Origin of the sequence: Streptomyces sp. NPDC005761 (assembly GCF_040630635.1) — a bacterium.
In the GTDB taxonomy this organism is placed as follows: domain Bacteria; phylum Actinomycetota; class Actinomycetes; order Streptomycetales; family Streptomycetaceae; genus Streptomyces.
The window spans coordinates 1-56,836 of sequence record NZ_JBEXXX010000033.1 but is presented as its reverse complement, the minus strand read 5'-3'; the positions used below and the strand labels follow the sequence as shown (position 1 = coordinate 56,836).

Here is a 56,836-nt window from a genome sequence, read left to right as displayed (position 1 = left end):
GCCGAATCCCCACTGGCCTGCGGGCCGGTCTCCAGCCGGCTTTCGGTCTATGTCCTGGTCAGCGGATTGATTGGGGGGCAGCTCGGTGGGGCGATGTACCACTGGCGAGTTCTGTCTGACTCCCCTCCCGAAGGATTCACCGACGAGTTCGGGGGCCTGGAGGGGGCCGTCGCGCACTGGGAGGGATCACCCGCCGTTCGTGACCGGCTGGAGGCCATCGGCCAGTCCTCGTGCAGCCTGGTGGTCTTCCTGGAGCACGTGCCGCACACACTCGCCGAATGGCTGGCCACCCAGCGCAAAGCCGCCGTGCCGGAGGACGGGGACAGCTTGCCCCTCCGCTGGGTGGAGGAAGCCCTGATGAGCGGAGCTGCCTTCATGAGTTCTCGCGGACTTGTCCACTTCGATGCTCACTTTGCCAACATCCTGACCGATGGACGTCAGCTCTACTTTGCTGACTTCGGACTTGCCCTGAGCTCGTGCTTCGACCTTTCGGCGGACGAGTCCACCTTTCTCTCGGACCACCTCGCATACGACCGCTGCTACACCGCGAGCCACCTGCTCCAGTACCACCTGCTCGACGGCGTTCGCGGTGACACGGAACGCAGAGCCTTCCTGCACGACTGGATCGCGGGCCGGCGACCTGGCGACATCCCGCCTGAGATCACCGCCATCATCGACCGGCACGCACGCCCTGCAGTCGTCATGGACTCCTTCTTCCGCCGTCTGCTCACCGAGAGCAAGCAGACGCCGTTCCCGGCCGCGGAGATCGAACGACAGCTGGGCGCAGGCGCCACAATTCCGAGCTGATCCACACCCTCGACTATCCGGGCATCGGCCGCTGCCTACCGGCGGGCATCCGGCGCATCCTCCCAGGCTCTACGACCACCCGGCAGTAGCTTGGGTCACCGTGCGGCTGAGGCCTCACTCTGCGGACTACGTGGCCAGGCACTGTCACCGCAGCCACAAGCTCTCCAGGTCCAGGCGCCTGTTCACGTCCCAAGCGAACCGGCCGTACGGATTCGCATGCGTCCAGAACAGCGGCGACAACGCCCAGCGTCCATAGCTCGATGAGGTCTTCCGGCTCCCGGTCCTGCCGCATCCACCCCACCCTTCGCCGTCTCTTGTTCAGCTCAACGAGGCGACCCGGGCGGGGGACGAGGGCTATGGGTGTTACTCGGTACTACACGCCACCTGGCGGTAGCTGTACGAGAACAGGGCCTCCAAGAGTACGGATGAGGCGGATGGTGCCAGCCCCAACTCCGCCACTCGCAGCACCCGTTGAATCGACCGGGCGTCGCGCGTTCTCGTCGCGTGGTCGACGGGCGTGGATGTGTCTAAGCTGGTCAGAGGGAGAAAGTAGCCGCCCGCTATGGGAGTAGGAGCCATGCGCCCGCTATGGGAGCAGGAGCCATGGGCGGCCTGCAGACCTCCAGCACGTTAGAGACGTACGCGGCGGCCGCCGACAGCGACCAGGTTGTGCGGATCGGTAAACCACCTCTCCCTTCCAGCGGTCGTCCGCTTCGTCCAGGGACTGACGAGGAACCAGAAGAACGTTCCGGCGGAGGCGGCTGACGGCTGGACGCGGGTGATCGTGCGAGTGCTCGGGACCGCGGTTGTGAACGACATCTGTGGCGCATCCATGATCGTCGATGTTCTCTTCACCGAGGAAGGTCCTGTCGGCTGGCGGCGCCCATGCCGTACCGAACAGCCTGGTCACACCGCCGCGGTGACCGGCTCCGGGGGCCCTGTCACGGGAGGTATGCGCTGCGATTCGACGGCGCCGCCCTCGCGGGACCGGGGGAGTTCCTCCTTGCGTGATCAAGCTCGAGAGGGGCCACGTCCTGGGAATCGGCGCGCATGGGGGGCGACTTCGGGGACAATGATCCGTGTGTGCGGAGGAGCACATTATGGGCAGCAATGAGGGACGCGAGAGTCTCCGACCCGGCCCCGGGGCCGCTGTACCCCTGCGGCTGGTCCCCGGAGTGGGGGAGTACCGGGATGCCGACGGCGTCCTGCGCTCCTATGTCGACCCGGGAGCCACACTTTCCCGGGCGCCGACCGCCCGCAGAGCCGTCAGTACCTTCGTACACGAGCGTTCGGAGGACCTCGGCACCGGTCGCACGGAGATGCGTGAGGTCGCGGCTGATGAGGGCGGGGCCACGCTCAACGTGGTCTACCAGCAGTTCCACCAGGATCTTCCCGTCCGGGGTGCCGAGGTCCGGGTGGCCGCCGACACCGGACGGGCAGCCGTCATGCAGGTCGTCAACACGATGGAGATCGACGTCTCCGAGGCACCGGACGCGTGGGAGGACCGCGGGTCCGAGGTCGCCGGGAAGGCCGCGCTGGATCTCTTCCGAGAGGGCTACGATTCCGCCGCGATCGTTCGCGACGAACTCGTCTACCTGCGGGACACGTCGAGGCCCGCGCTGCCGGACGCCGACCGCCCCACCGCCACCCTTGCACTCCTGGAGCAAGGGAGGCGGCGCCCGGACGGCAGGCTGCACCTCGTCCACGACCTCATCGTCGAGACCACCGGTCCCTTCGAGCACTTCCGCGTCGTCGTGGACGCCGTTACCGGCGAACCGCTCTGGACCGAGAACGCCGGCAGATACGTCGCCTCGACGCTCAAGGTCTTCCAGCCCGACCCGGTCACCGAGTCGGACACCACCTTCGACAGCACGACGAAGAACGCGGACCTGGTCGGGCTCCTGCACGACGCCCAGGCGGAAGTCGCACCGGCCGGCCCCGACGGGAAGTTCCATCTCGCCGGCGACTGGTGCCGGTGCCTCGACTGGGATGCGCCCGCCTTCCCCCAGCCGGAGCCGGCGACAGCGACCTTCGTCTTCACCAACTACCCCGACGACAAGACCTTCCTGAGCGCCAACGTCTACTTCTGGATCGACACCTTCGCCCGCTACCTCCGCGACCGGGGAAACAAGACCCTCAATGACAGGATGACCATGGTCGAGGCCGACCCCCAGGCAACCGTGGGCGCAGGGCTGAGCGAATGGATCGGATCGACCACGCCCCCGCGGATTCGCTTCGACATGACGGGCGTCCCGGGAGGCGCCGACCTCGGGGTCATCGTGCACGAGTACACGCACGGAGTCGTGCAGTGGCTCCGCACGGGCCTCACCGGCAGCCTCGAGTACGAGCACAGCGTCTGCGACGCCATGGCCGGCATCTACCGCGACCGCTTCAACCCCAAGGGCCATCGCCGCACCGAGACGTTCCCCTTCGACCACAACGCGAAGGACGTGCCGAACTCGGTGCGACGGCTCGACCTGTCCCAGCGCTTCGACGACGCCGGGTTCGACGGCTACGCCGCCGACGTGAGGACGTCCATGCTGGCCACCGCCCTTTGGCAGTGCTATCTCGGGATCGGCGGGGCGAACAGCGACGCAGGCATGCGGGAGACGGCCGCCGACCAGATGATCACGACGCTGCTGGAGATGCTGCCGCTCGTACCGGCGGACACCGCGGACAGCAAGCAGAACGCCGTCCGGCTGGCCGAGCGCTGCATCGCCGCGGACACCGCTCTCACCGGCGGTGTCCACAGCAAGGTGATGGACGAGGCCTTCATCCGGCAGGGGCTGTGGGCCCGGCGGCCCGTCGACCTCTTCATCGCCGACAGCCCGGCCGACACCGGCATCCTTCCCGGCAACGACCCCTACTGGACCTCCCCGGACATCTGGGTGCGGAACAAGGACCTCAGTGCCGGCGACGACCCCGAGGCGGGCCACCAGGAACCCATCGAGAAACAGCCGAACTATCTCTACGTACGCGTGCACAACCGGGGCACCGTGCAGGCCGGGGCCGACGGCTTCAAGGTGGAGACCTGGCGCTGCGACCCGGGAACCGGCATGGTCTGGCCCGACCACTTCAAGTCGATCAGCAGGGAAACGATCCACGAAGTGATCCCGCCCGGCGGATCGGTGCGTGTCGGACCGTTCCCCTGGACCCCCACCATCGCCGATCACGAATGCCTGATCGCGGTCGTGAGCGGCGCGTCCGACCCGGCCGTCACCGACACCCTCCTCACGCTCCACAAGTCGGTGTCCCACCACATCCTCGTCAAGTACGACAACAACGTGGGGCAGCGCAACGTGTACCCCCGGAAGTCCGTTCCCGGAGGCCAGTCCAAGATGACCATCAGGCTCCGGGGCGGACCCACGGCCACCACCGACTCCTGGGAGCTCGACGCGACCGCGATGCCCGAGGACACGCGCATCTCCATCAGGACCCTCAGCAGCCTCGTGAACGCCGCGTCCCTCAACGACCTGCGGGTGACGGAGCCGGGAGACATCCGCTCCACCCTCGAAATGGGAGGCGGCACCACGGCGGTCGTCGACGGCTTCCCCCTCGCTGCCAACGCCGAGGTGCTCGCCGACCTCACCATCGACTTCTCCCACGACGCCGTGCACCTCAGGAACTACGACTTCGTAGCCACCCAGGTCCAGGACAACCAGGTCGCCGGACGCATCACGATCGAGATCACCGCGGTGAAGGAATCCGAGGACCTCTTCTTCGGCAACCCTCGGACCCACGAGGTCCACATCACCTCCTGCCCCTTCTGGAACCAGCTCGGCCCAGCGAGCAAAGTCCCCTACTTCACCCTCGAGGACGCCCTCGCCCGCAGGTACAACGGGTGCGCCTACTGCCTCCCCGAAGCCAATACCGGATAGCACCGCCATCACCCGCATCGCGCACGTGAGGAAGGTGACAGACAGATGGCGGCGACCGACGGCTTCAGAGACGAGCTCACGCTCCGGTACCTGTTGCCGGACAACGTGAACGTGCTCCTCGTGCCCGCCAACGATCCGGAACACCGGCGCGTGCGGGCGCTGCTGGCCTCCGTCTACGACCCGACCTTCCTCGACATCAGGACCGTGGAATCGGTGGAGGTCCTCCACAAGGAGTTCCAGACCGCCGTCCGCGCCTCGGTCGCCGTGCACGGGGCGTGGGACAAGACGATCCCCATGACGGAGCAGGCCAGGGCCACCGTCGAGATACCGGCCACGCCCGCCGTCCAGTGGATCGACATGTCGCTGGAGACGCTGGTCGCGGCCAGGACGGCAGCCGGCGGTGGGGTCCTCGCGTCCGTCGAGGCGGAGGCCTGGGGGGCCGCCGACGGACCCGGGGCCCGACGGGACGCGTTCGAGCGGGCTTACAGCCTGGAGTACACGAAAACACCCCCATTCGACCCGAGCGCGCCGGCTCGCAGCCTCCCGCTGCGGGTGTCGGCGCTCTTCTTCGACCGCCTCGACCTCGTCGACGCGCTGCGTCGGCTCGTACAGGCCAGACGGGCGGTCGACGCGGCGAGCCCGCGGCCCGAGGCCCACGACGGCGGCGCCCTCCTCGCCTCCAGTGCGTGGCTGGCGGTCTTCCCCGCCGGCCCGCCCGACGACCCTGAGTCACAGGCGACCGAGCAACAGATCGGTGAGCTGTTGGCGACCCGGGGATTCGTAGCCGCCTTCGAGACGGCTCCCCCTGGGAGCCGGCGGCGGCCGGCCCGCGACGACCGGTCGTGATCACAGTGAGGAGCAGCTGATGCCGTTCAACTACGTCACTGTCAAAGCGAGCAGTGAACTCTTCGCACCCGCCACCAGGGCCTACGGGGACATCGTGGTCATCGGTAAGGGGGCGATCGGAAGCACCGGATCGAGCGATGCCCTTCCCTTCGCCTATCCGTCCGACGCCGTGGATGCCTACCCGAAGGGGGTCACGAAGCTGACGGAGAAGACGGCCGCCGCGGCCACCACCCTCTCCACACGCGCGAACTTCCCGGCGGGCACGGTCGTGACGGTCGGCGAAGGCGCGACTGCCGAAGACTGCACCGTCAAGTCCACGGCGGCGAGCGACAACGGCGCCTTCACCTGGACGCTCGAAACAGGGATGGCGGTCGAACACGCGGCCGGGGAGGACGTCGTCGCGCACGGTCTCAGCGACCTCGCCGCCGCCATCTCCATCGCCTTCCGGCAGACTCCGCCTCCGACCCGGATATGGGGTGTCCAGGTGGCGTACGGCAGTCCCGACTGGGAGAAGGGGCTGAAGGTGGCCAAGGAGCTCGCGGTACAGATCGTGGTGCTCGCCAACAGCCCGCTGGGCGAGCAGCCCGCCACCGACCATCCCGTCGAACTCCTCGCGAAACACGTCGACACCGTCTCCAACACCGGAGGCGACGGCAAGGAACGCATCGGCGTCGCGATGCTCGATCCGACTCTGACCGCAGCGAAGATGAAGGACCTCAACAAAGGCGCGATCCACACCGACCGAATGGTCCTGATCGCTCACAGGTCCGCAAAGGACGACGTGGCCGCGGCGGTCGCCGGAGCGATCGCGGGCTACGAGCCGCACGTCTCCCTGCTGCTCAAGCCCCTCTCGATCGACATGACCGAGTTCTTCTCCGTCGGCGACATCGACACCCTGGTCGCCAAGTCGATCAACTGGGTGACGAGCCCGCCTCTTCTTCCCGGAGGCGGCCTGTACATGGGCGAGGGACTCACCGCCAGCCCGAGTCACAACAAGAAGTACATCGACATCGTGCGGACGCTCGACGACGTCGGATTCCGCATCAAGGCCTCACTGATCGAGGCCATCGGAGATCTCCGCATCGACCGGCCGGGCCTGCGCACGGTCGTCACGCTCGTCCAGACCGTGCTCTCCCCCCTGGTGTCCAAGGGAGTCATCGAGAGCTACGACATCCAGATCCCCCTGCTGGTGCTGCTGGAGCGGGACCGCGCCACGCTGACCGCCGACGAGGTGAAGCTCATCAGCAACACGCGGAGCAGCCGGAGCCTCGACATGGAGGTCTCCGTGGTCTACGCGGGCGTGATCCACCAGATCACCGTCAAGCTGTCTCTCAAGGGTTAAGGAGCCGTGTCATGACCGAGGTCAAGTGGGACACCCGTTTGACGGTGATGATCGGCACGACGGTGATCACCCCGATCGACTCGTTCAACCCCACGTTCAACAGTCCTGTGCAGCCCCTGCACTCGCTGGAGGCCGACAACGTTGCTCACATCGTCCAGCCCAAGGCCTTCACCTTCTCCATGGCCGTGAAGGCCATCGGCCCCGCAGTGGCCAAGCTCACCCAGATGGCACTGGCGCACGAGACCTTCAACATCGGTGTGCAGGAGGCCTCGGGGAGCGACTGGACGTTCCAGCAGATCGCTTTCAACGACTGCTACATCACGTCCGCCGCCAGCACGATCGTGATCGACGGCGTGCCGACGACCACCTTCAACTGCGTCTGCCTGGCCGTCACTCCCACCAGCGCCTGAACGGAACACGGAGAAGCCGATGCTGCACCAGGAGAGCGAATCTCCGGGCGCGCCGCCCGAAGCCCCGGGTCCGGAACCCGTCGTGGTCTCCGGCCCGGGGGCGGACCTCCACTTCTACTTCCCGATCGAAGTCGTCCTGGCCGGGGACATCGCCGAGGAGACCCGTCAGGACCTCGTGGCGGAAATCTGGGAGGCCCTGCACGACGCCCTGAGCTGACCCCCGATCCGGAGAGTTCCCATGCCGACGATCACCTGCCACTTCCCGATCACCGTGAGGATCACCGGCACCCCCTCGCCCGCCGCCCTGGAACACCTCGGCGAGGTGGTCCAGGAAGCCCTCGTCCTACGGCTGCGGCTCGCTCGGGCACGCCTCGCGGCGGCCGGTCACCCCGACGTACTTCCGGCACAGGTGGCCGAGCACCCGAGGACGTGGCCGTGAAGGCGACCGGGACCGCGCCGCCCACCGCCGTAACAGCGGCGGGGCGGGGCACGGCGTACCGGCGGGTCCACCTGCCGGAGTCGGTGTCCTTCAGCGGAGACCGGCAGCGGTTCCCGTACGAAGCCCTGCTGGAAGTGCTGTTGCTCCGCGCGGTCGCCGACGCGATGGACGAGGACGACCGTGAGGGACGGCTCGCCGGCCCCGCTCCGCCGGCGGACCAGGCGACTCCGGGCGTGCTGCCCGAGGCGACGTCCTGGGAACTCACGGGCGCCGCCGCAGCGCCCTCGCCGGGCGAAGCCACGACGGAGGGCGAGAGTCCGGCGGTGGGCGAGGCCAAGGCGGAGGGCGGGGCCACGGCCGCGCCCGGCGCCGGCCGACACAGCGCGCTGACCCTCGCGGTGGCCACCCCCGACGGCGAGGGAGCGCAGGATGCCAAGGGGGCAACCACCGGCCCGGGTGAGCACGGTGAGGCGTACGAGGACGACGAGGACGACGAGGACGACGGGGACGACGAGGACAGCGGGGACGACGAGGACGAGGTCGCGGAGCAGGCGGAAGGGCGCGACCACGAGCACGAACTCGGTGAGGAGGAGACCGGGCCCAGAGCCGGAGCGGACGAGGCGAACGACGGTGCCACGCAACCCGCCCGGGCGCAGGAGCGGAGCGGGAGCACCCAGGACGGCGCCGACACGGCGCAGCTCGCCGGCACCGGCGGGGACGCCCCCGCCACCGTTTCGCGGGCAGCGTCTCCCGCCTCGCCCGCACCCGGCTCCGGCGCCGGTGAGACGGGCGCGGAGACCGAATCCGTGTCACCCGGGTACGACCCGGAGGCGGATGCCGGCGTGACCGTGGTGGAGGAGACACGGACAGGCCTCGCCCCCCGCACGCAGCCCCAACAGGAAGCGGCGGCGGACGCACGGACCGGGGATCCCGCAGCGGCCGACGACGTGGTCACCGACACCCGCGACGAGGTCGTCGAGGGACCGAGCCCGGTCGACGGACGGGCCGTGATGGTCATCGGCGCCACCCAGCTCGTCATGCTGGGCGAGGCGACCCGCCACGCCCGTTCACGCAGCCTCGTCCACGCGGTGCAGATCGGGGACCACATCTTCGGCGCCCGTTCATTCGCCGTGCTGGAGGGCCCGATCGGCACGAAGGACAGCCGGCACTGGGCCGTCGCCACCGCGCCGACCGTGACCGACGAGGTCATGGGCCGTGAACTGTCGCACTGGGAGTACGAGGGCCAGAAGATCAGCACCTTCAAGGGGTCCACCGTGCTGCCCGTGATCACCACCCTCGACGGACACCGCTATGCGGTGCAGCTGCTCTGGACGAAGGAGCGTGGCTGGCTCTACGGGTCGAAGGAGGCCGGAAAGCGTTGGGTCAGGCTGAGCAGGACGCAGCCCGAGTACTTGTTGGACCGCGCGCAGTTGAGGGCTCTGGCTTTCCGGGAACTCGACCCCCTGGTCGACGCCGCCCTCGCGGGCAACGACGACAGCCTCGAGAAGGCGGCGACGCAACTGGGCGAGATGGACGCGAAGGCCTTCGCCCTGGTGGACGAGAAGACCAAGGAGAAGTACCTGCGGGTCCTGGTCAAGGCCTGGACGTTCGAGGAGCAGCGGCACGCGATCGTCGAGATCATGAAGTCGCTGGACAGCATGGCCGAACTGCTCACCGTACGCGACCAGTTGATCCAGCATGGTCTGTACGAACAGCTCTTCGCGGACATGGGGAACGACCTGTGGTCGCTGCTGATCGAGGTCGGCAAGAAGTTCGGTGATCACAAGCCCTTGGCCATGGGGGAGTTCCTCCGACTGGTGACCGAGGCGTTCAACCTGGGGACGGACCGGGACGCGACGCTGAAGCGGACTGTCGAGGAGGAGGAGACCGCCGTCCCCGACCTCAAACTCCTGATCGACTTCGAGGAGAGCGCCAGAGCGGTGACGGGCTTCGTACTCTCGACGCTCGACTCGATCAAGATGATGCTCACTCAGCCGGAAAAGGTCCTCTCCGGCCTCTACCAGCTCGGCCGCCTCCAGTACATCTGTCACAGGGCGCGCTACGGCGACAAGAAGGCGCAGGCGGAGCTGCGGGACCTCGTCCACCACATCGGCGACGCGCTCAGCAACGGGCTGCGCGGCGCCGCACTCCTCGGGGTCGGCCCGAGAGCCATGGCCAGGATCAAATGGGCCGTGATCATCGAGGCACTCACGTGGATCACGGAGATCAAGGCAGTCGTCGAGTCACTGGTCAAGATCGAGAGGATCGCCGCGGTCCTGCGCTTCCTCAAGTTGTTGCGAGCCACCGACGCCGAGCTGTTCGCCGCACGGTTCACCCGGCTGGCTTCGGCCCTGCACGGCAGCAGCACCGTTCTGAGGGGACTCAAGGACGAGCACGAGGTGGCCGACCTGCTGCGCCTGCTGCCCGAGGAGGACGGCGCCCGCCTCGGCGCGGTGCTGAGCGAGGTCGAGGTGCCCAAGGGGAGCACGCTGGCCTCGCTGGTGAAGCATCCGCGACTCGGCCCGGTCGTCACCGACCTCCAGCGGAAGGCCGAGGTCCTGCATGTCCTTGGCCTGAAGTCAGGTGGTCTCACGCCGGAGCTGGCCCAGGTCTTCGGCCGGCTGATCGGGAAGGACGGCTTCGAGATCGCCGAGGTCGGCAAGGTGGCCGTGGCGCTCAAGGAGGGTGAGGGAGGCCGGTTCGCCCACATGCTGGAGCAGATCGGCCCCGGCCGGATCGGAGCCAAGGGCGAGGTGAAGGCGGACCTGCTGGCGACGCTGGCCGCCGAGCCCCGGCGCATGGAGGCCGTCGGGCAGTACGGGATCGGCATCGTCCAGGAGATGCACACCCGCGCCGGCGGCAAGGCGGAGGAATTCGACGCCATGCTCGTGCGCCTGGAGAAGATCCGGACGAAGGAGATCACCAGCGACAACGCGGTGAAGTTCAGCGAGTTCCTCGACAAGCTTCGCCGTGGCGGCAAGAGGGCATGGCAAAAGGTCGCGCCGCCGCGCCCGCCGCGCGTCAAGGTGCCGCGCCCGCCCCGCGTCAAGGTATCGGCCGCCGATCGCGCCCCTGTGCTGGACCGGATCAAGGAACTGCGCGAACGCTTCCCGAAGGGCAAGGTCAAGGACCCGAAGGCCATGGAGGCGGCGCTCGAACAGATCAAGCGCATCAACCGGACCGACCCCGCGAAGGCGATGGAGCACCTGGAGCGGTTCGAGGACAAGCTCAAGGACCTGGCGTCGAAGGAGGGACAGATCGCCGCGGACATCGCGGAAGCGGAGACGAAGGCGAGCAAGGAGGCCAGGACGCTGCACCACGAACCCGATGAGGTACCGCCGGAGGCGCTCGGTGTCCGGGACGAGCTGCGGTCGAAGCTGAGCGAGGCCGAGGAGGCCTCGCGGGCCCTCGCGGAGAACATGGCGGCGATCGGTCAGCACCAGCCCTACGGGCACGATGCACACCACATCGTGGCCTGGACCGACCGTCGGGCAGGGCCCGCACGGGAGATTCTCGAATGGGCCGGCGTCGACCCCCGCGACGATCCGCTGAACGGCATCTACCTGCCGCGTACCTCTGGGGACCCCGACATCATTCCCCAGGCCCTGACACGCCACCAGACACTGCACACCGACAACTACTACAAGGAGGTGACGAGGCGACTGGTGGAGGCCCGCAAGGAGGGTGGGAAGGAGGGGGTGATCCGCGAGATGACCGAGATCAAGAAGGACCTCATCAACGGATGGAAGGACCCCGGGCCGGTCAGCGGAACGAAGGGAGCGAAGGCGCCGAAGGGAACCAAAGCGCCGAAGGACACCAAGGCGCCGAAGGGGGCCACGAGCACCAAACCCAGAAAGGCGAAGAAGCAGAACTACGCCGATTGGTTCGAGGAGTACAGCCCCCACCTGGACTGGCTGAGCGAGGAGGAACGGCGAGAGGCCATCGAGAAGGCGACCCGCCCGCCCGGCACACGGAAGAAGAAAAAGAAGAAGGCACCGGCGGCACCGGAGCAACCGGCCCCCACCGAGGCCGCGCCCTCGGCGAAGCAGCCCGCGCAAGGAACCCCGAGCGCACCCGCCGGCCAGGGCACACCCCCGGGCCAGGGCCCCGGGGAGGCTCTCGGGGAGTTCGCGGAAGAGGCTCCGAAACAGGCGCTGAAGCGTCTGCCCCAGCCCGATCCGGACAAGGAGCGCGAAGATGACCAGGGAAGGTAGGCGCCGATCATGCCAGCCGGTGTGAATGTTCCCGTCCTGATCGGCGCGGTGCCGCTCTTCACGGTCACCAGTCTGACCCTCAACGAGGGTTACCAGGTGGCCAGGATCGCGGGCAGCCGACTGGCCCAGCTGGTCTCGCCGACGACCAGGAGCATCGGCGTCGAAGCCGTGCTCGTCGGCCGTACCCGGCTGCTGACGAAGAAGGGTCTGGAGGCGATGGCACTCACCTCGCGCGCGCTGGCGGGGTCCACGGCACCGCTGATGAAGGTCGCCGGCCTGCCAGTGGTCTGCGGGATGACGATCAGCCTCGACATGCAGATCACCAGCCTGCGCTTCACCCAGTCCAACCAGAAGCGGGACGCCCTCGACGTCAGCATCAACCTCGAACAGGTTCCCCGGTCCAGCCTGACCGCCATTCTCGGGGAAGCCCTGGACCTGGCCCTGGCCGCGGGATCCACCGCGATCCCGGTGGTGAGCGAGATGATCCCGCCGGACCGTCAGCTGGGAGGTGGGCTGTGAACGACGTGCCGCTCTTCTTCCGACTGCCGATCGAGCCCGACGACGGCCTTCCCCAGGTCTTCCGGTGCCCCGTGGGCGACACCGCCTACGACTTCGCCCTGTACGCCAACTTCGAGGGCGGCGAGGACGACCCGCCCGAGACCCTGTACGACCTCACGGCCTGGGGCCGTACGCCCCAGCCGGTCGATCCGGCGCCGCGGAGTGAACCGCCCGGCCACCTGGTGCTCAGAGTGGCCGGCCCCGGCCCCGACGGCCCGCGCGTCCTGTTCCTCCGCAAGCTCGTCGCCGAGCCGGACCTCGTCCACGAGGCGGGCCCGCTGGCCATCAGACTGGTCGAGGCGACGGTGGCACGGGGAAACCTCAACGGAAGCGGCCACTACGGCTCCCGGATCGTGATCGGGGTGGCGCGGCGATGGGCGTGATCCTCTGGTACAAGATCGACTTTCCGATCCTGCGCATGACGATCTCGAACGAGGTCCGCAGCGGCAAGGTCCTCGCGGACGCCGAGATCGTGGTCAGGTACGAGATCGGCCAGCCGGCGAGCTTCGACATCACCTTCGCCGACCTGCCGATCGACGTGCACAAACAGCTGGCCTCCGCGCTCGGGGACAAGACCGGCCCGGACGGCGGCATCGACGTCGACATCCACCTCGGATACCTGGACGACCCCGCAGGCCGGCAGGTGGTCCTCTCCGGCAGGGTCGAAGCCATCAAGTCGGCGACCAGGTACCCGCCGCTGGGCATGCGCCTCGCCGGCTACGAGGAGGCCGCGTACCGGCTCCTGGCCCGGGTGGATCCCGGCGTCAAGCCGCCGGTGGCGAAGGTCTCGATGAAGTGCGCCAACCCCGCGAGCGCCGTGAAGCACATCGCCGGACTTGCCGGCGTGGACGTCGTAGGCCGGCCCGACCCCGACATGGGCGAGCGGGAGATATCGAAGCAGGCCGTCAATGCCTTCGCCCTGCTGTCGGAGCTCGCCGCGTCGTTCGGTGCCGAAGTACTCGTCCAGGACGGGGTGGTGCAGTTCGGCAAGGGAGTCACCGCCCCGCCCGAGGGCCTGATCCGCACGATCCCCGACCTGACGGCCGTGGCCTCCGCCATCGGCGGGGAGGACTCCATGGTGCTGCTCAAGAGCATGACCCCGGTCCGGCTCGCCGAGTTCCAGCCCGTGGACCTGGGCCCGGTCGGCAAACAAAACCTCATCACCGACGAGGAGAACCCGGCGAAGGTGAAGGCCTTCGACTTCACCGTGCTCGGCCTGCCGGCCCTCCGGGCCGGCCAGCTCGTCGCGGCGGGTGTCCAGGGGTACGAGAACCCGTTCACCGGCTTCCGCATCCTCCAGCTGACCCACACCTTCTCCCCGCGCAACGGATACACCTGCACCGGACGGGCCGTGGCCTTCGCCCACGACGGCGGCAACAGGCGGCTCAGCGAGCTCGCCCGCAAGGCGACGGCCCGTTCCGTGGCCGACCTGATCTCCGGCAAGATCCAGCAGGCCGCGACGCTCACCCCCTCCGTCGACGTAGCCCGGATCGACAAGGCCAAGTCCGACGAGCGGGTGGCCGACCTGGAGAGCGGTCAGCGTCCGAACGAGGCGGTCGCCTCACCGAGCGTCGACCTGGAGATCACCGAAGGCGAGGCGTTCCGGCACGACAAGCCGATCGCCTCACCCTTCGCCTGGCACAGGGTGGGCCTCTCCGTCCCGGTGTACAAGGGCATGCGCGCCCTGCTCAACCAGGTCCGGGACAACCCCGAGGACTCCGTCGTCACCGGCTTCGTCTGGTCCAACCAGCGCAAGATGGACCGCCCCAAGGCCAAGGAGGGCGACTGGTGGCTCTGCCTGCCCACGGACCTGACCATCGGGCCGCTGCCGGAGCCCACGGGCAAGGGCGTCAACGACCTCATCACCGCGGACGGCCGCCGGGTCGTGGAGGCGGTCGGGCTCCAGATAGCGGTCGGCAAGGACGCCTGTACACAGGTCGGAGAGCGGCCCACCGAAGGGGACGCCGAAGTCTTCCTGCTCACCCACAAGTCAGGTACCAGCCTCAAGATCGACGATCAAACGCTCCAGCTCACGCACAAGTCCGGGAGCAGCATGAGGATCGACGACCAGGGCCTCGTGCTGAGTCACCCCTCCGGGAGCACCGTCAAGATCTCCGCCGACGGCAGCGTCACCGTCGTCGGCGGAGCGAAGGGCGTAGCGCTCACCTCCGGGGGAGTGACGCTCACCGTCGCGGAGGGAAAGGTGGCGATCACGTAATGCCTCTCGTACTCGTCCAAGGCGCCGTCATCGAATGCACCCACCAGGGAAAGCTCGAACTCGTGGCCGGCGACCCCCGGGTCACCGTCCAGAGCAAAGGCGTCGTCCTCGCAGGCAAGGAAGGCGGCCTCACCTTCGGTTCCCCGGCGACTCCCGTACCGGGCATGATCGCGCCCTGCACCGCGAGCTCCCCGACTGGGCCGCAGCCCTGCGTCGTCGCCCCGGCGACACCCGCCGGCTCCTCGAAGAAACTCACCCTCGGCGGCGCCCCGGTCCTGCTGGCCACGGCCGCCGGGATCACCGCGAGCGGTCAGGGGCCCGGCGCCTGGAAGGTGTCCGACCCCGGCCAGTCCGTACTGGAGACCCTCTGATGCCCGAGAACGAGCCGCTCGACCCCCGCCACCCCCCTGACGCCGAGGCAGCCGCCGAAGGGCTCGCCGGCGGCCAGCCGGCCGGCCCCCACACGGCCGGACCCGCAGCGGCGGCCGGCGCCCCCACGAACCCCACCCGCACCACCGCGGGCGGTCCGGACCTGCCCGACCTCCAGCCGTACCTCCCAGGTGCCGCTGCCCGCGACGGCGCCCCCAGCCTCGGCCGCAGCCTCGCTCTCGACGACGGTGACCTCGTCATCGACCGGGGCTCCCGCGACCTCGCCCTCGTCGCCGGAGCCGAAGCCCTGGGCCAGGCACTGGAATTGTCCGTCGCCACGCAGGTGGGCAGCGACCCGCTCAACATCCGGTTCGGGTTCGACCGCCTCGCCGTCGGCGCCTACGCCGACGACCTGCCCACCCGCAAGGAGCACGTCACGATGGAACTCGTCCGCTGCCTCAGCTCGGACCGGCGGGTCACCGACGTGCGGGAGGTGTTCTTCGACGACGACCCACGCTTCCTCGAGACGGGGACCGCCCTCGACCAGGCGGCTCGCGACCGGATCACGGCCGCCGCGCACGCGGAACGCCGGTACACCGTCTACGCGGTGGTCGACACCATCGCCGGTTCCGCCCTGACCATGCGAGCAAGGGGAACCCCATGACTACCGAGGAACGTTTCGGCGTCACCGACGACGGGTTCGTCGTCAAGGGCATCGACCGGATCATCGCCGACCAGCAGTCCCGCGCCAGAGCCATGTTCGGCGACGACGTCGACCTGACCTCCGGCAGCGCACTGCGGAAGGTCATGGACGCCGCCGCCGTCGACACCCACGAGCTCTGGCGCGCCTTGGAATCGCAGTACTACGCCGGTTTCGTCACCACCGCCCAGGGCCCCAGCCTGGACCTCCTCGGCAAGGACCTCGGCCTGCCCCGCCGTGAACTGCGCGCGCACGGCACGATCGGTCTGACTCTCGGCCGGCCCGAACCCGGCCGTGCCTACGTGCTGCCGGAGGGTACGGTCGTCGAAACCGTCCCCGACGAATCCGCCCCCGCCGAGCTCTCTCCCGCCCTGGCCTTCCGGACCACCAGGGCCGTCACTCTCTCCGCCGCCACAGTCTCGGTCGAGGCCGAGGCCGTCGTGCGAGGACCCGACGGCAACATCCCCACCAAGAGCAAGCTGCGCCTCCAACCCGCCTGGGTCCAGCACAACCTCAACCTGGGAACCGCCGAGGTCACGCCCTTCGTCCAGACGGACTTCGAGGGCGGGGACCTCGGCGAGCCCGACGGCGTCTACCGCGCCCGGCTGCTCGGCGTGCCCCGCACCGTCTGGACCCAGGAGGCCCTGCTCGCCCAGGTCCTCGACGTCAACGGGGTCCGGGATGCTGCGGTCTTCGACCCCCTCGGCGGCGTAGAGGCCACGCGGCGCGCCTACGGCACCTTCCGCTACGGCAGCCGCGCCTTCTCGCGGCCACGCCAGACCGGCTCCCCGTACTTCTTCGACATCGTCGTCGCATCCGAACCCGGCTGGCCCTGGACCAGTGAAAAGGAATCCGTACCCGGCGTGTACGACCAGGTCCTGGAGACCGTCGACCAATGGCGGCCGGTCTCGGTCTTCCCCAATGTCGTCGCAGCCAACCAGGTCGACATCGGAATGCGGGCCACCCTCGTCGTCGAGGCGGGACACAACGAGCAAGCCGCCAAGGGCGCGATCCTCGACGCCGTACGGGGTTCGGTCAACCGCCTCCGGCTGGGGAGCGGCGTGCTCTACTCCGACATCATCCTCAGCGCGCGCACCGCTGCCGGAGTCGTGGACGTGCAGAACCTGAGGCTGCGGCGCTTCGCCCCCGCCTTCGGGCAGACGTACTACCGCGGCGCCACCTACGGCGGAGCCCAGGAGCTGTCCGCGGGCGAGAATCTCGTCCTCGCCCCCGACGAGATCGCCCAGTTCTCCGTGGACAGCTCCATCGTCGACATCCAGGTCGTGGCCAGATGACCACCACAGCGCCCCATCGCCGACCGCTCTCCCACGACGTCCTCGCCGTCATGGGGTCGGCCCTGCCCGCTCCGTACGACCGAGGCATGGAACGGCTCGACGTCCCGCTCGGTGACCGCGTGGACGGCACGATCGCCGTCCCCGGCTACGACTTCGGGGCCTACGAACAGCGGTACGGCCGTCCCCCCGAGCAGCCCCGCTACCTCCTCGCACCCGGCCGGGACATCACGGCACCGCTCACCGTCCGCGTCCTCTACCGACGGGCCCCCCGGGCGAAGCCGGAACACGTGGACGTGACCATCCCGGCGGGCCGGTCCACCGGGAGCGCCCTCCCGATCCCACTGCCCAGCGCCACGGGAGACATCGCCCGTGAACTGCGACTCGTCGGCCTGCGCCCCCACGACCCGGCCGGCGCGTTCGACGACGTCACGTGGACGGTCACCGCGCTCCTCGGGAACCTGGCCAAGCTCCTCTGGGTCATCGGCGCCGAACACGAGGAGATCGCCTGGCAGCTCCGGGACGTCACCGCCCAGCGCAACACCCACACCGCACACGGCGCCAGCCTGGACCTGCTCGGCCTCGACCTCGGCGCGCCCCGCTTCCCGCCCCGGCCGCACACCCGCGACAGCCACACACTCGCGCTCTTCCACCTGGACGAGTCCCCGCCCGTCGAAGCGGACGGCCTCCGCGCCCCCGAGGCCGAGGTGGCCGAGGTCGTCGACGCCGCCGCACCCGAGGAAGCCGCCCGCCGGGGGACCAACGACGGCGCGCACAGCGGCCGCACCGGGCGTTTCTCGCGCGCCTTCGGGTTCGGGCCCGGCCCCGGAGGCATCAGCGTCCCCCACTCCCCGCACTTCGACCTCCCGGCCACGGCCCCCTTCACCGTCGAGGCGGTGATACGGCCCGAGCGCGTCACCGCTACCGGAGCCCTCGTTGCCAAACGCGCCCTGCTCAACGTCCCGGAGAGCGCGGGCTGGGCCCTCGCCGTGGGGACCTTCCGCGGCATCGACTGCAATCTCCGCCTCTCCCTCTCCGACGGCAGCCGGGAAGTCGACCTGTTCGCCGACCGGGACCTCGGCGACGGCGCCTTCCACCACATTGCCGGCGTGGTCGACCGGCAGGGGACAACCGTCACCGCCCTGCTCTACGTGGACGGAACGGAAATGGCCCGCCGCGTCACCGGAGGCCCGCTCGACGACCCCGGGAACGGTGACGACCCCGAGGACCCCGGTACGGCCCTCGGCGCGCTGACCAGTCCCGCCCCCCTGGTCATGGGGCAGGGCACCGAACGCCGGGGCTCCGACAACTGCGCCGCCCCGTACCGAGGACTCCTCGAAGAGGTCCGGCTGTCCCGGCTGGTCCGTGCCACCTTCGAACCGGTCACCGGAGAGAGCGACGAGCAGTACAGTCGCCGGCTCCGGATCTTCCACCGCTGGCTGCTGCCCACGCCCGCCAACCTCCAGGACGCCGTCAACACGGCCGTGGAGTCGATCGCCGCAGCCCCGGACGACCCCGCGCCCTTCGAGGTGGGGGAACCCGGCGATCGGGGAGTGAGCGCCGGACACCCGCTGCGCGTGCTCCCGGAGACGCTCCCGGTGAGCCAGTCCCTGACCGCCGACGGGGACCAGGGCACGACCGAGGCGTCCGCCGTCGGCACCGCCGGCCAGGACGAGCCCGACTTCGACCCGGCCTGGCTGACGTGTCACCCCGACCGGCAGGGGCTCACCTTCGCCGGAGGCGGGGACAGCCGCATGATGCAACTCGTCGTCGTGCGTGCCCTGGACGCCCTGGTCGTCCGGCTTGCCGCACAGCGCCCGCCCCCGGTCGGTACGCTCCGCGTCCTCAAGGCGTACGACGCCACCGGCGCCGGCCTGCACACCGTCGGCCGGGCCGTCCTCCTGGCCCACGACACCCTGGCTTCCGAGAACCTCGCCGCGCTCGCCCACGCGGCCGGATTCGGCTGGGTCGAGCACACCCGGGACCACACGGTGTACGCCTCCCAACCGCGCGGCGAGGTCCTGCGTGTCACCTCCACCACGGACCCGGCGAAGTGGCTCCCGGACGTGCGGGAAGGGGAGAGCCTCGACCTCGGTATCGAGCCCGACCTCTCCCATCTCCCTGACGCGGAGGTCCGCTGGACGGTGCTCCGCCCGGGTGCGGGCGACGCGGCCTTCCGGCCGGACCGACCGGGCACTCTGCTCGCGCGCGCCGCCGGCGACGTCTCCGTCCGGGTCGAGATCGTGCGCCGCGGCCATGTCGCCTCCGGAACCCGCTCCGTCCGGATCGGGCTGCCCGACACCTCCCTCACGGCCGGGCACAGCATCAGCCGCACCGGCCGCCGTGACACCACGGAGGCGGACGACGCGGGCCCGCCCACGACCGACTTCGACCCGAACATGCTCCAGGTGCGCACAGACGACCTGGCCCCGCAGCCCGCCCCCGTCGTGTACGGGAAGGCCGACACGAACAGGGTGATGCAGCGGGCCACCTCCGACACCCTGGACCGGCTGCTCGCGCTGCTCGACGGCACGCCCGGCGAACTCACCGTGCTCACCTCGTACGTCCCGGCCACCGGGATCGACGACCCCCCTGCCGGGAGCGACGACCCACCCGCCGAGAACCTGCGTACACAGGGAAGAGCACTCGTCCTCCACCACGCCACACTCTCCGCCCCGGCGCTCGCCGCTCGGGCCTTCGACGCCGGTTTCGACCACATCGAGGTCGCGTCGGCGACGGCGCCCGGAGCGCCCGAGACGGTCCACGTCGCCGTGGCCGCGGGTGAACAGCCGGTGGTGGACGGCCCGGACGAACTCATGGTGGGGCAGTCCGCCCGCGTCGCGGCCGAGCCCGCCGCAGAACCTGCAACCGCCTGCTTCTCCGCCGACGGGGCGTGCGTCTACCTTGCCGAGCCGGGATCCCACCGGATCACTTCCCTCACCCTCCGGAAGCCCGAGTCGGGCGACTTCCCCCGCATCGCCCTCGCCACTTCACGTCCGGTCGCTCCCTTCCCCGGAGACCTGGCCTTCGGCGGCGGACACCTCTTCGTGGCCCACGAACCGCTGGGCCGCGTCTCCGTCCTCGACCCGGTCGAGCTGAACCCCGCCGCTCCAGACATCACCGGTTCCAGGCCGGCTGCCGTGGCGACCGACGCGAACCGGCTGTACGTCGGCTTCGGGGGAGACCGTCCAACCCTGCGCGCCTACCTTCTGACGACCGGCCAGGAAGCGGCGTCCCTCGAACTGCCCGCCGCACCTAGATCGATCACTGTCGCCCCCGCCGGCCCGTCCCTGTACGTCGTCGTGGACGGCGGCCGATGGTGCCGGGTGAAGCGCGCCACGCTCACTCTGGAGCAGACCGTCGCGACAGGAGATGCGGAGGCGAGTGCCTCCGCCGTCACCCGGGACGGGAGCAAGCTGTACGTGGCGTGCCCGGGAACAGGCTCGGGCGGTGGCGGACGTATCCGCGTCTACCGTCCGCCCGCACAGCAGCCCGTGGCCACGCTCGAGGGATTCCCCGAAGCCACCGTTCCGGCCGCCCTCAGCCTCGGCGGAGACGGCAGTCTGCTCTACGTGGCGACCAAGGACGTCGTGACCGAGGACCCGGCCACCGAGGACTCGGCCACACCGGCCGGGAGGGTGCACCTCGTCGACGTCGCCACCGACAACCAACTGCCCCAGGCCTTCGGCCCCGGCCGAGGTGGATCCGCCCTCGCCGCGAGCCCCGCGGGCACTCCGTACCGGCCCTGTTTCGTCATGGCCCCGCGCAGCAGCGGGACCGTGCTCCTCGCCGATCCGTCACCCCTGGGTGAGAACCCGCCCTCCGCGCCGCGTCTCGTCGCCGAACTGCCGCTGGGCACCGGGGCGGGGGAGCAGGCCACTTGGTCCTCCACCCCGGACGACCACGGCGTCGCCGACTTCGCGGCTCCCACCGCTCCCGTCAGCACGGTCACCGGTGTCACACCAGGACGTGCCCTGATCAGGAAGACCTTCCTGCACGTCGGCGGCCTGCGGCCGTACCAGTGCGAGATCCGGCTCAAACCGACGCTGGAGGCCGGTGCCGGTTCCCTCACCAAGGAGCAGTACGACCTGATCCTCAACATCCTCAACTGGTTCCATCCGGTCGGCGTGGAATGCAGGACCGACCGGCTGCGCCTCCTGGCCGGGCTGACGGCAGGTGGGGCCGATCTGTTCCCCGTGTACACCTTGCCGACCTACCACGTCGCCGACCCCCTCTCGTCCCCCTTGATCCATCTCCGTAAGGACGGCCGCGATGGTTGAGATCTACGTACCGAAGTTCATCCACAAGGACTGGATCGACAATCAGGACCGTGTGCGGGCAGGCGGTGACGAAGGCCTCAACAACCGGTTCCACCGGCTGGAGGACGAATTCGCCGGCCTGGCGAACAACCAGATCAATCCCATCATCAGGGGACTCGCGAGGCCGGTCATGCACCTCACGCTGGTTCCCGTCCTGACGCCCTATCCGGATCCCAACGCCGGAGGCGACCTCAAGCCGACCTGGAACCAGGCCCTCGACATGGTCGAGAAGCCGGAGGGCAAGACCGAGGCCCATGGCTTCATGAACGTCGTGCTCCCTGACGGGGTCAAGGTGACGTCCCTGCTGATGACCGGAACCAGGGAGTCGTCTGCGGGCAGCCTGACGGCGGTTCTGAAGAACCGCGAGATCCACAACAGCTCCGGTGCGGACCCCGTGTTGACTGCGGATGCGCTGGACACGCCGGGTCTACCGGGCTCGGAGGTGGTGATCAACAACGAAACGCACCGCTACTTCCTGACGCTCGACGTCGAAGGCGCCGGTGCGAACAAGGCCTTGAAGGTGTTCTGCATTCAGCTCACCTACGGGTGACAGGCACCCCTTCGACGCACGGGAATAGGAGACGATCATGCCCGTAGTACCCGTCCACGGCCACGATGTTCCCAGTGGGTACGACCCGGGAGCCGAGAGCCCACCGGTCAAGTACGGCGTGTGGGGGGACAGCGGCGACAGCAACGGTGTCGTGGGCAGCAGTGGCCGCTCCGGGGACGCGACTCAACCCGGCGGCGCCGGCGTGTACGGCGTCAACAGAGAGACCGAGGGAGTCGGTGTCTTCGGCAAGTCCGTCTCCAACATCGGCGGAACGGGCGTGCTCGGCAGCAGTGTCCGGGGTGTAGGGGTGTCAGGATCGAGCAAGGGGGACCGGCCCGGTGTGCTGGGCCAGGGCGTCGCCGCCCCAGGAGTGAGCGGCGTCAGCGCCCAGGGCCCGGGAGTGGCGGGGACGGGAACGTCGGGCAGCCCCGGCGTCAGGGGCGAGGGCGCCGACGGCCCCGGCGTGGAGGGCGTCAGCGCCGCCGGACCCGGAGTGTCCGGCACCGGCCGGGGGAGCGGCGCGGGACTTCTCGGCATCGCGTCGACCGGACCCGGAGTGGCGGGATCGAGTACCGACGGACCCGGCGTCGACGGGCGTGGAGGCGGCGCGGGCCCCGGCGTGACCGGCACGGGCGTGACCGCCTCCGGAGTGTTCGGATCGAGCGCACAGGGAGATGGCGTCAGGGGGATGGGCGGTGTCTCGGGCGCCGGGGTCTCGGGAACGGCCGACGCGGGCCCAGGTCTCTCGGGCACGAGCACTGCGGGCGCCGGCGTCCTCGGCCGAGGCGGCGGCAGCGCAGCGGGTGTCGACGGCAGTGCGGTGACCGGCCCGGGCGTGTCCGGCACGAGCACCAAGGGAGCCGGCGTGTCGGGCACCAGCGACCAGGGCGACGGCGTCACCGGGAAGGTGGGCGGACCCGGCGCGGGGGTCAGGGGCGGGGGAGCGACGGGGCCAGGTGTCGCGGGTTCGAGTGCCCAGGGGCCGGGTCTCCACGGCACCGGCGGGGCATCGTCCCCCGGCGTCCAGGGCGTCGGCTCGTCCGGCGCGGGCATCCTGGGGGAGAGCACGGACGGTGCCGGCGTGTCCGGTACGAGCACGCAGGGCGCCGGAATCTCCGGAACGAGCGCCCAGGGGATCGGTGTCACCGGCCTGGGCGGCGGGTCGAACCCGGGCGTCCAGGGAACCGGCACCACGGGCCCGGGCGTGTCCGGCAGGAGCACCCAGGGCGCCGGGGTCGCCGGGACCGTCGACGGGCCTGGTGCCGCGGTCCTGGGTACTGCCGGTACCGGTACCGGCGTTTCGGGCGTCAGCACGGGGGGCGCGGGCGTGCTCGCCAGGAGCACCAGCGGCGCGGGCCTGTCCGCGTCCAGCACCCAGGGCGTCGGTGTCTCGGGCACGAGTTCTCAGGGGATCGGTGTCACCGGGACGGGCAGTGGGACGAACCCCGGCGTCCAGGGCGCCGGCACGACCGGGGCCGGTGTGTCCGGCAGGAGCACACAGGGGGTCGGCGTGTCGGGCATCAGCGACCTGGGTGTCGGCGTGTCCGGAACGGGCGGAGGTTCGAACGCCGGTGTCGCGGGCGCCGGCGGCGACGGACCGGGCGTCCTCGCGACCAGCACCAGGAGCGCCGGCCTCGACGCACGCAGCACCCAGGGCGCCGGGGTCACGGCCCACGGCGTCACCGGCCTGATCGCGACCGGGACGACACGAGCGGCCTGGCTGGACGGCGACGTCGTGATCACCGGAACCGTGTCCGACGGCGTGAGCCTCGTCAGGATCGACCACCCGGTCGACCCCGAATCCCGCTACCTGGTGCACGCGGCCGTGCAGTCCCCGGAATTGAAGAACGTCTACGACGGCATGGTCGCCCTCGACGCGGACGGCCGGGCCACGGTCGATCTGCCCGAATGGTTCGAGTCGCTGAACGAGTCGTTCCGCTATCAGCTCACCGCCATCGGCGGCGCGGCCCCCGATCTGCATATCAGCCGTCCCCTCGCCGATCACACCTTCGATATTGCGGGAGGCCGGGCCGGACTGCAGGTCAGTTGGCAGGTCACCGGCGTCCGCTGCGACGGCTGGGCCAAGGCCAACCCCTTGACCGCCGAGGAGGAGAAGCCCGCCGAGGAGCAGGGGTTCTTCCTCCACCCCGAGGCCTTCGGCCGACCGGCGGAACGGTCTCTCTCCGCGCTCGCCGCCTCGGACAGGTCCGGGAGGACCTCGGAGGACGGACAGGGTTAGGCTGCCCCGTCCTTCGAGGGCGACGCGGCGGACGAGTCCTCGGAAGAGCCGGTCCGCCTGGCGGCAGAAGTGTCACGCCGCACCGCGAACCGCTCGGGCTGCATGCCCCGGCGCCGAGCCACGACCCGGTAGCCGAACTCACTTCGGGCGTCGGCGCCGGACGCTGCCCGGACGCCGAAGCCGCGGGAGTTCCGGTCCGTCACGTACAGCCCGCTGGCCGCTTCGTACTCTGTCAGGAAGACGTGGTACGGCCCCTCTTCGGTGACCGCGACGAACCCCGGGTCCAAGGTGACCTGGGCGCGTCCGTCGACGAGCCGGCCGAATCCGAAGTCCTCGAACCAGTGCTCAGGCGCCTCGACCGCGTACAGGACCCGGTAGGTCCCGTCGTCCATCCGGACGGTGACGCCCTTGTTCCCGTCCACCTCCAGGTCCCCGTTGACGTGCACCGGTCCGTCGAAGTACCCGGCGTACCCGTCCTCCGAGCGTCCCCACACGCCGATCGTGCCCTCGCCGTCATGGGCCTCGCCCTTCACGCCGACGCCGTTGTGGCTGCCCGAGAAGCCGTGCACGCCTGGCCTGCCCTCGCCCTTCCCGGTCCCCTTCACTCCCGTGCCCGAGTCCTCGCAGACGGCGACCAGGCCCGACTCGAGCCCGTTGATCCGGGCGCCCACCGCGAAGGTCGAGAGCTTGGTCTCGAAACCGACACTGGCGGGCCCGACTGCCCTCCACTTGTCGCCGCTCGTCATGCTCGACCTCCGTATCGCCCTGATGTGACCCGATGACACGAGGACGGCGGCGAGCCGCGCACCGCGACTGCCCGGGGCCGGGCCGCACTCCGGGACCACCTATAGCCGGACCGCGGACCGCGCCCGAGCCGACACGCGCGGCACGACCTGATTGGCCCACAGGGGGCCGGCCCCAAAGGTCCGCGAGGGATCCGTGTCCGCAGGTCGGTCCAGACGCTGCCTGGTTGGTCATGTACGGAAGACCGACAGAGCGAGCGAAACTCAGCGGTGCGGTGCGGCGGCCGACCAGGGCTTGGGCCCGGTGGCGACGTCTCCGGGCGCTGGGCGGACCGAGCAAGCCGGGGGCACGTCGTGCAGGCGGGTAGCATCCGCCACGCGCTTCACGCGAGAGCGATGAGTTTGGGCGGAGCATCGAGTCTGCTCTTGCATGACTCGAATCATCGCTGACATCTCGGTTTCGCTCGACGGCTTCGTCACCGGGCCCGATCCCGGCCCGGACAACGGGCTGGGCACCGGCGGCGAGGCCCTGCACACGTGGGCGTTCTCCGACGCCCCCGAGGACCGCCGGTTTCTGCGCGAAGGAACCGCCCGCTCGGGTGCCGTCATCCTCGGACGCCACCTCTTCGACGTGGTCGACGGGCCGAAAGGCTGGGACGACACGTCCGGCTACGGCGCCGGCGAGGTCGCCAAGCCTCCGTTCGTCGTCGTGACCAGCGTGCCGCCAGAGTCGGTGCGGACAACCAACCTCGACTGGACGTTCGTCACCACCGGTCTGCCCGACGCAGTCACCGCCGCGCGCGAGCGAGCCGAGGTGGCGTCGTCGGAGAGCGGTAAGGACCTCGACGTCATCATCATGGGTGGGGGCGCCACGATTGCCTCGGCACTCGAGGCCGGGCTGGTCGACTCGCTGACGCTGCACCTCGCGCCCATCGTGCTCGGCGCCGGCACACCTCTGTTCACCGGCGGAACTGCGCGCACGCTGGAGCAGCGGAGCGTGATCTCGACGTCGACCGCGACGCACCTGACCTACGACGTCGTTCCGGTGATCCGATGACTACGGTCAACATCAATGAGGTCACCTTGGGCATCGAGTCGTTCGGTGACGACGACGCGCCGCTCGTCCTGCTCGTGGGAGGGACAACGATGCTCTCCTGGCCCGACACGCTGTGCGAGCGTCTTGCCGCTGGTGGGCGCCGAGTGGTGCGCTACGACTTGCGCGACAGCGGGGAGTCGACGACGAGGGACTTGGAGGCGCCCGCCTACACCCTGCGCGGGCTCGCCGAGGACGCGGCGGCCCTGGCTGACGCGCTGGGCGGGCGGCCCGCGCACCTCGCGGGGATCGGCGTCGGCGGGATGGTCGCCCAGGTGGCCGTGCTCGACCATCCCGGCGCGTTCTCGGCGCTCACCCTGGTGGGCACCCGCGCGGTTGCCCCCGGTCCGCCCGACGCTGACCTCCCCGACCACGACCGGGCAACGATGAGACGGCTGTTCGCGCGTCCGGCACCCGATTGGGCCGACCGCGAGGCGGTCGCGGACTTCGCCGCTTCCGGCGCGGAGGTCCTTGGTAACGACCCCCTTGCCGCGCGCGCGGTCGCTGCGCGCATCTGGGACCGTACGCCAGGTACGAAACGCCTGGTCCACATGGCCAACCAGCTGGGCATGGTGTTCTCCAGGCTCGACTGCGAACCCCGCTGGCGCGAGCGCCTTCCCGAGATCGGGGTTCCCACGCTCGTCGTCCATGGCCGCCACGACCGCTTCTTTCCCGTCGGCAACGGCGAGGCGATCGCGCGCGAGGTCCCCGGGGCACGGCTCCTCGTCCTCGAGAAGGCCTCCACCGCGATCCCCGACGCGGCAGTCGGCGAGGTCACCGAGGCCATGCTTGCGCTCGGATAGCAGGAGCGTGCACGCGTCCATACGAAGGTGGGCCCGGCACACGTTCCGTGGCGGAGATCATCGGGGTCCGAGGCCCGGTGACGTCGCGCGATGTGGGAGCGTGCGGGGTCGTCGGGCCGGGACTCGGAGAGGGAGAGCGCGCGGGTCGCCAGGGCGTGGCCGTGAGCGGTGGTGTCGCGGCGAAACCGCCGATCTGGCAGTTCTCGGTGCGACCGGCGGTGCCGGAGTACTGCCGACGCTCCGGGCGGCGTCGGTGTACACGAAGCGGTTGGTCAGGCCGGTGCAGGCATGACTCGGCTGTGTCGACTGATGGGGAAGACTGAGCCCATGAAAGACATCGTTTTCACGCGCGAGAGCGGCTGGATCCCGAACGTGATCCGCGAGGACGGTGAACTGCGGCTGATGCTCGGTGCCGGGGCCGACGCCAACCATGCCCCCCGCACGTTTGCGTTTCCGATCAGCGAAGCGCATCTTGCGGTGATCCGGGAGGACTTGGCCAGACATCTGCTGCTGTGGAGTGCGGTCCTTCCGCTGTGTGACGCCGCCGGCACCCAGGGCCGACTCGACGAGAGCGCTGCCGTCGCGCTCCTGGACCCGATCCTCCTCTCCGCGCCCGTCGACGTCGACGCGTTCTTCCGTCGCATCCGGTGGGACAGGAGTCGCCTGATCGCCCATGGGGCTGACATCGGTCTGCTCGAGCGCGGTCAGGTCTGCGAGGCGATGCGGGCGGCGTCGGAGACGTCCGACGGGAAACGAGCCCAGGAGTACCAAGCGGAGCGCCGTCGCGCCGAGCGCGGAGCAGTACTCGGTCCACTCGACGCCGCGATCCTGAAGTACACGGGCCAGTACCTGCACGGCGCGACGATTCCGAGGCGGATGCCGGATGCGGTCGAGCCTGCACTGCTGCCCGAGGTCATGCGTGTGATCGCCACCGCGGAGCATGCGTGCACCGGGATGAGGATCAGCCGCGACCCGCGACGGGGAAAACGCGCCACGGACAAACGCGACTGGGACCGGATGGCGACGACGGTCGACGCGGCCGTGCGCCGTGCGCACCCTGAGCTCGCGGAGGACGCGTTGCGAACGGTGAGCTTCCTGGTGTGCTCGGAAGCCGCGGACCGTTCCAGGAGCGCGCCCATGGTGGATGACGAGGAGACTGACGGCGCCCGCGCCACCCTCGGCGGGAGGGCGAGACGGCGGACCCTGTCGTACACCGACGACAAGGGCCTCGAGAAGAAGTGGTCCCCGGACAGTCCCCGCACGGCAACCGCGGAGTTCTGGGAATTCGTGGGCGATCGCTCCGCTGCGGACAACGAAGTGTTCACCATCGAGGACGAGGAACTGGGCGAAGGGATCCAGCTCCACTTCTACGCGGACTCCATCGCCCGGATCACGACGGTCCACGAGGGTGAAGGCGGGTCGGATCCGGAGTACCGGGTCGAATACAGCCTGGTCGACGGGATAGGCGGGTACCGAACGCTGGTGAGCGCCTTCGTCCGTGGCGGTTGTGCCGCACTCGAACAGCACGGCTCGTGGATGCCGGATGTCGCTGAGTTCGAGCGCGCGCGCCGACGACGCGACGCCGAGTAGTCCCAGCGGGATCCCGCGCACGCGCCGCCGGAAAGCCCTGCGACAGAGCCGGCGCAGGAGCCCGCGCACGGGCCGACGTAGCCAGCCGACCCGGCCCCATCGTCGACAAGGACCCGGGTGCTTCAGCCGGTTCTGGGCGGACACTGGCTGGAGCGGGATGTCGGACGGCCTCGACCCGCCGGCCCTCGATCATCGCGATGACGATCAGGCCATCGCCTGGCCGGCCGCCGGGGAGTCGGACAGGGTTCCGGCCCGGGCGCCAACCCTCTGGACCGGCGGACCGAACTGAAGGAACGAGCCGGTGAACCGATCGCGAACGGGATAGTCCGCAGGCGCCTGCTGGATCAGGTCGGGACCCCGCCCGACAGGCAGGCCAACTTCCTCCGGCACGACTCTGCCTCTTGGGGCATCGCCTTCGCTGGAGTGCCAGGGTGCATGTGCCGCTGCGCTGAGCGGGGCGCCTCTGCTCGAAGTTTGTGGCGTGCGCCTGCCGCAGGTGGCGGGCAACCGTTTGTTGATCTCAACTGTCATACGCACATGACGACGACCCCTGGCCTCCCTTCCCTCGTGCTGCGCGGCAGCGGTGCCACCGCCCGCTTCGGAGACGGATTCGACTATGTGCAGTGGGAACAGGAGGGGCGCCTGACACGGATTCCGCTGGAGGCCATCGAAGCGGTCCGCAGCCTCGACCGCTCGCTCGAGGTCATCCTGACGACCGCGGAGCCCGACCGCGCTGCTGCCGTGTACGCGGTTCACCAGGCCAGCGCCGCAGCCGTGGCCACGTTCTGCGCTGCCTTGCAAGCCCGCCTGCCCGAGAGAGCGGCCGAAGGATCGCGCGTGGACGGCGAAGATCTGATCACCGACGTCTCCGAGGGCCACCCCCGGAGGCCGTCGAGGCGCGTTCTCCTCATGGTCGCCGTGATCGCAGTCTTCGCTGTGACCGATGTGACGGTGGCGGTGCTCCGTGAGCCGGCGTGGGCGGTCGCACTGCCGGTCCTTCAGCTCTTCGCATGCACGGGGGCATTCATGGCGCTCACGCTGGGACGAGGCTTGTACGACGGGCTGCGCCTCCCCAAGCACGGCATAACGGTGATGGCCGAACTCGACCACTACACCAACAACACGAAGGTATATCGGTACGCAGACCAGGACGGCGGACTGCACTTCTACCGGGAGCCGACCGGCGGGCAGCAGCTGGAGCTCAGCTACGACCCGCGCAACCCCAGCCGCGCATCCGCCCGCCAGTCTCTCTATGTTCAGATCATGCTGGCCCTGATGACAGTCGTCGGCCTCGGTATGGCTTGCGGCGGACTCGGGTTCACCTGCTACCAGCTCTTCATCGCGTTGCGTGGCTGACTCCGTACGCAGCGCACGTCGAACACTTCCTGAACTCGTACCACCGATCATGATCGGCCCTGCTTGAGGCGTCTGTAGCAGATGAAGCTGCAGGTGAGGAGACGACAGCGTCGGTTCGGCATTCCCAGCACACTGCGAGGTGTTTGGCATGGTGGAGCAGGGCGAAGATCTGGCTCAGCAGGTCGTCCATCGACTCGCGCATCTGTGCCAGCCGGTACCCCGCCCTAACCCGTGCTGCGAGGCGCCAGCCGCTGTGTGATCCGGTCGAACAGCTCCGTCAGCGGCTCGCCGACGTGCCGGCCGAACTCGGTCAGTCCGTAGGTGACCTGGGGCGGCGTCGTCGGCTCGACCTCCCGCCAGACCAGACCGTCCTGGACCAGTGCGCGCAGGGTCTGGGCGAGCATCTTCTCGCTGACGCCCTCGATGCTCTCGCGCAGCTCGTAGAACCGGAGAGCATTGCTCCGCAACGAGATCAGCACCCAGACGCCCCACCTGCTCGTCACGTGGTCGACCACATTGCGCGCTGGGCAGTCGGTGTGAAACACGTCATACCGCTCGCCCGTCTCGGCCTGGCTGTGCTGCACGCTTCCCATTACTTCAGGAGCTTACCTCAAGGTATGTCCTTACCAAAAGTAAGCCCCGCTCCTAGCGTGAAGGCCACAGAGCACTTCCGAACAAGGAGCTGACCATGATCGTAGTGACCGGGGCTACCGGGAATATCGGCCGGCCGTTGACGCAGGCGCTGTCCGAGGCGGGCGAGCATGTGATGGCGGTGTCACGACACACGGCGGCGGTTCCGAACGGTGTCCGCCACTTGACGGCCGACCTGGCCGAGCCGGCCAGTCTCAAGCCCGCGCTGGCCGGGGCGAAGGCGCTGTTCCTGCTGCTGTCCGGCGACCTGCACGCCACGGGAGCCAACCCTGCCGACATCATCAGCGAAGCTGCGGCCGGCGGGACCCGCCGGGTCGTTCTGCTCTCCACGCTGGGCGTGGTGACCAGGCCCTCCGGCCAAACGCGGATCGCGATGCGCGCGTTGGAGGACAGGCTGCGGGAGTCCGGCCTGGAGTGGGCGATCCTGCGGCCGGGCGGCTTCGCCTCGAACGCGCTGTGGTGGGCCGAGTCCGTCCGCGCACAACAGGTCGTCGCCGCGCCCTTCGGTGACGTCGGGGTGCCGATCATCGACCCGGCGGACATCGCCGCGGTCGCGGCGGCCTGCCTGCTGGATGACCGGCACGCCGGCGGCGTCTACGAGCTGACCGGCCCGGAGGTGATCACCCCGCGCCGACAGACGGAGGCCATCGCCGCCGCGCTGGGCTCGCCGGTCAGGTTCCACGAGCTCACCCGCGACGAGGCGAAGGCCGCCATGACCCAGAGCATGCCGGCGGAGCTTGCCGACGACACGCTGGACATCCTCGGCTCCCCGAGCCCGGCTGAGCTGCGCGTCAGCCCGGACGTCCAGCAGGTACTCGGCCGTGCCCCGCACCCGTTCGCCGACTGGGCCGCCCGCAATGTCACCGCGTTCCGCTGAGTCCGGTCATGCCGCCGGAACTGGGTTCGTGCTCGGTGCTCCAATGCTGAGAGTCGAGGAACCTGACCCGAAGCTGACGCCGGTGCGGCCCACCAGTCGGCCGTAACGGCCGCTTCAGCCGCAGCGAATCGATGCGCAGCCAACCCCGTAGGCCCGCACCACGGCTGCGGTCGCCCTGTCGAAACGCCGCGACTTGCTGCGTGGACTTGGACACGCGCGCTCGACAGCCGGGTGGTCGATGCGCAGGGGCGGTCCCACGGTCGCGCCGCGGACACCGCCCCCCGCGTCCAGGAGTACTTCGAGTCGGAGCCGGCCATGTCAGCCTCCTCCTTGTGACCACCATTCCGACTCCTTGCCCGTACGGAAGTGGGAGCAACTCGCCACGTGCCTGCGGATCTGATGCTGCGCGCCGCGTAGGAACACGGCACGAGTGCGACCGGGAAAGCGGTCGCGGCTGGTTCGGGATGGCGTGCGATCCAGCCGTCCGCGAGCAATGCGCTTCGCTGAATCGGCGGTGCCGGAGTCGACCAGCAGCTCTGGCCGCCGACCACGTCAAGTGGCGGCCGGGCAAGGCATACCAGGGCGCAGGTCCTTGTCCGCGTTCCGTTTCGGGGCAAGAACCTGCGCCGCTGATCGGCCCACCGAGCCGGGTGATATGGGTGTCGACATGCGAGACGCCGACGTCACAACCGCGATCACGCCAGGATCCGCAGCCTCGGTGGACGTGCCACGGCAACCCTCACATGCTGGCGTGCCTTGCGAACGCTCCGCTGCAGCACTACTCGGATCACCGCCGTCGTCCGGGCCGTCCGCGTGCTCGAACTCGCCACCTGGTCAAGATGGAAGAGGCTCAGTGGTGGCCATGAGCGGTGTCGGAAGCTCCGCCGAAAAGCCGCGCGACAGCGCGAAAGGGGAGAGTGACAACGGTGGCAATGGCACCGCCGACAGAACGAAATACGTCTGCAATTGCCTTCAGCATTCTACTTCCTCCGATCGATGGCGCCGGCACGGTGTGCCGCAATACGCTGTTGATCAAACGCGTACCCGGCCTGTCGGCGGGAAAACCAAGGCGACAAGGCTGAGGGGGCGACGCTTCGCCGACAGGGGGCCGGTGGGCGAATTATCTACCTCGAGGCACTGACAGCGAGGCTGGAAGGCCAGCACGACGACGAAGCTTCTGGTACACGGGGCCCCGACCAGGATCGCCCGTGTCCGCTGAGACTTCACGTGCTCGTCTACCCGTCCTCCATCCATCCGGGACCTGTTCCTACAGTGTGCCTGACATGACATTGGTGAGGTCGGATCGGCCGTTCATCAGTTGCTGGGTGACCTGGCCCGTGGGCGCCAAGCGCCGTCCTCGAGGTGGAGACGTGCTGGCATCTTGTACGGACCGAATATCTGCCGTTCGGCTCACACTCTGCTCGGTATCGTTGCAGGTCGCGAGGGCGTGGTAAGGGTATGCCGGGTTCGCCTGGGCAGGGCGATGACGATGAAGTGACGGTTTTATCCGTGCCGGCACAGTTGAAGACGGTCGGCCGTTGCGACCCCGAATGAAGTGACGGGAGGAGACACCCCGGAGCCTCCTTGCTCCAGGTGTTTCTGCCTGCGTACGAACACGTCGGCGGAAAGACGACGCCGCGGCGGGCGGGGCACCGTGGTCCCCCTATGGATGCGAGTGGTGAAGTGAATCTCCGTTCCCGTCGACGGCGCCCATAGCGGCGTTGACGTTGCCCGGAGCGGGAGCATCGCTGGAGGTGGCGGGCCGGCTCTCTGGCCTTTGTCCGTGCTATTCAAGGCTTCTTGTGTCTGCTTAGTACTCCGTTCGTAGATCGCAACCTGACACCGCGTCATCTACGTAGAATCGACTGACACCTACGTCGGATCGGCTGACGCGGATGATGACGGCCGGGCGCATCGGCATATTACGGATCCACTGTTTGCCCGGCGGATTCCCCAGTGGGGTCGACTTCACGGCTGGGTGCGTCGCTCCGCGGCGTCGAACGCGGGCGCGAGCGGGGTCAGTGCTGCGCGGAGTCGGTCGGGCAGTGAGCCGGAAGGCACGACCAGTCCTCCGGCGTAGAAATTCCCGGCCGCCGCGTTTCCGGTCGGCGGGAGCCAGCTTTCCAGCGCGATGCGAACGGCCGCGGCCACGCTCGCCGCGAGAACGTGGGCTGTGTGCGCTCCGGCGTCACCTAGGCGTTCGGTGATCACCGCCGTGAGGGGGGGCTCGATGTCGGCGGTGGTATCGAGGAACGCGTCACGCAGCGCGGTCCGGGTGGGGATCAGCAGCAGTGCCTCGTGTTCGCGCTCGCCGGCGTTCGTGTACTGCTCGACCACCGCTTCGGTAATGGCGTCAGCCAGGCGCACTCCTGCGGGCCGGCTCGCGACCGCCGCCGCGATCCGCGCGTCCCGGTCAGCGGTAACAGCGGAGACGATGGCCTGCTCGCGGCTGGCGAAGTAGTTGTTGTAGGTGCGCGGCGAGACCCCAGCTGCCTCGGCAATGTCCTCGACCCTCACCTGATCCGGTCCGTGCTCAACGGCCAGGCGCAGAGCCGCCTCGCGTAGGGCCTCGCGGGTGGCCTGTTTCTTCCGCTCCCGCAGCCCTGGTGGTGGTGTCGTCACGGGGTCAGCGTTCCACACAGGGCTGCGTGCACGCAAACTTGCGTGCACGCACTTTTCCTGTGAGCCTCGACCCGACCTAGACCGGCAGAGAGGGCGTCACCATGCGAGCAAGAGGAATGACCTACGACACCGGATTCGTCGTACACGGCCAGACATCCCGCGAGCACTTCGACCTTGCAGTGGTCCGGCGCGAGCTCGCCATTATCCGCGACGACCTGCACTGCAACGCGGTCCAGATCATCGGCGGCGACCCGGACCGACTGGAGATGGCCGCCGGTGCCGCCGCCGAACTCGGCCTGGAGGTCTGGTTTTCGCCCTATCCGCTGGAGCTGGATCCGGAGCAGATCTTCACGCTCTTCCGCGACTGCGCCGAGCGAGCAGAACGGCTCCGGCAGCAGGGGGCCGCAGTCGTGTTCGTCGCAGGGGTCGAGGTGAGCGTGATGAACCGCGGGTTCCTGCCCGGGGAGAGCCCCGAGGAGCGGGTCGTGCAGCTGATGAGCCAACCCGAGCGGCGGGCCGAAGCGATGCGCGAGCTCGGCGTGTGCATCAACGGATTCCTCCGCGACGCCGCGGCCATGGTCCGCCAGCGCTTCCAGGGCAAACTCACCTACGCATCCATCCAGTTCGAGCAGGTCGACTGGACTCCCTTCGACATTGTGACGTTCGAGCTGATCCGCTCCGCCGAGGTCGCCGACCGATTCCGGGACGCGGTGCGCACCCTGGCCCAGGGCCTGAAGCCGCTCGCCATCACCGGGTTCGGCACCGCGGCCTACCGCGGCGCGGGAGACCGCGGTGGGCGGGTGCTGGAAGTGGTAGAGCACGACCCGGAGACCAAGGCCCCCGTACGGCTCAACGGCATATATGAGCGTGACGAGGCCGGCCAGGCCGCGTATCTGAGCGAGCTGCTGGAGATCTTCGAGACCGAGGGCGTGGACAGCGCGTTCGTGTTCTTGTTCGCCTTGCCCGGCTACCCGCACCGCCCCGACGGCGACCCCAGGGACGATCTGGACCGGGCCGGCCTGGGCATCGTCAAACTCCTCGAAGGGCGCCGGGGGCAGACCTACCCCGATATGGAATGGGAACCCAAGGCCGCCTTCGCGGCAGTGTCGCAGCGGTATCGGAGGTGACAGGCCCCGCACACAGTGACCAGGCGCCGGCATCGGCCACGTGTTCGCAGTGTCCGTCGACCACCGGTTCACCACCTCTGGCGGCCGGCGCATGCGCACGGACCAGGTACTGCACCTGGTCGAGAAGGGGTTACCGGGTCCCGGGTCCTGGCTCGGGGGAGCGGTCCGATGCCGGCCATACGTACGGCAGGTCGTCCGGAACGTGAGGGAATCGGCCGCGGTAGTGCGCTGGGTCTTTGCGGAGCAATGCCGACTGATGGCTTCGATGGAACTCGGCCGCGCCGAGCCATGGTGGAAGCTCTCCGTCCGCGGCGAGTTGTGCCTGGGTGCGGACTGTCGTGGTGTGCAGGTGGGAGCTGAAGTCCTGCATGAGGGTGATGGCGCAGGTGTCGGCGCGTCCCTCGGCTGTCCAGGCCGTGCAGATGTCCAGGCCGTAGCGGACCAGGGCTTCCTCGTATCCCGCCCACATGCGGACGGCCGGGTGCCTGCGCCACCCGTAGCCCGGCACGGTCAGGCCGCGGAACACCTGCAGGGCCTCTACCCGCTGCTTGCCGAGTCGCCTGGAATCCAGGACGGCCGCCGACTCCGTGAAGTCGGGGTAGGGAAGAAATGTCTGCATATGGTCTGTCTACCTGTGCGTGTGCTTTTGCGCGTTCGGGCGTCGCCGTGTCGCCGGCGAGGAGCGGATCGCGTCATTGCGGGCGGGAGCTCCTACGTCGTGCCTCCGCCGACGCGGACCGGCGCCTTTGTGGCTCGTTCCGCCGCCCCGCCCGGGTGACGCCGCCGGGCCGCACTCGGCACTGCGTGGACGCGCAGCGCGCTCCGCGTATTCCGTAGCGGCTGGGGCCTGGTACCTCCAGGTGGCGGTTGCGCACTCGTGTCCTTGACGGTGCCGGGCACCGCGCTTTCGTGGTGCGCGCGTGCGCGGTGTCGTGTCGGGAACGCCGGCTTTATCCTCTCGGCAGCCGAGTCCGAGCCGGTCGCGGTGCCAGTCCAGCGATGCTGCCGACCGGCCCGGAAGGCCCCGTGGTCCGCGGGCGGGCTGCCGCCGGTGGAAGAGGCTGCGGTCGCGAGGGAAAGAGCGATACTGATGGGGACGAATGCCTGTCCGCCGACGGGTCACACGCGCCCGCCCAGCTGATGAGTACGCACTTTTTGTCGATGTCTTCGAGGGGGCCGTCTCATGACCACGGCGAAAGACCTGTTCATCATCGCCATGGACCCAAAACACTCCGTGGGACAGGGCGACCTGTCGCTCGCACTCGCGGCAGCCGAGCTGATCGATCTCCTCAGGGCGGAGGCGGTCGTGGTGGACGGCGACTACATCGTGCCGGGTCCATCTGCCGCGACAACCGAAGACCGGCTCATGCGCGGGGCTGCGGACGGCCTCATTCGACGGGAGCCCTACGAGCGGGTCGAGGATTGGCTGTGGCGCCGGGGCCGGGACCTCTCTGCCACGTACCAGGCGGTCCTGGAAGAGGACGGTGTGCTGACGCGCAAGCGAACCGGACGGTTGCCTTTCGGGTCGGAGCGCGTGGAACCGGCCGATACGCCCGCGCGCACCAGGGCGGCCGAGCGGTGGGCCGAGAAGGAACCCGTCCTCGCCGCTCTGACCTCGGTCCTGGGTGTTGAGGACGGAGGATCCGGCGACGAGCCGGGCTTCGACGACGAGGCGGTGACGACCGTGATGGCTGTCGTCCACGAGGCGGTGATGGAACTGGAAGCCGTACGCCAGAGGCGGACCATCGAGAACGCGGCCTTCGCCAACGTCTGGCGCGGGCCGTGAGCTCAGACCGGGTACGCGAGTCCGGTCGAGTCCGGTCGTGCCGCTGAGTCCTCGGTGCAGGGCTCCCGCATCAGCAGAGTGCGTGGCTCACCCGCAAGGTCGACGACGCGCCGGGCCCGTGATCGCGGTGGGCGGCCATGCCTGGATCCTGGGGCCCTGCCCCTCGGTCGCCGACGTTCATGCCCCACTACCGGTTTCCGCATCGGAAGGCTGCGCGCCGTGGGCCGGGTGGTTGCTGGTACGACGTTCCTCCTTCATCTCCGCCTCATAGAGATGCTCCCGGCCCCCGACCAGTTCCTCGCGCACCTGCGCCTCGACGCCCGTGAACGGGCGGTAATAGGTGGCGTTGTACGACTCGATGACCTGAAAGGTCCAGCGGCCGGGCAGGACGTTGCGTCCGACGATTTCGCGACTCACCAAGTCCGCATGCTTCGGGTGGCCTGCCTTGCGCAGTTGCTCCACGGCCTTGCCCAGTTTCAGGTCGGCCCCGCCTGTGAGCTGGTGAAACGCATAGAGGTGTCCGCGAGCCTGTTCTACGGTCTCCAGCGCCTCCGAGAGGGTGCCGAGGGCCTCGACCGTCGCATCGCTGACACCGTCGGGCCGCACATGCCGGTCGTCCGGCTGGTCCTTGGGTCCCATTCTTTTGGCCATGACAGCGATCCTGCCCTGGCAGGGTGCGCGGATGCCGGCTGACAGGGCCGAGGGAGCACGGGGAGCCCCGGCCGCAACGGAGATTGCAGGCCCGCGCAGAGGGCGGCGCTGGAATGGATCTGGGGTCTGAGATGGGTAGGCGTCGTTGATCGTGCAGGGCTGGCTCGGGCGGTGGCCGGGGAAGAGCCAGTCCGAGTTCTGGTTGATGGCAGGGGTGTTGTCGGGCAGGGCCTGGAGGTAGTCGAGTAGGAGGGCGGCCACCGGCTCGGGGACCGGGGTGGGCGGGTCGCCGAGCCGAAGTGATCCCGAGATCGACTCGTTCGCCGGCGTGACCCGCGACCACTGCCTGGGCTGGCTCCAGCACATTGCCGAGATCTGACCGAGGCGGCCGTCGATTGGCTGAAGACGAACTTCTTCAAGACGAACTCGAACTCGGTCACTGTCTGCGGCTCCCTGCCCAAAGCCCCTGCGAGTGCGACCTCTAGCTGACCTGCGCGAAGTGCGTGACCACGCCCGCCTATGCGTCGCGGGCTACGGGCACGGCGCATGATTGAGCACACTCTCGCCGCCGACGCCGCCAACTACGGGTGGGCCCGCGAGGTCGAACGCCACAACCGCACCGCAGGACGGTTGGAGAAGCTGCTGACCGACGCCGGCCCGCCGCACGACGACCCGGCCGACGCCCCGGAGAATGGTCACCGCTGATCAGCGAGCCGGGCGAGATGGCGTTGTCGTAGGTATCTCCGTGCAGACGCTTAGCCTGCGGTGCATGAGTCTGGATGATGAACTGAGCGCGCTGGCAGCTCAAGAGGATCTGCCCGTCGATCTGGTGTGGCGTCTGCTCCGGCATCCGGTGGCCCGCCGCTCGGTGGCGCTGAGGCGCCGGGACCTGACAGAGCAGCTGATCGAGGAGATCATCGAACTCGGCTCTGCACGTTCTCTCGCAGCCAACACCTCCGTGCCCGCAGATATCAGGGCCCGCCTGGCGGAGCACCCGGAGCCGTCGGTCCGGTGTGGGGTGGCTGCGAGCGTCGCGGACGAGCCGCCAGGGTTGCTGGCCCGATTGGCAGACGATCCAGATTCCTCCGTGCGGTCGTTCCTCGCTATGAACGACCGCCTGCCGCCGGAACTGCTGGCCCGCCTGGCCGCAGACCCAGAGCCCCTTGTGCGGTCGTCGATCATCCGGCACTGGCGCGATGCCCCGGACTGGGTGCGTAGGGCTCTGCTGACGGATGCCGATCCCAACATCCGCAGGGATAGCGTTTCGGCTTACTTCCCGCCGGCGGACCTGCTGCCAGGTCTGCTCGCTGACCCTGTGACCCGGGCCGGCGCTGTTTCATACGTAGCCCCATCGCTTGAACTGGCTACCGATTCGGATTCCGCAGTGCGCGAGGCCACCGCCGCCCATCCGGACCTGCCTACAGGTCTGCGTGATCTGCTGGCAGAGGATCCAGACACCTTTGTCCGCAACGCGATCTCAGCCCGTCCGGACACCCCGTTGGCTGTGCGTGAGCGGATCGTGGCCGGCGCGGAGACCGACAGCCCCTTCGCGGAGTGGATGCTGTCGTCTCGCCGCGACCCACACCCGTGTCCCTCACCGGCACCGGCCCCGCCGATTCTCACCCGGGAACAGGCGGAAGCGCTCCTCGCCAGCGCTGACCTGTAGGCGTGATCGGCGGGTAGCTGAAGAGGGCTGGCAGGCGGTTTCGTTTGGATCACGCCGGGGTGCCCCGCTGTGGCACCGCACCCCGCGGTGTTGCCAGCAGTTGGTGACGCTCCGTGTCGATCGCACCTCCGCCTTGCGAGGAGCGGCGCCGGACTCCGCTCCCTGAGCCGGCCCGACTCGCACGAAGGAATTTAGGTGCGTTGGGTCTCTTGGGGCATGAGGAGGGATTCCGTGTCCGCCCCCAGTTCCGCGGCTAGCACCTGTCGCACCGGGGCGAGATCGGGCATCTGGCGGACGACGAAGCGCGGCCGGGGGCGAGACCACGCTTCCGGGCGGCTTCGGCAGCGGGGCAGGCATCGGTTTCCGGTTGTGGGGTGGGTGCCCGGGGTCGCCTTCACGGATGGTTGTCGGGCTTGTCGTGGGCGGGGCCGGTGAGGGTGTCGAGTCGGGCGGCGAGGTCGGGGTGCGTGGCGGTGAGGTGGGGGCGGGTGGCGTTGAGGGGTGGGATCAGCGCGGCGGGGTCGTCCTGGGCGAGGGCGGTGTCGAGTTGGCTGAGGGGGTGGTGGGCGGCGTTGGGAAGGTCGGTGAGGTTGGTGATCTGGGCGGCGAGGCGGCGTAGGTCGGCGGCGTTGTCCCGGGCCCAGGTGGCGGTGGTGCGGTCGGCTGCCCGGCGTTCGCGGGTGGCCTGGACGCGCTGTTCTCCGGTGGTGCCCGGGGCGCCGGGGCGGCCTCGCAGGTAGCGGCGTTCGGCGGCCTGGCGGCTGGCGACGCCGAGGGGATGGGCGAGGTCGGCCCAGCTCGCTCCGGCGTCGCGGGCGGTTTCGATCAGGCCGCACTCCCACCCGGCCAGCTGCTCGCGGACGTGGCGCAGGAGCAGGAGGGAGGTCAGGGCCCGCTCCGCGTCGGTGTCCTCGCCGGTGGGGGCACCGGCGTCCTCGTGCTGGGCGGCGCGTACGGCGCTGTCGATGGTTTCCAGGGCTGCCGCGGCGGCAAGAAACGACGCCGGGCTGTGGGCGTCGGCGCCGGTGGAGGCCGATGGGTCGGCTGCTGCCATGAATCCCTCTTTCAGGTGTCGTCCTTTCGATGACATCGTGTTTGTCATCCATTGGATGACATGCTACAACGGTTTCAGTGCAGCGCATTGGCAGGTACTGCCCGAACCTTCTGGAGGTGTTTCGTGATGTTGATGCGCACCGACCCCTTCCGCGAGCTCGACCGTCTCGCCCAGCAGCTGACCAGCTCCGGTACCTGGTCGCGACCGTCGGTGATGGCGATGGACGCCTACCGCGAGAGTGACGAGTACGTGGTGGCCTTCGACCTTCCCGGCGTCAGCGCGGAGGCGATCGACATCGACGTGGAGCGGAACATGCTGACGGTCAAGGCCGAGCGCCGGCCCGCGGCGAAGGCCGACGACGTCGTGATGGAGCTGTCGGAGCGGCCGCTGGGTGTCTTCTCCCGCCAGATCGTGCTGGCCGACACGCTGGACACCGAGCGCATCATGGCCGACTACGACGCCGGGGTGCTCACCTTGCGCATCCCGATCGCCGAGCGCGCCAAGCCCCGCAAGGTCGCCGTCGGCGGGGAATCCTCCCGCAAGCAGATCTCCGGCTGAGTCCGGCGTCCTGGGCGGTTCGGCGGGGGAGGAGCACTTGGTTCCCCCCTCGCCCCGCCCCGCGTAACCACCAGACCGAACAAAAGGGTGGCGGCCGACATGACTCTGAGATGGGAAGCATTCCTCGACCATGTGAAGGAACGCGGCGAGTACGGGAGTCGGCAGGAGGCTGAACGCGCGGCCCGCGTGGTGCTGGCCCTGCTCGGCGCACACCTGGTCGGCCAGGTGCGCGCCCAGCTGGCGGCGCGTCTGCCGGAGGGCTTCGCCCTGATCCTCCTCAATCCGCTGCAGAGCGCTGAGCCCCTCCTGCCGGAGCGGTTCGTGCGGGCCACGGCGGCCTGGATCGAGGGGGCCACCGAAGCGACCGCGGCCTGGGACGTCAGCGCAGTCCTCAGCACGGTCGCCGACGCGGCAGGCGACGAGCTGCTGGGGCAGATCCTGCTCCAGCTGCCCGCAGGCTACGACCTCCTGTTCGGCCGCCCCCAGCCCACCTGACGACCAACCGCCGGTGCCCCGTCTGCCCGGGAACCGGCACCACCGCCTCGGATACCGGAAGGAACCCACCGAAGTGATCTCCGACCTGCGCGCACCGCTCCAGCGCCCGCTCGTGATGACGTACAGGCAGATGCTGGAGAAGGTCCGCTACGAAGGCGCCTACCCCTCCCGGGAGCGGGCCGAGGAGGCTGTTCGTCTCGTCCTTTCGGGACTCGGGCGCCAGCTGACGGGCGACGAACGCGTGGAACTCGCTGCCCGCCTGCCCGTTGAGGCCGCCACCGTTCTCACCGCCCAGATCCCCGACCTCCAGCCCCTCACCGGCTGGTCCTTCGTCAAGGATCTCGCCGACCGCGCCGGCGCCACTCCCGCCACCATCCGCTGGGACACCGGAGCTGTCCTCACCGCCGTCGCCGCCCTGGCGGGCCCCGACCTGCTGACCCGTATCCTGCGCCGGCTCCCCAACGGCTACGCTCTCCTGTTCGGCCGCGCCGAGCTCATCCAGGCCGCGTAGGGGCCACACGCTCCTCCGGGTACCGCCTCCCGGGGCCTGCGGCCATGCCGGCCCCGGGAGGCGGTGGCGGCGGCCCGCGCTCCGGGCGGAGTGGCGGGCTGTTCAGGGGCGGGGTACTGCCTCTGAGGGGCGACGTTCACGATGGCTGCCGCGCTGATACGAGAGCGGGGCCTGCACCACCCCGAGGCCACCGCGAATGCGACGCGCAGGGCATTGCACAGGGGATCGAAACGTCCGCCGCGTCTGCGGTCTCATGGCCGCTGGTCCGAACCCCTCCACCACCGCCACGGCACGCCCCTTCCCGCGCGACACGGGTGACCGGCCGACCTTGCGTTCTCAGACCTCCTGGCCGGAGTAGTCGTGGGGCGCCGAGAAGCCGCGGGATCGTTCGGGCTGTCGGCCCGCCGTATCCGCGTAGCGGGCGAACTCCCACGGGTCATGCGCAGAGAAGACCTCGACCTGGTCGCCGTGTTCACGGATCAGCTCACGCAAGCGGGCCTGGGTACCCAGCCGCAGATCGGGCGCGACCTGCGAAAGGGTCTGAACGGTGTCGAGCACGGGGTGCACTTCCTTCTGGGCACCCAGTTCGCGGTGGTAGTAATAGGCGTCACCGCAGTGGAGCAGCCAGCGTTCGCCGTTGTGCACGGCGACACCGGTGTGTCCCTCGGTGTGACCGCCGAGTGGGATGAGCTTGATCTCATGCGGCAGCCCCTTCGCCTGCAATGCCGTGAAGCCGTACCACTGCTCATCGGACTCGGGGCCATAGGGAACCCAGCGAGGTTCGTGGGCCCAGTGGGCCGGCCGGTAGCGGAAGCTGGGCGACTGGGCCTGTGCTGCGCTCAGTTCCGAGGCGAGCAGATGGACGTGGGCATCGGGAAAGTCGGGGAGGCCGCCGCTGTGGTCGACGTCCAGGTGGGTGAGGATGATGTGGCGGACGTCGGACGGGGCGTAACCCAGCCGGGCGATCTGCCGGACGGCCGTCTCTGCCTCGTCGAGGGTGGGCTGGGCCATGGTGACCCAGTCCTTGCCGAGCGTGCCCGCCGGGTCCCGGACGTCACCGAGGCCAAGCCCCGTCTCGATGAGGACCAGGCCGTCCGCGTCGGTCTCCACCAGCAGGCAGTGGTTTACAGCGGGCGCGGGCTGCGGGCCCTCGTAGGTGGCTTCGATCGTGCGGACCGAGCCGCAGTTCAGGTGATGAATCTTCATAGCGCCTAGACTGCGACTTGAAGCACGCTTCAAGTCAAGGAGCTTTGATGGACGTTGCGTTGCTGGACATCGCCGAAGTCGCCCGGCGATCCGGGCTCGCTCCCTCCGCTCTGCGGTTCTACGAGAAGAAGGGACTGATCGCCGCGGCGGGCCGCAACGGCCTGCGGCGTACGTACCGGCCGGACGTACTGGACCGGTTGGCGCTGATCACCTGCGCTCGCAGCGCCGGACTCTCGATTGCCGAGATCGGCCGCTTCCTCGTGGCGCGGCCCTCCGACGCCGACCTGCGCACCCGTATGGCCGCCAGGGCCCGCGCCCTCGACGAGCAGGTGGGCCAGCTCACGCGCCTTCGTGACAGCCTGCGCCATGCGGCCACATGCGACCACGAGCCGATCGTCGACTGCCCCGACTTCAAGCTCGCTGTCGGTAACGTGGCCACCTCCGAACCGGCAACGCTCCCTCCCACGCCCCCGCCCGCTCGGCACGGGAGTCAGCCACGTGCCACGTGGAGGCCGTAGGCCATGTGCCGGAGCTTGCGGATGTGAACTCGACTCGGCACACGCGCTCGGAGCCGACCTCGCAGCGACCAGGAGCAACGTCGCTTCGCAGCGGAGCGCGCCCTGGGACGGACGGTCACCGTACTGCAGACGGTGGACACGATCCCGTCTCCTGGGGATCGACGTGGTCCATGGAAAACTCGGCGGCCTGCGGAAGACGTCAGAGCCTTGAATTCCTCGAACCATGCCGAGCCGGGCGAGGCCGACCCTGCGGTGCGGAAGGTCGTCGGCACATACGGAATCCATGACTCATACGTCACCTGGTGCGGCCCGTCAGCGCCGCCTCAGCGATCGACCAGGCGGCGCAACGCGCGTTGCGCCAGCGGCGCATAGGCCACCACGACCGGAGCAGGGCCGTCGATGTGAAGCTCGGTTTCCGTGCCGGACGGCGTACGGGCTCGGACGGCGTGCCACAGACGCATCCGCACCGGCCCTGCCTGCACCCGCCACCGCCAGGTGCGGGCCTGGTGGTCGACGGCCTCGATGACGAAGGCGACGCTCGGCCCCACCACGGGCACCACCCGGCCGCGCATGCCCGCTCGCAGTTCCGCCTCCGCCTCCACAGCCCGGATCTGCGGAGCCCAGGTGGGCCAGGCCGCCGTCCGGACGTAGCGCTGCCAGACCGTCTCCACGCTTGCCGCGCCAGCAGCGCGCACCGTTCTTCTCACCTCCCCACCATGCTCACAGGAGGGCGGTGTGTGCTTGTCGGGGGCGGACAGGACATGCTGCGACCGCGCGTCAGAGCCGCTCGTCGACCGCGGCGGCCAGTTCAGCTCAGCACTTGGGTCAGAGACAGGAACGAGCGAGTACGGTCGGGCTGCGAGGTCTCAGCCGCGGGGAGCAGGTGCCATCGAGCAGCTGGTGACCTGTCGCCGGGGGCGCTGTTTCCGGAGGAGACAGCGACGATGTCCTCCTCGAGTACTTCGGTGAAGGCGTACCTCCTGGCCGGATCTCCCAGCACAGGGCAGTACTTCACGGCGAGCTGCAGACATGCGGGGTGGATGGCGGCGGAGGAGACCACGGCCGACCCCTCTGCCGGCTCCTGGAGCGCCGCCCAGGCCGTGGCTCCGAGGTCGTTTCCGCAGACTTGGCAGCCCCAAAGACGGCGGCAGAGTTCCGCCTTGACACGTTCGAGCTCACGGAAGAGTGGCGCCTCGTCGCCCATAGGGGTCACCCACGGATAGGGGAGCCCGCCGACCACAGGGCGTGGCAGCCCGGCCGGGTTATGGAACTCCTCACCCTTGTAGCGCGGCGGGTGGACATAGACGACGTCCTTCATCCGCTGGCCGTCGACTCGGTCCCGCAGGTACACGACTCGCTGCATTTCCTGATCCGTCCCTTCCCGGTCCGCCGTGGACCTGCCTTCGCCGGACTCGCGGTGCCGGCACACCCGGTTCAGCGGGCGACTGTGCCGTCTTTCAGCCGCTCGATCATGCGCTGGGTCGTGACGATCGGGTTCTCACTGGCTGGGCCGATCTCCGGGGCTACCCCAGGCTGGTCGTTCCAGGACTCGTGACCGGCAAACGCAATCGTCTCGCTGGGTGCGTACCGCGGCAGGGGCCGGTAGTTGTTCACTCCCTCGACGGGCTCACCCCGTACCAGTACGGGGTCGAGGTAGAGACCCTGGCTCTCGATGTGCGTGGAGGTGGCGATGTACCCGATGTCGAGTCCGCAGCGCCGCTTCGGTGAGGTGTTCGCCTCCGAGCAGTGCAGCAAATGCGGGTGATGAATGGAGACGTCGCCGGGGTTGAGCTCGATGTCGACGATGCCTTGCTCTTCGGCCCACTCGCGCACCAGTGCGCTGTCGGCTTCGGAGAAGAGCATGTTGGCCTTGTCCGTGCGCAGATTCGGTTCGTACAGCGGCAGCTTGTGGCTCCCCGGGATCATTCGCAGGCAGCCGTTCTCGGTGGTGCTCTCGTCGATGGCCAGCCACACGGTGAGGGCGTTCATCGGCGCGAGCTTCCAGTACGCACCGTCTTGGTGCCACAGGACCGGCTGGCCGTCGTAGGGGGGCTTGCAGATGTAGTGGGCGGTGAAGCACGCGAGGTCGGGGCCGAGGAAGTGCTCGCCGATGTTCACGAGCCGCGGGTCGGATATCAGACGGACCCAGAACGCGTCGTTGCGGATCAGGGGATGGTGGAAGTGTTCGGGCCGCAGCTGCGGGTATTTGGTCGTGAGCCACTCGACGTGGGCTCGTGCCTCTTCGAGGAGGTCCTCGGGGATGACGTTGCGGATGACAGCGAAGCCGTGCTCCTCGTACTCGGCAGCGGCCTGCTCCAGAGCGGTGGTCATGGTATCTCCAGGTGAGCTGTGCGGTGCTTCGGGATCGGGGCGGTCCTGGGCGAGGGCTCAGACCTCCCACTCGGCAGGAAGTCTGCTGTGGAGACGCAGCGGGGAGAGCAGCAGCAGGATGAGCGGGATGCCCATGGCCACTGCGCCCGCCCACAGAGCCGTGCCGGTGGACCAGCAGTCGGCGATCACACCGCCGGCAAGGGCCCCGAGGGGTGTCGATCCTTGGACGACGAAGCTGTATGCCGCGGTGACCCGCCCCATGTATTCGTTCGGCGTCACCCGGGCGCGCAGTCCGGCTGTGGACACCGACCGGCCCACGATGGCGAAGCCGATGAGGATCTGTGCCAGCGCGACCAGCGGCACGGCGGCGCCCCGGAAGACGCCTGCGAGCGGTGCCGCCACTACGGCGAACGGGGCCAGGGCCGAGAAGATGAGTGTCATCCGTATCTCGCCGTACCGTCGGCGCAGCCGGGGGGCGACCAGCGAGGCACCGAGCCCGGCCAGGGCACCGAGCGTCGACAGCAAGCCGAACGTCCAGGTGGCGATGCCGATGTCGTTGAGGAGGAAGATCGGCAGCATGGCCAAGATGATGCCGGCGCCGATGTTGTTCAGCGCGGCCTGGTTGAGCAGCAGGCGCAGCAGAGGTTGTTTGAAGAGGATGCCGATGCCGTCCGTGATTTCTGCCCGGAACTTTCGTTCCGCCGCGGGCTTGCCGCGTGCGATGTCTCCGGTGGGCTGCATGGGCCGTAGGAGAAGGACGGACGTCAGGTGGCACAGGGCAGCGAAGCAGTAGAGAACGGGGGCGGCGATGCTCTGGACGAGGACTCCGGCGACGCCGGGAGATATCGCCCGAATCGTCGTCTCGGACGTCTGCAGACGGGCGTTGCCGTCCGACACGCGCCGTCGGGGCAGCACGTAGGGCAGCACACTGCTGTGGGCTACGTCGAAGAAGACGCCGGACAGGCTCACCACGAGGGCCACGACGACCAGTTGGGCCACGGTGAGACCCCCCAGGAAGTAGGCGAGGGGGATGCTGCCGAAGGCCACGGTGTAGGCGATGTCGGCCCAGATCAGCACCGGCTTCTTGCGCCACCGGTCGATCCAGACACCGGCGGGGAGTCCTACGGTGAGGAATCCCGCTCGGCTGCAGACGAAGATCAGGCTCATCGTCAGCGGCGTCGCGTGCAGGAGTAGGAGCGCGGTGACGGGCAGGGCGAATCCGGCGACCTCGGAGGCGATGTAGCGGAATCCGTTTGCTGCCCACAACAGCCGGAAGGCGGGGACCTTGAGGACTTCGGTGGTGTCGTCCTCGGCGGTGGCGTCGGTGGAAGGGAGCGTCATGGTTCTGCCGTTCGTCAGCGGATGATCGTCAGGCCGGGTGTGTCGCCGAGTGCAGGATCGGCAGCCAGCTCTGCCAGGGTCTTTCGGTCTACTTTTCCGTTGGCGTTCCTGGGCAGTTCGTCCGCGAGCAGGACGATGCGCTGCGGAACCATGTAATAGGGGAGGTGGGTGCGCAGTTGGCCGGGCAGTGCTGCGACGTCGTCCTCGTGGCCTGCCGTCACGAAAGTGGTGATGAGGTTGGAGAAGGCGGCGTCGGGTGTCGCTACGGCAATACAGTCGTGGACGCCGTCGAACGTGCGAACCTGCTGTTCGATCTCTCCGAGTTCGACCCGGAAGCCTCGTGACTTGATCTGGGCGTCCTCACGCCCGATGAATTCGAGCTCCCCTGACGGGTTTTCCCGGACGAGGTCGCCGCTGGCGTACCAGGCTCGCTCGTCGCTGGTGCGGACGAAGGCCTTGGCTGTCTGCTCGGGATCGAGGTAGCCCTCCATCAGCATGCTGCCCCGTACGAGGAGTTGGCCCGGGCGGCCGGACTCGACCGGCATGAGTTGTTCATCGACCACGGCGATCTCTGCCCCGGGCAGTGCCCTCCCGATGGGGACGACCGCCTCTGGGGGGAGCGGGCTGCCGATCTCGTGGAACGTACAGACGTTGCTCTCGGTCGGACCGTACACGTTCAGTAGCCGCACCCCGGGGAGAGCCGAGAGCAGGATGTTCACGTCACTCGGCTGCAGCACCTCGCCGCCCACCACGGCCGCACGAAGGGTCTTGAGTTCCGGCAGCAGGTCCTTGCCCCGGCGGGTGAGCCAGGCCAGGGTCGAGGTCACGGCATACCAGACGGTGCCGCCGACCTGGCGGCAGAAGTCGACGTAGGCGGTGGCGAACGGCGCTGCCGACGCGGGCATCAGAGCGACGGCGGCGCCTACCCGAGCGGCACCGAAGAGGTGCAGCGTCGTGGGATCGAAGTGCAGCGGAGCAGAGTTGATGATCACGTCGTGCTCCGTGAGGCCGAGTTCCAGGACCGACCAGTCCACGAAGGCGGAGGCGCTCGCATGGGTGTGCACCACACCTTTGGGAAGGCCTGTGCTGCCGGAGGTGTGGAGAACATAGGCGAGATCGGCCACCGCGGGGCGCGGTGTCGCATGTGGGATCGCGCACCACAGGTCTCCCGCGGCCTCGGCTCCGGTGGGCAGTTGCTCCCACTGGAGTCCGGGCAGCACCGTGCGCCACTGGTTCCGGGCCTCGGTGTCCGCCATCAGCGCCCGAGGGCGGCTGCGGTCGACGATGAGTTCGGCGCGTCCCATGGGGCCGTCCGGATCGACGGGCACATAGCCGGCACCGGAGCGGAGGATGCCGTGCACGGCCGCCACCGCGAGGGTGCTCTTCTCGCCGTGCCAGACGACGCAGTCCCCGGGCCTGACGCCGCTGCCGGTGAGTGCGTGCGCGATGGCCTGCGCGCACCGGTCCAGCTCTGCGTAGGTGAAGGTGGTCGTCCCGTCCATGACAGCGGTGCGGTCGCCGTAGCGTGCTGCGGTCGCCCGCAGATCGTCCGCAAGCGACCGTCCAGCGCCCATCAGCACCCCTTGGTCTTGAGGAACGCGCGGATTGCCAGAGGGCTTTCGAAGTTCTCCGGAAGAATCTCCGAGTCCCGGATGGTGATGGTGAACTCCTTCTCGATGAGGGCGACGAGACTCAGCAGTGACAGGGAGTCGATGATCCGACGAGCGATGAGCGGCGTGTCGTGGGCGACGTGCGCTCCCGGCGCTACTTCCCGGACCGCGGCGACCACGGTTCCGAGCACGGCGTCTTCCGTCATCACAATCCCAGCCCTTCAGCAATGATCTTCATCTGCATGTCGGAGGTTCCGGAGTAGTACCGGCTGGCCACGGCATCGGCCGTCAACGCGAGGGCGCCCGTCTCCGGCAGCAGCGCATACCCCCCATACAGGTCCGGAAGTTCCTGACAGAACCGGTTGAACTCCGTGCTCACGTGCAGTTTCGTCAGAGCCGACCGGCCATGGTCCAGGGAGCCCCCGTCGGCTGCACGCGCCGTGGCACGCAGTAGTTCTCGCGCGCTGGTCAGACTCAGATGCATCCGGACCAGGCGTTGCCGGATCGTGTCGTACGCGCTCAGCGGCTGCCCGAATTGCGTGCGTGTCCGCACGTGTTCGCGCGCCTGGCGCAGTGCCCGCGCCATCAGTCCCAGTGTCGGCGCGAGAATGAAGGCCCGTTCGTAGCGCATGGCGTGCATGAGCACGGCGAACCCGCCGCCGGTTCGGCCCAGTCGGTCCGCGTCCTCGACGACGCAGTCGTCCAGGAGGAGGGAGCCGAGTTGGGCGCCCTCCAGAGCGGACTTGGCCATCGCTTTGCCGATCTGCAGGCCCGGGGTGCTCCGGGGGACCAGGAAGGAGGTGAGCCCTGAGAGCGCGCTGGCTTCGGCGGTACGGGCAAGGACCACAAAGACATCGGCGGTGGGGCCATTGGTGACGAAGGTCTTCGATCCGTTCAGCCGCCACCGTCCGTCGGCGTCCTGTACCGCGCGGGTGCGCAGGGACAGCAGGTCGGAGCCCGAGTCGTACTCGGTCGCGGCAAAAGCACCGACGCTCGTGCCCTCCGTGAGTGGCGTCAGGTGCCGGTCGTGCTGGCCGGGGGTGCCGAACTCGAGGATGGGCTCCTGGCATGCCCACATCTGGGCGGCCATGGAGAAGGAAAGGCCGCTCAGGCCGCTCTCCTCGGCGAATGCGTCCAGTGCGATACAAGCGGCTTCGTATCCCGCACCGGCGCCCCCTGCCGCATCCGGGAGGGCCAGAGACAGTAGCCCCTGGCCTGCTGCTTCGCGCCAGGCAGCCGGTCCTTCGGGGTGCTTGCCGGCCCACTCTCGCAACCCGCCCAGCCAGTCGGCGAACTCCGTGCTGTCGGCGGATGTCGGGTGCTGTGTCATGCCTGGCCACCTCCGCCTTGAGCGGACCACTTGAATGCGTGGTGGGACTCGGACAGCCCGAACCGGGTGAAGGCGGCGGGCCGTTGTCCCAGCGGAGCCAGTGCGAGAAGCTCCGTCTCGCTTCCGGCCGAACGGCTGGATGCCAGCCAGTCGAAGATCTGTTCCGTGACGCCCGCGCCCCGGAACCTCGGCCGGAGCTTGATTTCGTGGAGCATCAGCCGGTCCCGGCCGCCGGGCCGCAGCCGGCCCAGGCCAGTCAGTGCGAAGGCCGCGACGATCTGGCCGTCCGTCTCGGCGACGTAGTGCGTCGTACCCGATGCCGTCCGGCGGTCGGTGAGTCGTGCGGCGAACTCCTCGACGGCGCCGAATCCATAGAGTTCGCGGATGGCTCCGGCATCGGCGACCGTGGCTTCGCGGATGCTCCGCGAAGTGTCCGGACTAGCCACCGGCCACCGCCGACATGATCATTACAGTGCTGTGCGGGGCCACCGCCGCATCCGGCGTCTCCAGGTCGCGGATGTTGTCCTCACCGACGTAGACACTGACAAAGGGAAGGACGGCCCCCAGACCGTCCGCCACGCGCAGGCGCAACGCCGGATGTCGCTCGAACACCTTGCCCAGGACCTGTGGGATTGTCCCGGCGGGCACGCGGAACTTGGTCTCCCCATCGGCGAACCGTGCAAGGGGGGTGGAGAGGATGACCTCTACTTCGGACACTGCGTACTCCTCACTCTGATCGGGCGTTGTCATCCGTGGCCGGCCTTCGCTGCCACAGCAGACTGCTGTGCCCGGTAGCTTTCCCAGCGGCGGATCGCCTCGGTGAGCTGGGAGTCGTAGTCGGCGTCCTTGATGAACCCATGGCCCCGGCCGTCGCGGAGCATGACGGCCCGGGCACTCTCATGGCCCCCGAGGCTCCGCATGATCGGGCGCAGGTGCTCCAATGCGAAGTAGGAGTCCTTCTCCGACACCAGCGCGTGCAGAGAGCGGCCCAAGCCCGGTGCGGCCCAGCCCCTGAGGACGTCGGTCATGGTCTCGGGTGCGGCCATGGCAGGAAGATGCGCGAACGGCCGGGCCTCCTGCTCCCACTGCGGAAGAACGGTGGGGTCGTTGTGCGGCGAGACGACGAATGCGAGGTCGTCGCCGCCTGCTCGCATACAGTGCTTGAGCGCCGCGTAACCGCCCGAGGAGAGGCCGTGCCAGACGGTCCCCTTGAGGCCGTGCCGTTCGAGCAGGGACGCACGCAGCTCGTGCATCCGCGGCATGAACTCCTCCTCGCCCAACAGGAACCAGCCGCAGCAGGAGTCCGGGGTGAAGCGGTGGACGGGGTCGGAGAAGGAGAGGCACACGGACTGGTCCGCCTGCTGCCACTGTTTGCGTGCGAAGACCGGCGGGACGTGTTTCTCGATGCGGCTGAAGCCGTGGAAGAGGACGTGCAGGTAGGGGCTCGAGACGACCTCAGGCTCGGTCACCTTGTACTCCAGGGTGTACCCCTGGGAGTGTTGGAAACTGTCCTGCTGAATCTTCACTGGAATCCTCGTATCCATGGGCGTGCGTATCTCAGGCCGTGCTGATCAGGAGGAGAGCGTGCGGCCCTCCGCGTAGGAGAGTCCCGGGCATACGAGTCGCACGACGCTGAACGGTTCGGACTGTTGGGACAGCCGGACCACGAGGGGGGTATGGCCGGTGGTGACCGTCAGCCGGAGCACGGCTGCGGCCAGTTCCTGTCCCATGTCGTCGTAGCTCGCGCCGTGCCCCCGCAGAGCGTCCTTCATGCTCAGCCCCGCCGAGTGCGGGCGAAAGCCGGGATCGGTGCTTGCGTCCCTCGTGGTGTCCTGGTCCGACGGGATGTCGTCGCGGGTGGCGCTGATCTCCGTCAACCGGCTCTGCACGGCTTCAGTGAGCGCACGGGAAAGGGCGACGTCCGGGTCCATATGGGTGCCTGAACCGGCGCACACGATGGGGAACAGGGGGGACCAGACGTACGCGGCGAACGTCGGCATCTCGAACCGGTTCGGGATGCAGGTGATCTCGAACTCGACCGCGGCCGAAGTGAGTTGTTCGAACAGCGTGCGCAGGTGCACGCTGCCGACCGTCGCAGGATTCACCGGGATGCGCTCCGGCCCGGTGCGGGAGGGGCACTCTGCCAGCACATCGCGCTCGACCGCTTCGTAGACAGCGTGGAGACAGGCCTCGGTGTACGTGTTGCCGGACGCGAGTCCGGTGCTGCTCGTCTCGAAGACACGTGGACGCATGAAGTGCTCTCCGCTGTACGAGAGCCGGACCAGGTCGAGTGGAACGGGTACGGGACGGTCGTCGGCCAGGGACCGGCTCCACACCCAGGGCAGTTCGATCTGCTGGATCCACTCGTCCGTCACGCGCAGGTTCAGGTCATTCAGCGTGTACGGGAGACCGAGTCCGCCGGCCGTGGAGAGGAAGGTGTCGAGCGCCGGTCGCTCCGCATGCCACAGCTCGATGGATTCCATGACTGCGGAGAGCTTCGCCAGGATCGGCGATGCTCCCTTTCCCTGTGAGACGGCGAGGGTCTCCGAGTCGGGCCGCACGGCCAGATAGACGGGGATGCCGATGTTGTCCAGACGCGTCACGTCGGCGACTCGGGTGATTCCGTAGTCCCGAAGTCGAGGCTGAAGCCGTGCCCATGTGGTCTCGGGTTCCACCGCGCGGTGTGTTCCAGGCAGTCTGACCTTAGACATGATCACGCTCTCCGCTCGCGCGGACACTGGAGAGGTGTCCGATGGTGAACGGGCGGAAGGCATCGGCCGCCTGGCGCAGCGAGGGAAACCCTCTCTTCGCGCACTCGCCGGCCATTTCGGCGTGGCTGGCGACGCCCCAGATCCCTGCGAGCAGCCGCGTGCAGACCGCTTCCCTGATCCTGCCGAGACTGCGGTCGGGATGGGTATCCAAGTGACGACGCATCTGTTCCAGCCAGTCGGAGGCCTGCACCCGGTCCTGTGCCGTCTCCCGTCGTAGCAGCAGCTTGGCCACGTCGGGATCGGCCAGGTCGGGCAGGGGACACAGCAACCTGGTGATACGGGGCCGCAGTCTCACGTCATCGAGCCACTGAACGGCGCTGGGGCCCAACTGCCGCAGCACGTGGGCGCGCAGCCCGCCCGATGGGAGGGCCCCTGCCTGATCGGCGGAGCTGTGCAGGAAGTCCCACCAGACGTCGGGGAACCGCACGTCGAAGATCTGCTGATAGGCGAGCCGGTGGTGCAGATCGGGAGCGGCTGCCGCGAACCGGTTGCGCCAGCGGCGGTGATACTCGGTACGCCAGTCCCGATCACCGCTCGCCGTCCCGAGCGGACCGCTGCTCGTCCGGCTGCCGAGCCGCGCGGCGAGCGCGAACGCTTCCAGCGCGTCGGCCTGCTTCTGGTCAAAGGCGTCGGGAGTGGCGGTGCGCTGTTCGCTGTACCAGTCGGCGAACGGCGTCTCACCGCACTCCCTGGCAATGGCGAGTACACGCTCCATCGTGCGCAGCGGGTAATACTCGTGCTCGAACCGGGCCATCAAGCGCCGGCCCGCCTCAAGTGACAGCATTCCGGCATCGCAGGCGGCCAGTACGGCAGCATAGAGGTTGACCAGGGGAATGTTGATTGCGGACGGTGAGCCGGATTCGTTGTGGGCGACACTCACCGCGTCGTCCCCGTCAAATACACCGTCTTGGTACCAGCGGTAGACGCGCCCGACACCGACCATGCCGAACCGGTCGAGCTCGGCGGCGCGCAGGGCCCCGATACTGGCTGCCCCGAGCACAGCGACCCCTCGTGCCACAGCATCGAGGATTTCTTTGTGGCGCAGGGCAAGACGGTGATGGTAGATGCCGTCCACGAGGACGGCGACATCTCCTGCGGAAAGAGTGCCCTGAAAGAGGTCTCCGTGCTTCACGGGGCCGTGCAGGATGAATTCAGGATAGTTCTTCGTCACCAGAGGTTCAGGGCACGACGGCCCCACAAACACATGGACCGTCATACCCTTCCCCCTGTCTCAACGGTCTGCCGGCCGAACCAGATCAAGCAGTCCAATCAGCGTGAACCGCCTTTTACTACGTCAGTCGCGGACTTCGCTGTCGGTGATGATCAGCGGGGTTCCCGCGAACAGACCCTCGAAGTCCTCGCTGGTGAGTTCCTCGATGTCACTGGCGGTCTCGACGATGACGTCAGCCATGTCTTTCTCCCTATCGCTAATTGAGGAAGTGTCAGCACCCTTGCGGTGCCGAATGGACGCTACGTCCAGCTCTGATCGTCTGTCTAGTGACCTTTCTGCGGGCGCATTTCGGGCATCTTGTCCGAACGGCCCTGGCGGCCCCCTTCCGGCTATCGCGCACACCTCCACGTCGCGACCGACAAGGGTCAACGAGAATTGACCTCGCATTTGCCTTCCGAGGGTGCCGAAGAGGCAGTGTTTACTGGAATATGGCATTCCGTAGAGGGATGATGGGGATCGGATCGTGGCGTAGGGGGGCCATACACGGTCTTGAATGGGGCAAATTCCTCGGTCCTGCATCACCGGAAGATCCGGCGGCTTTCCGGCCCGCCGGATCCGCCCTTGACGCCCCGCGCGAGGGTATGCAGGATCTTCAGGCGGGAGCGGTTGCCAGAATTCCGCGCGCGGACATCGAGGCGTCAAGCGCATCGGGAGAGCTCCCGTGCGGGGGCGGGCGACGATGAGACGAGATGCACCTCGGAGGATTCAATTGCCGTTCCAAATCACGCCCATGGCCTTGGTGGTAGCCAGTCTGCTCTTCCACCAGGTCAACAGGCACTGGGAGTACGGATTCTCAGGTGTAGGTCATCACTTTGCTCCGGTATTCGGCATAAGGCTTCCCCGGGCGGCAGCCGCGCTCGGGCAAGTGGCCGCCCTTCCTCTTGCCCTCCTCGTCGTCCTGTCAGCCCACTCGCTCCCCGGACGTGCTCTTGCGGTCGTGCTCGCCTTCTACTGGATGCTTGCGACGCACAGAAGGCTCTCCGACCATTCATGGCTCGGGTTCGTTGCGGCTGCGGTCATGGCTTTTGCCCCCGCGACCGTTCACCCCGTTCTCGCGCGGGACCTCCTCGCGGGCGTCTACCTGACCGCGGCGCTGCTCAAAGTCAACGACGAATACCTCTTCACCGGCCGGAGCGCGGGCCGCGTGGTGACCGCCCACTACTTGCGTCTGCTCGGGCTCCGGGTGCACCCGCGCCTCCTGAACGCGGTTCCGGTCGCGGTGATCACCGTTGAGTTCGCCGCGGGCGCCCTGCTGTGCGTCCCGGGCGGGGAGCAGTGGAGCCTGTGGCTCGCGATCCTGATGCATCTGGCTTTCGGCGTTTCGGGAAACCTTCCGTTCTCTGTCGTGGCCATGGCTTTGTGGGTGACGGCGCTTTCCCCCGCCGGATCGATCGCGATCTCCGGCGGCACGAGCAGCGTAGGGTTCGGCGCGCTCACCGCAGGCCTGCTCTGCTTGGCGACGGGTCGGAGCGCCACCGGCCGACGGCCCCCAAACTGGCTGGCAAAGGACTTCTGTCAGGGCGTGGTCTTCGGCGCCCTGTGCGCTCTGGCCGTTCTCTCTCGCGCCGCGGGGCCGGAACCCGTCGGTAGTCAGGCCGCGCTCGTCCACGTGCTGGTCGCCCTGGCCTTCGTCCTGAACTTCCTCCTGGTCGTCACAGGAGTGAAGCTCGAATGGGCCTTCGCCATGTTCACCAGCCTCCGCCCATTCGGCCGCTCATGGCTTGAGCGCCACAGGTTCAAGGATTGGCCTCGGTACTACACGCTGACACTTCCCGCCCGCATACCCAAGGCACTGCTGCGCGAGATCGATCCGGAGTTCATCTACCTGGCGACGCGAGCGGAGAACGTCGTCCACGAGGGCGTTGTCTACCACCTGGAGGCCGCGGCTCAGAAGTGCAGCGTGTCCTTCTCCCCGCAGGCCATGGCCGTCGACCCGTTCAGCCGCGGGCTCGTCCCGGCTCCCCCCGACCCGCGCCGGCCCGCCCCGCGGCCTCGCCTTCTGGCATACCCGGCCATCGCACCCAAGAGCCTGGACCGGCGGTATCTCGTCTGACGCGCGCGTTCGCCATCCTGACCGGCTTGGACACATCCGACCTGCTCAATCCGGATCTCGTCCGCGCGTTCGCCGACGACTTCACCGAGGCCGACCTCAGCGACACCGACCTTCGCACCGTCCCCCTCGACGGCCTGCGGTGGTCCGCCCTCACCCGTTGGCCCTCCTACGTCGACCCGCGTGTCATCCGCGCCCGCTCCGTGCAGACCGGACCTGATTCCGGAGTCTTCGTGATCACGTATCCGGGCCTGACAGCAGACCACCTGCCGCTACGGATCTGAACGGCACCACCTCCTGGGGCCGGCCAGCGTGAATCATCCCAGCGCACAGTGGTCTACGACCGTGCCGGGGGAGACGACGACCCCACTTGCGGCGCCCGAAGGCACGAACAGGGACGTTGGTCGATGCGTTGTCGGAGCGACCGCGGCCCGGACACCTTCGGAATGCTCGCAGAAGCAGAAGCAGAAGCAGAAGCAGAAGCAGAAGCAGAAGCAGAAGCAGAAGCAGAAGCAGAAGCAGGAGCTCGGCTCGTGATCTGCGATGGCTGGCAGTCAGGGGAGCCCGATCGGGGCCGCTCGCAATGGGTTGTCGGCGTACTTGCCTATGTGCAGGGGTGCGTACGGATGAACGTGCAGAGCAAGTAGCCGCCCGGTGCGCTCATCGCCATGCGAGAGGATGGAG

52 protein-coding genes and 1 pseudogene are annotated in these 56,836 nt (G+C 68.8%); 33 read left to right on the top strand and 20 right to left on the bottom strand.

The features are described from left to right. Positions 1 to 12 precede the first annotated feature (12 nt). The 17 genes from ABZ434_RS26175 to ABZ434_RS26095 all read left to right on the top strand — a co-directional run bounded on the left by ABZ434_RS26175 (position 13) and on the right by ABZ434_RS26095 (position 24,181). The gene (locus ABZ434_RS26175) at positions 13 to 807 is read left to right on the top strand and encodes a hypothetical protein (protein WP_359141677.1); all 795 of its coding nucleotides are present in this window, start codon (positions 13 to 15) and stop codon (positions 805 to 807) included. Positions 808 to 1,907: 1,100 nt separating this feature from the next. Beyond that, on the top strand, positions 1,908 to 4,685 hold the full coding sequence (locus ABZ434_RS26170) for a hypothetical protein (protein ID WP_359141617.1): 2,778 nt from the start codon (positions 1,908 to 1,910) through the stop codon (positions 4,683 to 4,685). Positions 4,686 to 4,730: 45 nt separating this feature from the next. Beyond that, on the top strand, positions 4,731 to 5,531 hold the full coding sequence (locus ABZ434_RS26165) for a hypothetical protein (protein WP_359141614.1): 801 nt from the start codon (positions 4,731 to 4,733) through the stop codon (positions 5,529 to 5,531). Between the two features lie 19 nt (positions 5,532 to 5,550). Then, entirely contained in the window at positions 5,551 to 6,873 is a 1,323-nt protein-coding gene (locus ABZ434_RS26160; RefSeq protein ID WP_359141611.1) for a hypothetical protein, read from the top strand. Between the two features lie 11 nt (positions 6,874 to 6,884). Further along, the gene (locus tag ABZ434_RS26155; protein ID WP_359141608.1) at positions 6,885 to 7,283 is read left to right on the top strand and encodes a hypothetical protein; all 399 of its coding nucleotides are present in this window, start codon (positions 6,885 to 6,887) and stop codon (positions 7,281 to 7,283) included. A gap of 19 nt (positions 7,284 to 7,302) precedes the next feature. Further along, a complete protein-coding gene (locus ABZ434_RS26150; protein ID WP_359141605.1) occupies positions 7,303 to 7,500 on the top strand; it encodes a hypothetical protein in 198 nt (65 codons plus the stop codon). A gap of 21 nt (positions 7,501 to 7,521) precedes the next feature. Next, positions 7,522 to 7,722 carry a hypothetical protein gene (locus ABZ434_RS26145; RefSeq protein ID WP_359141602.1) on the top strand — a complete coding sequence of 67 codons (201 nt, stop codon included), beginning with the start codon at positions 7,522 to 7,524 and terminating at the stop codon, positions 7,720 to 7,722. Continuing rightward, a complete protein-coding gene (locus tag ABZ434_RS26140; protein WP_359141600.1) occupies positions 7,719 to 11,936 on the top strand; it encodes an AHH domain-containing protein in 4,218 nt (1,405 codons plus the stop codon). The genes ABZ434_RS26145 and ABZ434_RS26140 overlap by 4 nt, the downstream gene beginning before the upstream one ends. A 9-nt stretch (positions 11,937 to 11,945) precedes the next feature. Next, on the top strand, positions 11,946 to 12,455 hold the full coding sequence (locus tag ABZ434_RS26135) for a hypothetical protein (RefSeq protein WP_359141597.1): 510 nt from the start codon (positions 11,946 to 11,948) through the stop codon (positions 12,453 to 12,455). Next, positions 12,452 to 12,877, top strand: a complete 426-nt coding sequence (locus tag ABZ434_RS26130; protein ID WP_359141594.1) for a hypothetical protein — start codon at positions 12,452 to 12,454, stop codon at positions 12,875 to 12,877. The genes ABZ434_RS26135 and ABZ434_RS26130 overlap by 4 nt, the downstream gene beginning before the upstream one ends. Then, the gene (locus tag ABZ434_RS26125; RefSeq protein ID WP_359141591.1) at positions 12,868 to 14,712 is read left to right on the top strand and encodes a hypothetical protein; all 1,845 of its coding nucleotides are present in this window, start codon (positions 12,868 to 12,870) and stop codon (positions 14,710 to 14,712) included. The genes ABZ434_RS26130 and ABZ434_RS26125 overlap by 10 nt, the downstream gene beginning before the upstream one ends. Further along, a complete protein-coding gene (locus tag ABZ434_RS26120; RefSeq protein WP_359141588.1) occupies positions 14,712 to 15,083 on the top strand; it encodes a hypothetical protein in 372 nt (123 codons plus the stop codon). The genes ABZ434_RS26125 and ABZ434_RS26120 overlap by 1 nt, the downstream gene beginning before the upstream one ends. After that, positions 15,083 to 15,745, top strand: coding sequence for a hypothetical protein (locus ABZ434_RS26115; protein WP_359141585.1), 663 nt, complete (start codon positions 15,083 to 15,085; stop codon positions 15,743 to 15,745). The genes ABZ434_RS26120 and ABZ434_RS26115 overlap by 1 nt, the downstream gene beginning before the upstream one ends. After that, the gene (locus ABZ434_RS26110) at positions 15,742 to 17,076 is read left to right on the top strand and encodes a baseplate J/gp47 family protein (RefSeq protein WP_359141582.1); all 1,335 of its coding nucleotides are present in this window, start codon (positions 15,742 to 15,744) and stop codon (positions 17,074 to 17,076) included. The genes ABZ434_RS26115 and ABZ434_RS26110 overlap by 4 nt, the downstream gene beginning before the upstream one ends. Further along, entirely contained in the window at positions 17,073 to 21,353 is a 4,281-nt protein-coding gene (locus ABZ434_RS26105; protein ID WP_359141579.1) for a LamG-like jellyroll fold domain-containing protein, read from the top strand. Before ABZ434_RS26110 ends, ABZ434_RS26105 begins: the two co-directional genes overlap by 4 nt. Next, on the top strand, positions 21,346 to 21,942 hold the full coding sequence (locus tag ABZ434_RS26100; RefSeq protein WP_359141576.1) for a hypothetical protein: 597 nt from the start codon (positions 21,346 to 21,348) through the stop codon (positions 21,940 to 21,942). The genes ABZ434_RS26105 and ABZ434_RS26100 overlap by 8 nt, the downstream gene beginning before the upstream one ends. Positions 21,943 to 21,979: 37 nt before the next feature. After that, on the top strand, positions 21,980 to 24,181 hold the full coding sequence (locus ABZ434_RS26095; protein ID WP_359141574.1) for a hypothetical protein: 2,202 nt from the start codon (positions 21,980 to 21,982) through the stop codon (positions 24,179 to 24,181). On the opposite strand, the gene ABZ434_RS26090 is transcribed toward ABZ434_RS26095, so the two are convergent. Then, entirely contained in the window at positions 24,178 to 24,927 is a 750-nt protein-coding gene (locus ABZ434_RS26090; RefSeq protein ID WP_359141571.1) for a hypothetical protein, read from the bottom strand. The genes ABZ434_RS26095 and ABZ434_RS26090 overlap by 4 nt on opposite strands. Positions 24,928 to 25,354: 427 nt before the next feature. Between ABZ434_RS26090 and ABZ434_RS26085 the strand changes: the two genes are divergently transcribed. The 4 genes from ABZ434_RS26085 (at position 25,355) to ABZ434_RS26070 (ending at position 29,766) form a co-directional block, all read left to right on the top strand. Beyond that, entirely contained in the window at positions 25,355 to 25,981 is a 627-nt protein-coding gene (locus ABZ434_RS26085; protein ID WP_359141568.1) for a dihydrofolate reductase family protein, read from the top strand. Further along, positions 25,978 to 26,820, top strand: coding sequence for an alpha/beta hydrolase (locus ABZ434_RS26080; protein ID WP_359141565.1), 843 nt, complete (start codon positions 25,978 to 25,980; stop codon positions 26,818 to 26,820). Before ABZ434_RS26085 ends, ABZ434_RS26080 begins: the two co-directional genes overlap by 4 nt. A 327-nt stretch (positions 26,821 to 27,147) precedes the next feature. Continuing rightward, positions 27,148 to 28,410: a DUF6357 family protein gene (locus ABZ434_RS26075; RefSeq protein ID WP_359141562.1), complete on the top strand. Its 1,263-nt coding sequence runs from the start codon at positions 27,148 to 27,150 to the stop codon at positions 28,408 to 28,410. 537 nt (positions 28,411 to 28,947) lie between these two features. After that, positions 28,948 to 29,766: a hypothetical protein gene (locus ABZ434_RS26070; protein WP_359141559.1), complete on the top strand. Its 819-nt coding sequence runs from the start codon at positions 28,948 to 28,950 to the stop codon at positions 29,764 to 29,766. Between the two features lie 224 nt (positions 29,767 to 29,990). On the opposite strand, the gene ABZ434_RS26065 is transcribed toward ABZ434_RS26070, so the two are convergent. Then, positions 29,991 to 30,359, bottom strand: coding sequence for a helix-turn-helix domain-containing protein (locus ABZ434_RS26065; protein ID WP_359141556.1), 369 nt, complete (start codon positions 30,357 to 30,359; stop codon positions 29,991 to 29,993). Positions 30,360 to 30,454: 95 nt separating this feature from the next. Here ABZ434_RS26065 and ABZ434_RS26060 point away from each other — a divergent pair, with 95 nt between their 5' ends. Together ABZ434_RS26060 and ABZ434_RS26055 are read left to right on the top strand one after the other, a co-directional pair. Next, positions 30,455 to 31,294 (top strand): NAD(P)H-binding protein, encoded by an 840-nt coding sequence (locus tag ABZ434_RS26060; RefSeq protein ID WP_359141553.1) that lies wholly within the window; start codon positions 30,455 to 30,457, stop codon positions 31,292 to 31,294. 696 nt (positions 31,295 to 31,990) lie between these two features. Then, a pseudogene (locus tag ABZ434_RS26055) lies at positions 31,991 to 32,131 on the top strand (IS5/IS1182 family transposase); the annotation flags it as partial. A gap of 13 nt (positions 32,132 to 32,144) precedes the next feature. Here the strand turns inward: ABZ434_RS26055 and ABZ434_RS26050 are convergent. Further along, positions 32,145 to 32,273: an LPFR motif small protein gene (locus ABZ434_RS26050; protein WP_356314477.1), complete on the bottom strand. Its 129-nt coding sequence runs from the start codon at positions 32,271 to 32,273 to the stop codon at positions 32,145 to 32,147. Positions 32,274 to 33,262: 989 nt separating this feature from the next. Continuing rightward, entirely contained in the window at positions 33,263 to 33,916 is a 654-nt protein-coding gene (locus tag ABZ434_RS26045) for a TetR/AcrR family transcriptional regulator (RefSeq protein WP_359141549.1), read from the bottom strand. Between the two features lie 116 nt (positions 33,917 to 34,032). Here ABZ434_RS26045 and ABZ434_RS26040 point away from each other — a divergent pair, with 116 nt between their 5' ends. Then, on the top strand, positions 34,033 to 35,043 hold the full coding sequence (locus ABZ434_RS26040) for a hypothetical protein (RefSeq protein WP_359141546.1): 1,011 nt from the start codon (positions 34,033 to 34,035) through the stop codon (positions 35,041 to 35,043). A 130-nt stretch (positions 35,044 to 35,173) separates the two neighbouring features. On the opposite strand, the gene ABZ434_RS26035 is transcribed toward ABZ434_RS26040, so the two are convergent. Further along, positions 35,174 to 35,662, bottom strand: coding sequence for an MSMEG_6728 family protein (locus ABZ434_RS26035; protein WP_359141543.1), 489 nt, complete (start codon positions 35,660 to 35,662; stop codon positions 35,174 to 35,176). 564 nt (positions 35,663 to 36,226) lie between these two features. On the opposite strand from ABZ434_RS26035, the gene ABZ434_RS26030 reads away from it, so the two are divergent. Next, positions 36,227 to 36,829: a GPP34 family phosphoprotein gene (locus tag ABZ434_RS26030; RefSeq protein WP_359141540.1), complete on the top strand. Its 603-nt coding sequence runs from the start codon at positions 36,227 to 36,229 to the stop codon at positions 36,827 to 36,829. Positions 36,830 to 37,006: 177 nt separating this feature from the next. Here ABZ434_RS26030 and ABZ434_RS26025 read toward each other — a convergent pair whose 3' ends face one another. Next, complete coding sequence (locus ABZ434_RS26025) at positions 37,007 to 37,480, bottom strand: hypothetical protein (protein ID WP_359141537.1); 474 nt, start codon at positions 37,478 to 37,480, stop codon at positions 37,007 to 37,009. 546 nt (positions 37,481 to 38,026) lie between these two features. Here ABZ434_RS26025 and ABZ434_RS26020 point away from each other — a divergent pair. Further along, positions 38,027 to 38,185, top strand: coding sequence for a hypothetical protein (locus ABZ434_RS26020; protein WP_359141535.1), 159 nt, complete (start codon positions 38,027 to 38,029; stop codon positions 38,183 to 38,185). A 64-nt stretch (positions 38,186 to 38,249) separates the two neighbouring features. Next, a complete protein-coding gene (locus tag ABZ434_RS26015; RefSeq protein WP_359141532.1) occupies positions 38,250 to 39,146 on the top strand; it encodes a hypothetical protein in 897 nt (298 codons plus the stop codon). 394 nt (positions 39,147 to 39,540) lie between these two features. Here ABZ434_RS26015 and ABZ434_RS26010 read toward each other — a convergent pair whose 3' ends face one another. Then, positions 39,541 to 40,200 (bottom strand): type III effector protein, encoded by a 660-nt coding sequence (locus ABZ434_RS26010; protein ID WP_359141529.1) that lies wholly within the window; start codon positions 40,198 to 40,200, stop codon positions 39,541 to 39,543. Positions 40,201 to 40,326: 126 nt separating this feature from the next. On the opposite strand from ABZ434_RS26010, the gene ABZ434_RS26005 reads away from it, so the two are divergent. The 3 genes from ABZ434_RS26005 (at position 40,327) to ABZ434_RS25995 (ending at position 41,764) form a co-directional block, all read left to right on the top strand. Next, positions 40,327 to 40,758, top strand: coding sequence for an Hsp20/alpha crystallin family protein (locus ABZ434_RS26005; RefSeq protein WP_359141526.1), 432 nt, complete (start codon positions 40,327 to 40,329; stop codon positions 40,756 to 40,758). A gap of 99 nt (positions 40,759 to 40,857) precedes the next feature. Next, positions 40,858 to 41,253, top strand: coding sequence for a DUF2267 domain-containing protein (locus ABZ434_RS26000; protein ID WP_359141523.1), 396 nt, complete (start codon positions 40,858 to 40,860; stop codon positions 41,251 to 41,253). A 73-nt stretch (positions 41,254 to 41,326) separates the two neighbouring features. Beyond that, positions 41,327 to 41,764 carry a DUF2267 domain-containing protein gene (locus ABZ434_RS25995; protein WP_359141520.1) on the top strand — a complete coding sequence of 146 codons (438 nt, stop codon included), beginning with the start codon at positions 41,327 to 41,329 and terminating at the stop codon, positions 41,762 to 41,764. Between the two features lie 336 nt (positions 41,765 to 42,100). On the opposite strand, the gene ABZ434_RS25990 is transcribed toward ABZ434_RS25995, so the two are convergent. Next, positions 42,101 to 42,970 (bottom strand): MBL fold metallo-hydrolase, encoded by an 870-nt coding sequence (locus ABZ434_RS25990; RefSeq protein WP_359141518.1) that lies wholly within the window; start codon positions 42,968 to 42,970, stop codon positions 42,101 to 42,103. Positions 42,971 to 43,017: 47 nt separating this feature from the next. Between ABZ434_RS25990 and ABZ434_RS25985 the strand changes: the two genes are divergently transcribed. Beyond that, entirely contained in the window at positions 43,018 to 43,488 is a 471-nt protein-coding gene (locus ABZ434_RS25985; RefSeq protein ID WP_359141515.1) for a MerR family transcriptional regulator, read from the top strand. Positions 43,489 to 43,811: 323 nt separating this feature from the next. Here ABZ434_RS25985 and ABZ434_RS25980 read toward each other — a convergent pair whose 3' ends face one another. The 12 genes from ABZ434_RS25980 to ABZ434_RS25925 form a co-directional block, all read right to left on the bottom strand. Further along, the gene (locus ABZ434_RS25980) at positions 43,812 to 44,159 is read right to left on the bottom strand and encodes an SRPBCC family protein (RefSeq protein WP_359141673.1); all 348 of its coding nucleotides are present in this window, start codon (positions 44,157 to 44,159) and stop codon (positions 43,812 to 43,814) included. Between the two features lie 137 nt (positions 44,160 to 44,296). After that, on the bottom strand, positions 44,297 to 44,851 hold the full coding sequence (locus ABZ434_RS25975; protein ID WP_359141512.1) for a hypothetical protein: 555 nt from the start codon (positions 44,849 to 44,851) through the stop codon (positions 44,297 to 44,299). Positions 44,852 to 44,922: 71 nt separating this feature from the next. Then, positions 44,923 to 45,819 carry a phytanoyl-CoA dioxygenase family protein gene (locus ABZ434_RS25970; protein ID WP_359141509.1) on the bottom strand — a complete coding sequence of 299 codons (897 nt, stop codon included), beginning with the start codon at positions 45,817 to 45,819 and terminating at the stop codon, positions 44,923 to 44,925. A 57-nt stretch (positions 45,820 to 45,876) separates the two neighbouring features. Next, positions 45,877 to 47,160 carry an MFS transporter gene (locus ABZ434_RS25965; protein WP_359141506.1) on the bottom strand — a complete coding sequence of 428 codons (1,284 nt, stop codon included), beginning with the start codon at positions 47,158 to 47,160 and terminating at the stop codon, positions 45,877 to 45,879. Positions 47,161 to 47,174: 14 nt separating this feature from the next. Next, on the bottom strand, positions 47,175 to 48,734 hold the full coding sequence (locus ABZ434_RS25960; RefSeq protein ID WP_359141504.1) for an amino acid adenylation domain-containing protein: 1,560 nt from the start codon (positions 48,732 to 48,734) through the stop codon (positions 47,175 to 47,177). Beyond that, entirely contained in the window at positions 48,734 to 48,976 is a 243-nt protein-coding gene (locus ABZ434_RS25955) for a hypothetical protein (protein ID WP_359141501.1), read from the bottom strand. The genes ABZ434_RS25960 and ABZ434_RS25955 overlap by 1 nt, the downstream gene beginning before the upstream one ends. Continuing rightward, the gene (locus ABZ434_RS25950) at positions 48,976 to 50,100 is read right to left on the bottom strand and encodes an acyl-CoA dehydrogenase family protein (RefSeq protein WP_359141498.1); all 1,125 of its coding nucleotides are present in this window, start codon (positions 50,098 to 50,100) and stop codon (positions 48,976 to 48,978) included. Before ABZ434_RS25950 ends, ABZ434_RS25955 begins: the two co-directional genes overlap by 1 nt. After that, positions 50,097 to 50,546, bottom strand: coding sequence for a hypothetical protein (locus ABZ434_RS25945; protein ID WP_359141495.1), 450 nt, complete (start codon positions 50,544 to 50,546; stop codon positions 50,097 to 50,099). The genes ABZ434_RS25950 and ABZ434_RS25945 overlap by 4 nt, the downstream gene beginning before the upstream one ends. Beyond that, entirely contained in the window at positions 50,539 to 50,817 is a 279-nt protein-coding gene (locus ABZ434_RS25940; protein ID WP_359141492.1) for a hypothetical protein, read from the bottom strand. The genes ABZ434_RS25945 and ABZ434_RS25940 overlap by 8 nt, the downstream gene beginning before the upstream one ends. A gap of 29 nt (positions 50,818 to 50,846) precedes the next feature. Continuing rightward, entirely contained in the window at positions 50,847 to 51,626 is a 780-nt protein-coding gene (locus tag ABZ434_RS25935; RefSeq protein WP_359141489.1) for a hypothetical protein, read from the bottom strand. A 45-nt stretch (positions 51,627 to 51,671) separates the two neighbouring features. Beyond that, positions 51,672 to 52,811, bottom strand: a complete 1,140-nt coding sequence (locus tag ABZ434_RS25930) for a YcaO-like family protein (protein WP_359141486.1) — start codon at positions 52,809 to 52,811, stop codon at positions 51,672 to 51,674. Next, positions 52,804 to 54,087, bottom strand: coding sequence for a TfuA-like protein (locus tag ABZ434_RS25925; protein WP_359141483.1), 1,284 nt, complete (start codon positions 54,085 to 54,087; stop codon positions 52,804 to 52,806). The genes ABZ434_RS25930 and ABZ434_RS25925 overlap by 8 nt, the downstream gene beginning before the upstream one ends. A gap of 724 nt (positions 54,088 to 54,811) precedes the next feature. Here ABZ434_RS25925 and ABZ434_RS25920 point away from each other — a divergent pair. Continuing rightward, a complete protein-coding gene (locus tag ABZ434_RS25920; protein ID WP_359141481.1) occupies positions 54,812 to 56,155 on the top strand; it encodes a hypothetical protein in 1,344 nt (447 codons plus the stop codon). 26 nt (positions 56,156 to 56,181) lie between these two features. Continuing rightward, the gene (locus tag ABZ434_RS25915) at positions 56,182 to 56,436 is read left to right on the top strand and encodes a hypothetical protein (RefSeq protein ID WP_359141478.1); all 255 of its coding nucleotides are present in this window, start codon (positions 56,182 to 56,184) and stop codon (positions 56,434 to 56,436) included. Positions 56,437 to 56,836 lie beyond the last annotated feature (400 nt).

Excerpts from the sequence above, each read along its gene's own strand:
- ABZ434_RS26040 (WP_359141546.1), top strand. The coding sequence starts at position 34,033 with ATGACCTACGACACCGGATTCGTCGTACACGGCCAGACATCCCGCGAG.
- ABZ434_RS25985 (WP_359141515.1), top strand. The coding sequence starts at position 43,018 with ATGGACGTTGCGTTGCTGGACATCGCCGAAGTCGCCCGGCGATCCGGG.
- ABZ434_RS26005 (WP_359141526.1), top strand. The coding sequence starts at position 40,327 with ATGTTGATGCGCACCGACCCCTTCCGCGAGCTCGACCGTCTCGCCCAG.
- ABZ434_RS26150 (WP_359141605.1), top strand. The coding sequence starts at position 7,303 with ATGCTGCACCAGGAGAGCGAATCTCCGGGCGCGCCGCCCGAAGCCCCG.
- ABZ434_RS26115 (WP_359141585.1), top strand. The coding sequence starts at position 15,083 with ATGCCCGAGAACGAGCCGCTCGACCCCCGCCACCCCCCTGACGCCGAG.
- ABZ434_RS26075 (WP_359141562.1), top strand. The coding sequence starts at position 27,148 with ATGAAAGACATCGTTTTCACGCGCGAGAGCGGCTGGATCCCGAACGTG.
- ABZ434_RS25930 (WP_359141486.1), bottom strand. The coding sequence starts at position 52,811 with ATGTCTAAGGTCAGACTGCCTGGAACACACCGCGCGGTGGAACCCGAG.
- ABZ434_RS26110 (WP_359141582.1), top strand. The coding sequence starts at position 15,742 with ATGACTACCGAGGAACGTTTCGGCGTCACCGACGACGGGTTCGTCGTC.
- ABZ434_RS26010 (WP_359141529.1), bottom strand. The coding sequence starts at position 40,200 with ATGGCAGCAGCCGACCCATCGGCCTCCACCGGCGCCGACGCCCACAGC.
- ABZ434_RS26100 (WP_359141576.1), top strand. The coding sequence starts at position 21,346 with ATGGTTGAGATCTACGTACCGAAGTTCATCCACAAGGACTGGATCGAC.
- ABZ434_RS25950 (WP_359141498.1), bottom strand. The coding sequence starts at position 50,100 with ATGACACAGCACCCGACATCCGCCGACAGCACGGAGTTCGCCGACTGG.
- ABZ434_RS26080 (WP_359141565.1), top strand. The coding sequence starts at position 25,978 with ATGACTACGGTCAACATCAATGAGGTCACCTTGGGCATCGAGTCGTTC.
- ABZ434_RS25925 (WP_359141483.1), bottom strand. The coding sequence starts at position 54,087 with ATGACGGTCCATGTGTTTGTGGGGCCGTCGTGCCCTGAACCTCTGGTG.
- ABZ434_RS25955 (WP_359141501.1), bottom strand. The coding sequence starts at position 48,976 with ATGACGGAAGACGCCGTGCTCGGAACCGTGGTCGCCGCGGTCCGGGAA.
- ABZ434_RS26070 (WP_359141559.1), top strand. The coding sequence starts at position 28,948 with ATGACGACGACCCCTGGCCTCCCTTCCCTCGTGCTGCGCGGCAGCGGT.
- ABZ434_RS26145 (WP_359141602.1), top strand. The coding sequence starts at position 7,522 with ATGCCGACGATCACCTGCCACTTCCCGATCACCGTGAGGATCACCGGC.
- ABZ434_RS26020 (WP_359141535.1), top strand. The coding sequence starts at position 38,027 with ATGATTGAGCACACTCTCGCCGCCGACGCCGCCAACTACGGGTGGGCC.
- ABZ434_RS26090 (WP_359141571.1), bottom strand. The coding sequence starts at position 24,927 with ATGACGAGCGGCGACAAGTGGAGGGCAGTCGGGCCCGCCAGTGTCGGT.
- ABZ434_RS26120 (WP_359141588.1), top strand. The coding sequence starts at position 14,712 with ATGCCTCTCGTACTCGTCCAAGGCGCCGTCATCGAATGCACCCACCAG.
- ABZ434_RS25990 (WP_359141518.1), bottom strand. The coding sequence starts at position 42,970 with ATGAAGATTCATCACCTGAACTGCGGCTCGGTCCGCACGATCGAAGCC.
- ABZ434_RS26030 (WP_359141540.1), top strand. The coding sequence starts at position 36,227 with ATGACCACGGCGAAAGACCTGTTCATCATCGCCATGGACCCAAAACAC.
- ABZ434_RS25960 (WP_359141504.1), bottom strand. The coding sequence starts at position 48,734 with ATGGGCGCTGGACGGTCGCTTGCGGACGATCTGCGGGCGACCGCAGCA.
- ABZ434_RS26105 (WP_359141579.1), top strand. The coding sequence starts at position 17,073 with ATGACCACCACAGCGCCCCATCGCCGACCGCTCTCCCACGACGTCCTC.
- ABZ434_RS26035 (WP_359141543.1), bottom strand. The coding sequence starts at position 35,662 with ATGCAGACATTTCTTCCCTACCCCGACTTCACGGAGTCGGCGGCCGTC.
- ABZ434_RS26085 (WP_359141568.1), top strand. The coding sequence starts at position 25,355 with ATGACTCGAATCATCGCTGACATCTCGGTTTCGCTCGACGGCTTCGTC.
- ABZ434_RS26025 (WP_359141537.1), bottom strand. The coding sequence starts at position 37,480 with ATGGCCAAAAGAATGGGACCCAAGGACCAGCCGGACGACCGGCATGTG.
- ABZ434_RS25975 (WP_359141512.1), bottom strand. The coding sequence starts at position 44,851 with ATGCAGCGAGTCGTGTACCTGCGGGACCGAGTCGACGGCCAGCGGATG.
- ABZ434_RS26170 (WP_359141617.1), top strand. The coding sequence starts at position 1,908 with ATGGGCAGCAATGAGGGACGCGAGAGTCTCCGACCCGGCCCCGGGGCC.
- ABZ434_RS26155 (WP_359141608.1), top strand. The coding sequence starts at position 6,885 with ATGACCGAGGTCAAGTGGGACACCCGTTTGACGGTGATGATCGGCACG.
- ABZ434_RS25970 (WP_359141509.1), bottom strand. The coding sequence starts at position 45,819 with ATGACCACCGCTCTGGAGCAGGCCGCTGCCGAGTACGAGGAGCACGGC.
- ABZ434_RS26160 (WP_359141611.1), top strand. The coding sequence starts at position 5,551 with ATGCCGTTCAACTACGTCACTGTCAAAGCGAGCAGTGAACTCTTCGCA.
- ABZ434_RS26060 (WP_359141553.1), top strand. The coding sequence starts at position 30,455 with ATGATCGTAGTGACCGGGGCTACCGGGAATATCGGCCGGCCGTTGACG.
- ABZ434_RS26015 (WP_359141532.1), top strand. The coding sequence starts at position 38,250 with ATGAGTCTGGATGATGAACTGAGCGCGCTGGCAGCTCAAGAGGATCTG.
- ABZ434_RS26065 (WP_359141556.1), bottom strand. The coding sequence starts at position 30,359 with ATGGGAAGCGTGCAGCACAGCCAGGCCGAGACGGGCGAGCGGTATGAC.
- ABZ434_RS25965 (WP_359141506.1), bottom strand. The coding sequence starts at position 47,160 with ATGACGCTCCCTTCCACCGACGCCACCGCCGAGGACGACACCACCGAA.
- ABZ434_RS26125 (WP_359141591.1), top strand. The coding sequence starts at position 12,868 with ATGGGCGTGATCCTCTGGTACAAGATCGACTTTCCGATCCTGCGCATG.
- ABZ434_RS26165 (WP_359141614.1), top strand. The coding sequence starts at position 4,731 with ATGGCGGCGACCGACGGCTTCAGAGACGAGCTCACGCTCCGGTACCTG.
- ABZ434_RS26095 (WP_359141574.1), top strand. The coding sequence starts at position 21,980 with ATGCCCGTAGTACCCGTCCACGGCCACGATGTTCCCAGTGGGTACGAC.
- ABZ434_RS26135 (WP_359141597.1), top strand. The coding sequence starts at position 11,946 with ATGCCAGCCGGTGTGAATGTTCCCGTCCTGATCGGCGCGGTGCCGCTC.
- ABZ434_RS26050 (WP_356314477.1), bottom strand. The coding sequence starts at position 32,273 with ATGCTGAAGGCAATTGCAGACGTATTTCGTTCTGTCGGCGGTGCCATT.
- ABZ434_RS26000 (WP_359141523.1), top strand. The coding sequence starts at position 40,858 with ATGACTCTGAGATGGGAAGCATTCCTCGACCATGTGAAGGAACGCGGC.